At 64.0% G+C, this 57,105-nt stretch carries 47 protein-coding genes, 5 tRNA genes, 1 other RNA gene and 4 pseudogenes (1 of these 57 cut by a window edge); 35 read left to right on the plus strand and 22 right to left on the minus strand.

From position 1 onward, the window contains the following. Window positions 1–209: pseudogene (locus FFY45_RS22105) on the plus strand (hypothetical protein); the annotation flags it as partial. Window positions 210–285: 76 nt separating this feature from the next. Continuing rightward, window positions 286–361: non-coding RNA, sX9 sRNA (locus FFY45_RS07415), on the plus strand. Window positions 362–442: 81 nt separating this feature from the next. Here the strand turns inward: FFY45_RS07415 and FFY45_RS07420 are convergent. Beyond that, window positions 443–1,267: an alpha/beta fold hydrolase gene (locus FFY45_RS07420; protein ID WP_176339995.1), complete on the minus strand. Its 825-nt coding sequence runs from the start codon at window positions 1,265–1,267 to the stop codon at window positions 443–445. A 517-nt stretch (window positions 1,268–1,784) separates the two neighbouring features. Then, window positions 1,785–3,131 carry an Nramp family divalent metal transporter gene (locus FFY45_RS07425; RefSeq protein ID WP_176339938.1) on the minus strand — a complete coding sequence of 449 codons (1,347 nt, stop codon included), beginning with the start codon at window positions 3,129–3,131 and terminating at the stop codon, window positions 1,785–1,787. Between the two features lie 145 nt (window positions 3,132–3,276). On the opposite strand from FFY45_RS07425, the gene mntR reads away from it, so the two are divergent. The 3 genes from mntR (at window position 3,277) to orn (ending at window position 4,911) form a co-directional block, all read left to right on the plus strand. Continuing rightward, on the plus strand, window positions 3,277–3,744 hold the full coding sequence (mntR, locus tag FFY45_RS07430; protein WP_043889237.1) for a manganese-binding transcriptional regulator MntR: 468 nt from the start codon (window positions 3,277–3,279) through the stop codon (window positions 3,742–3,744). Then, window positions 3,741–4,256: a tRNA adenosine(34) deaminase TadA gene (tadA, locus tag FFY45_RS07435; RefSeq protein WP_176339939.1), complete on the plus strand. Its 516-nt coding sequence runs from the start codon at window positions 3,741–3,743 to the stop codon at window positions 4,254–4,256. The genes mntR and tadA overlap by 4 nt, the downstream gene beginning before the upstream one ends. A 70-nt stretch (window positions 4,257–4,326) precedes the next feature. After that, window positions 4,327–4,911, plus strand: coding sequence for an oligoribonuclease (gene orn, locus FFY45_RS07440; RefSeq protein ID WP_023904122.1), 585 nt, complete (start codon window positions 4,327–4,329; stop codon window positions 4,909–4,911). A 179-nt stretch (window positions 4,912–5,090) separates the two neighbouring features. Here the strand turns inward: orn and FFY45_RS07445 are convergent, their stop codons facing one another. Then, window positions 5,091–6,062 carry a mechanosensitive ion channel family protein gene (locus tag FFY45_RS07445; RefSeq protein WP_176339940.1) on the minus strand — a complete coding sequence of 324 codons (972 nt, stop codon included), beginning with the start codon at window positions 6,060–6,062 and terminating at the stop codon, window positions 5,091–5,093. After that, window positions 6,062–8,440 (minus strand): phosphoenolpyruvate synthase, encoded by a 2,379-nt coding sequence (gene ppsA / locus FFY45_RS07450; protein ID WP_176339941.1) that lies wholly within the window; start codon window positions 8,438–8,440, stop codon window positions 6,062–6,064. The genes FFY45_RS07445 and ppsA overlap by 1 nt, the downstream gene beginning before the upstream one ends. A 142-nt stretch (window positions 8,441–8,582) precedes the next feature. Here ppsA and ppsR point away from each other — a divergent pair, with 142 nt between their 5' ends. The 3 genes from ppsR (at window position 8,583) to FFY45_RS07465 (ending at window position 10,700) form a co-directional block, all read left to right on the plus strand. Then, window positions 8,583–9,404: a posphoenolpyruvate synthetase regulatory kinase/phosphorylase PpsR gene (gene ppsR / locus FFY45_RS07455; RefSeq protein WP_168957678.1), complete on the plus strand. Its 822-nt coding sequence runs from the start codon at window positions 8,583–8,585 to the stop codon at window positions 9,402–9,404. Between the two features lie 205 nt (window positions 9,405–9,609). After that, the gene (locus FFY45_RS07460; RefSeq protein ID WP_176339942.1) at window positions 9,610–10,113 is read left to right on the plus strand and encodes a DUF1249 domain-containing protein; all 504 of its coding nucleotides are present in this window, start codon (window positions 9,610–9,612) and stop codon (window positions 10,111–10,113) included. A 98-nt stretch (window positions 10,114–10,211) separates the two neighbouring features. Continuing rightward, complete coding sequence (locus FFY45_RS07465; protein WP_176339943.1) at window positions 10,212–10,700, plus strand: NUDIX hydrolase; 489 nt, start codon at window positions 10,212–10,214, stop codon at window positions 10,698–10,700. A 348-nt stretch (window positions 10,701–11,048) separates the two neighbouring features. Here the strand turns inward: FFY45_RS07465 and FFY45_RS07470 are convergent, their stop codons facing one another. Continuing rightward, window positions 11,049–11,807: a 3-hydroxybutyrate dehydrogenase gene (locus tag FFY45_RS07470; RefSeq protein ID WP_176339944.1), complete on the minus strand. Its 759-nt coding sequence runs from the start codon at window positions 11,805–11,807 to the stop codon at window positions 11,049–11,051. Window positions 11,808–11,940: 133 nt separating this feature from the next. Here FFY45_RS07470 and FFY45_RS07475 point away from each other — a divergent pair, with 133 nt between their 5' ends. The 5 genes from FFY45_RS07475 to FFY45_RS07495 all read left to right on the plus strand — a co-directional run bounded on the left by FFY45_RS07475 (window position 11,941) and on the right by FFY45_RS07495 (window position 15,667). Continuing rightward, window positions 11,941–12,555, plus strand: coding sequence for a CDP-alcohol phosphatidyltransferase family protein (locus FFY45_RS07475; protein WP_043909139.1), 615 nt, complete (start codon window positions 11,941–11,943; stop codon window positions 12,553–12,555). 55 nt (window positions 12,556–12,610) lie between these two features. Next, complete coding sequence (gene phaE, locus FFY45_RS07480) at window positions 12,611–13,795, plus strand: class III poly(R)-hydroxyalkanoic acid synthase subunit PhaE (RefSeq protein WP_176339945.1); 1,185 nt, start codon at window positions 12,611–12,613, stop codon at window positions 13,793–13,795. Next, window positions 13,792–14,868 (plus strand): class III poly(R)-hydroxyalkanoic acid synthase subunit PhaC, encoded by a 1,077-nt coding sequence (locus FFY45_RS07485; RefSeq protein WP_176339946.1) that lies wholly within the window; start codon window positions 13,792–13,794, stop codon window positions 14,866–14,868. Before phaE ends, FFY45_RS07485 begins: the two co-directional genes overlap by 4 nt. Window positions 14,869–14,981: 113 nt before the next feature. Next, window positions 14,982–15,182: a PspC domain-containing protein gene (locus tag FFY45_RS07490; RefSeq protein ID WP_176339947.1), complete on the plus strand. Its 201-nt coding sequence runs from the start codon at window positions 14,982–14,984 to the stop codon at window positions 15,180–15,182. After that, entirely contained in the window at window positions 15,179–15,667 is a 489-nt protein-coding gene (locus tag FFY45_RS07495) for a hypothetical protein (RefSeq protein ID WP_176339948.1), read from the plus strand. The genes FFY45_RS07490 and FFY45_RS07495 overlap by 4 nt, the downstream gene beginning before the upstream one ends. On the opposite strand, the gene FFY45_RS07500 is transcribed toward FFY45_RS07495, so the two are convergent. Beyond that, window positions 15,625–16,836, minus strand: a complete 1,212-nt coding sequence (locus FFY45_RS07500; protein ID WP_176339949.1) for an NAD(P)/FAD-dependent oxidoreductase — start codon at window positions 16,834–16,836, stop codon at window positions 15,625–15,627. The two genes, FFY45_RS07495 and FFY45_RS07500, sit on opposite strands and share 43 nt — an antisense overlap. A 193-nt stretch (window positions 16,837–17,029) precedes the next feature. On the opposite strand from FFY45_RS07500, the gene FFY45_RS07505 reads away from it, so the two are divergent. Together FFY45_RS07505 and FFY45_RS07510 are read left to right on the plus strand one after the other, a co-directional pair. Further along, entirely contained in the window at window positions 17,030–17,257 is a 228-nt protein-coding gene (locus FFY45_RS07505) for a hypothetical protein (protein WP_006450935.1), read from the plus strand. A 102-nt stretch (window positions 17,258–17,359) separates the two neighbouring features. Then, window positions 17,360–19,729, plus strand: coding sequence for a Tex family protein (locus tag FFY45_RS07510; RefSeq protein ID WP_176339950.1), 2,370 nt, complete (start codon window positions 17,360–17,362; stop codon window positions 19,727–19,729). Window positions 19,730–20,479: 750 nt separating this feature from the next. Here FFY45_RS07510 and FFY45_RS07515 read toward each other — a convergent pair. The 3 genes and pseudogenes from FFY45_RS07515 to FFY45_RS07520 all read right to left on the minus strand — a co-directional run. After that, window positions 20,480–23,458 (minus strand): annotated as a pseudogene (locus FFY45_RS07515) (PAS domain S-box protein); the annotation flags it as partial. A 6-nt stretch (window positions 23,459–23,464) separates the two neighbouring features. Beyond that, window positions 23,465–24,364: pseudogene (locus tag FFY45_RS22445) on the minus strand (PAS domain-containing protein); the annotation flags it as partial. 101 nt (window positions 24,365–24,465) lie between these two features. Beyond that, on the minus strand, window positions 24,466–24,846 hold the full coding sequence (locus tag FFY45_RS07520) for a response regulator (protein WP_023904110.1): 381 nt from the start codon (window positions 24,844–24,846) through the stop codon (window positions 24,466–24,468). Between the two features lie 139 nt (window positions 24,847–24,985). Between FFY45_RS07520 and FFY45_RS07525 the strand changes: the two genes are divergently transcribed. Continuing rightward, window positions 24,986–25,072: transfer RNA gene (locus tag FFY45_RS07525), tRNA-Leu, on the plus strand. Window positions 25,073–25,431: 359 nt separating this feature from the next. After that, complete coding sequence (locus FFY45_RS07530) at window positions 25,432–25,608, plus strand: hypothetical protein (RefSeq protein ID WP_043909075.1); 177 nt, start codon at window positions 25,432–25,434, stop codon at window positions 25,606–25,608. Window positions 25,609–25,687: 79 nt separating this feature from the next. Here the strand turns inward: FFY45_RS07530 and FFY45_RS07535 are convergent. The 6 genes from FFY45_RS07535 to FFY45_RS07560 form a co-directional block, all read right to left on the minus strand. Then, window positions 25,688–25,763, minus strand: a tRNA-Glu gene (locus tag FFY45_RS07535). A gap of 48 nt (window positions 25,764–25,811) precedes the next feature. Continuing rightward, a tRNA-Ala gene (locus FFY45_RS07540) sits at window positions 25,812–25,887 on the minus strand. 180 nt (window positions 25,888–26,067) lie between these two features. Beyond that, window positions 26,068–26,143, minus strand: a tRNA-Glu gene (locus FFY45_RS07545). Between the two features lie 46 nt (window positions 26,144–26,189). Then, a tRNA-Ala gene (locus FFY45_RS07550) sits at window positions 26,190–26,265 on the minus strand. Between the two features lie 105 nt (window positions 26,266–26,370). After that, on the minus strand, window positions 26,371–26,832 hold the full coding sequence (locus FFY45_RS07555; RefSeq protein ID WP_006452401.1) for a c-type cytochrome: 462 nt from the start codon (window positions 26,830–26,832) through the stop codon (window positions 26,371–26,373). A gap of 8 nt (window positions 26,833–26,840) precedes the next feature. Beyond that, window positions 26,841–27,233, minus strand: coding sequence for a c-type cytochrome (locus FFY45_RS07560; protein ID WP_176339952.1), 393 nt, complete (start codon window positions 27,231–27,233; stop codon window positions 26,841–26,843). A gap of 205 nt (window positions 27,234–27,438) precedes the next feature. Here FFY45_RS07560 and FFY45_RS07565 point away from each other — a divergent pair, with 205 nt between their 5' ends. The 3 genes from FFY45_RS07565 to FFY45_RS07575 are packed head-to-tail and all read left to right on the plus strand — an operon-like array spanning window position 27,439 to window position 35,176. After that, entirely contained in the window at window positions 27,439–28,584 is a 1,146-nt protein-coding gene (locus FFY45_RS07565) for an efflux RND transporter periplasmic adaptor subunit (RefSeq protein WP_176339953.1), read from the plus strand. After that, the gene (locus tag FFY45_RS07570; protein ID WP_176339954.1) at window positions 28,581–32,093 is read left to right on the plus strand and encodes an efflux RND transporter permease subunit; all 3,513 of its coding nucleotides are present in this window, start codon (window positions 28,581–28,583) and stop codon (window positions 32,091–32,093) included. Before FFY45_RS07565 ends, FFY45_RS07570 begins: the two co-directional genes overlap by 4 nt. Continuing rightward, window positions 32,090–35,176: an efflux RND transporter permease subunit gene (locus FFY45_RS07575; protein ID WP_176339955.1), complete on the plus strand. Its 3,087-nt coding sequence runs from the start codon at window positions 32,090–32,092 to the stop codon at window positions 35,174–35,176. Before FFY45_RS07570 ends, FFY45_RS07575 begins: the two co-directional genes overlap by 4 nt. A gap of 1,068 nt (window positions 35,177–36,244) precedes the next feature. On the opposite strand, the gene FFY45_RS07580 is transcribed toward FFY45_RS07575, so the two are convergent. The 5 genes from FFY45_RS07580 to zwf all read right to left on the minus strand — a co-directional run bounded on the left by FFY45_RS07580 (window position 36,245) and on the right by zwf (window position 42,180). Next, window positions 36,245–36,904 (minus strand): bifunctional 4-hydroxy-2-oxoglutarate aldolase/2-dehydro-3-deoxy-phosphogluconate aldolase, encoded by a 660-nt coding sequence (locus FFY45_RS07580; protein WP_023904102.1) that lies wholly within the window; start codon window positions 36,902–36,904, stop codon window positions 36,245–36,247. A 51-nt stretch (window positions 36,905–36,955) separates the two neighbouring features. Continuing rightward, window positions 36,956–38,872, minus strand: a complete 1,917-nt coding sequence (gene edd / locus FFY45_RS07585; protein WP_176339956.1) for a phosphogluconate dehydratase — start codon at window positions 38,870–38,872, stop codon at window positions 36,956–36,958. 157 nt (window positions 38,873–39,029) lie between these two features. Beyond that, entirely contained in the window at window positions 39,030–39,749 is a 720-nt protein-coding gene (gene pgl / locus FFY45_RS07590) for a 6-phosphogluconolactonase (RefSeq protein WP_104550861.1), read from the minus strand. After that, entirely contained in the window at window positions 39,746–40,753 is a 1,008-nt protein-coding gene (glk, locus tag FFY45_RS07595; protein WP_006449612.1) for a glucokinase, read from the minus strand. Before glk ends, pgl begins: the two co-directional genes overlap by 4 nt. Then, the gene (gene zwf, locus FFY45_RS07600; protein WP_176339957.1) at window positions 40,750–42,180 is read right to left on the minus strand and encodes a glucose-6-phosphate dehydrogenase; all 1,431 of its coding nucleotides are present in this window, start codon (window positions 42,178–42,180) and stop codon (window positions 40,750–40,752) included. Before zwf ends, glk begins: the two co-directional genes overlap by 4 nt. Before the next feature lie 421 nt (window positions 42,181–42,601). Here zwf and FFY45_RS07605 point away from each other — a divergent pair, with 421 nt between their 5' ends. Beyond that, entirely contained in the window at window positions 42,602–43,690 is a 1,089-nt protein-coding gene (locus FFY45_RS07605; protein WP_176339958.1) for an ABC transporter ATP-binding protein, read from the plus strand. Here the strand turns inward: FFY45_RS07605 and ygfZ are convergent. Further along, window positions 43,687–44,559, minus strand: coding sequence for a CAF17-like 4Fe-4S cluster assembly/insertion protein YgfZ (ygfZ, locus tag FFY45_RS07610; protein ID WP_176339959.1), 873 nt, complete (start codon window positions 44,557–44,559; stop codon window positions 43,687–43,689). The two genes, FFY45_RS07605 and ygfZ, sit on opposite strands and share 4 nt — an antisense overlap. Window positions 44,560–44,598: 39 nt before the next feature. Between ygfZ and FFY45_RS22110 the strand changes: the two genes are divergently transcribed. From FFY45_RS22110 to lolD, 10 genes are all read left to right on the plus strand, one after another. Beyond that, a complete protein-coding gene (locus FFY45_RS22110) occupies window positions 44,599–44,769 on the plus strand; it encodes a DUF1674 domain-containing protein (protein ID WP_074057438.1) in 171 nt (56 codons plus the stop codon). A gap of 56 nt (window positions 44,770–44,825) precedes the next feature. Then, entirely contained in the window at window positions 44,826–45,218 is a 393-nt protein-coding gene (sdhC, locus tag FFY45_RS07620) for a succinate dehydrogenase, cytochrome b556 subunit (protein ID WP_006449605.1), read from the plus strand. Beyond that, a complete protein-coding gene (gene sdhD / locus FFY45_RS07625; RefSeq protein ID WP_023904094.1) occupies window positions 45,215–45,601 on the plus strand; it encodes a succinate dehydrogenase, hydrophobic membrane anchor protein in 387 nt (128 codons plus the stop codon). The genes sdhC and sdhD overlap by 4 nt, the downstream gene beginning before the upstream one ends. Before the next feature lie 34 nt (window positions 45,602–45,635). Continuing rightward, window positions 45,636–47,426: a succinate dehydrogenase flavoprotein subunit gene (gene sdhA / locus FFY45_RS07630; protein ID WP_176339960.1), complete on the plus strand. Its 1,791-nt coding sequence runs from the start codon at window positions 45,636–45,638 to the stop codon at window positions 47,424–47,426. 9 nt (window positions 47,427–47,435) lie between these two features. Next, on the plus strand, window positions 47,436–47,639 hold the full coding sequence (locus tag FFY45_RS07635; protein WP_439333517.1) for a hypothetical protein: 204 nt from the start codon (window positions 47,436–47,438) through the stop codon (window positions 47,637–47,639). 16 nt (window positions 47,640–47,655) lie between these two features. Further along, window positions 47,656–48,438 (plus strand): succinate dehydrogenase iron-sulfur subunit, encoded by a 783-nt coding sequence (locus FFY45_RS07640; RefSeq protein WP_176339962.1) that lies wholly within the window; start codon window positions 47,656–47,658, stop codon window positions 48,436–48,438. 113 nt (window positions 48,439–48,551) lie between these two features. Continuing rightward, window positions 48,552–48,800: an FAD assembly factor SdhE gene (locus tag FFY45_RS07645; RefSeq protein ID WP_176339963.1), complete on the plus strand. Its 249-nt coding sequence runs from the start codon at window positions 48,552–48,554 to the stop codon at window positions 48,798–48,800. Further along, window positions 48,751–49,221 (plus strand): YgfX family protein, encoded by a 471-nt coding sequence (locus tag FFY45_RS07650; protein ID WP_043889228.1) that lies wholly within the window; start codon window positions 48,751–48,753, stop codon window positions 49,219–49,221. The genes FFY45_RS07645 and FFY45_RS07650 overlap by 50 nt, the downstream gene beginning before the upstream one ends. 5 nt (window positions 49,222–49,226) lie before the next feature. After that, window positions 49,227–50,468, plus strand: coding sequence for a lipoprotein-releasing ABC transporter permease subunit (locus FFY45_RS07655; RefSeq protein ID WP_115040090.1), 1,242 nt, complete (start codon window positions 49,227–49,229; stop codon window positions 50,466–50,468). Beyond that, window positions 50,461–51,195, plus strand: a complete 735-nt coding sequence (lolD, locus tag FFY45_RS07660) for a lipoprotein-releasing ABC transporter ATP-binding protein LolD (protein WP_023904088.1) — start codon at window positions 50,461–50,463, stop codon at window positions 51,193–51,195. The genes FFY45_RS07655 and lolD overlap by 8 nt, the downstream gene beginning before the upstream one ends. A gap of 221 nt (window positions 51,196–51,416) precedes the next feature. On the opposite strand, the gene FFY45_RS07665 is transcribed toward lolD, so the two are convergent. Then, a complete protein-coding gene (locus tag FFY45_RS07665) occupies window positions 51,417–52,481 on the minus strand; it encodes an SDR family oxidoreductase (RefSeq protein WP_176339964.1) in 1,065 nt (354 codons plus the stop codon). 167 nt (window positions 52,482–52,648) lie between these two features. On the opposite strand from FFY45_RS07665, the pseudogene FFY45_RS07670 reads away from it, so the two are divergent. From FFY45_RS07670 to msbA, 4 genes and pseudogenes are all read left to right on the plus strand, one after another. Then, window positions 52,649–55,210, plus strand: a pseudogene (locus FFY45_RS07670) (DNA internalization-related competence protein ComEC/Rec2); the annotation flags it as partial. After that, the gene (locus tag FFY45_RS07675; RefSeq protein WP_023904085.1) at window positions 55,104–55,766 is read left to right on the plus strand and encodes a MotA/TolQ/ExbB proton channel family protein; all 663 of its coding nucleotides are present in this window, start codon (window positions 55,104–55,106) and stop codon (window positions 55,764–55,766) included. The pseudogene FFY45_RS07670 and the gene FFY45_RS07675, both read left to right, overlap by 107 nt. A gap of 3 nt (window positions 55,767–55,769) precedes the next feature. Beyond that, entirely contained in the window at window positions 55,770–56,234 is a 465-nt protein-coding gene (locus FFY45_RS07680) for an ExbD/TolR family protein (RefSeq protein WP_168957656.1), read from the plus strand. Continuing rightward, window positions 56,231–57,105: the 5' end (the start) of a lipid A export permease/ATP-binding protein MsbA gene (msbA, locus tag FFY45_RS07685; RefSeq protein WP_176339966.1), read on the plus strand. 895 nt of this gene lie beyond the right edge of the window; 875 of the gene's 1,770 nt are visible here — the first part of the coding sequence; the start codon lies at window positions 56,231–56,233; its stop codon lies beyond the right edge, outside the window. The genes FFY45_RS07680 and msbA overlap by 4 nt, the downstream gene beginning before the upstream one ends.

Here is a 57,105-nt window from a genome sequence, read left to right on the forward strand (position 1 = left end):
AAGGTCCCGCGACGGTGGGCGGGCAAGGACCAGTCGAGATGGTCGGTGTGCATGTTTTCAAGCAACCAGCACACTGTCTGGTGCGGTGTCCTCGTCGATTGCGGGACCGTGTGGCGGCATGGATGCCGCCACCGAGCCTACATGGACGTACTTGCGGCGTGTCCCGCGAGCGGCGAGGGCACCGCACCCTCGACCAACCAGGCTTGTGACAGCATCCAATAAAATGCAGCTAACAAAACTGCTGCGCTCACTGCCATGCGAGCGCAAACAATGCTCGAAATCGGCACGTACCACTCGTACACGGCAGTTCCCACGCGCCGTCAGCACCCACCTCACGACCGCTCGCTAGGTTGTGTTAGCTGCTTTTTAAGTACAACCTCAGTATCGCCAAGAAAAAGGCCGGCTCTCACAAACCGGCCTTCTCTCAGCGATTCAAAACAGATCAGGCATTTGCGAACGCCAGCAGATCTTTGTTGAACTGGTCGGCATGGGTGACCGGCAGACCATGCGGCGCACCGGCATAGATCTTCAGTTCGGCGTGCTTGATGATCTTGGCCGACAACTTGCCGGACGCATCGATCGGCACGATCTGGTCGTCGTCCCCATGCACCACCAGCGCCGGCACATCGATCTTCTTCAGGTCGGCGGTGTAGTCGACCTCGGAGAATTCCTTGATGCAGTCGTACTGGCCCTTGTGGCCGCCCAGCATGCCCTGCAGCCAGAACGAGTCGCGCATGCCCTGGGTGACCTTGTTGCCATCACGGTTGGCGCCGAAGAACGGCGTGGTCAGATCCTGATAGAACTGCGAACGGTCCTTGGCCACGCCTTCGCGAATGCCGTCGAACACGCTCAGCGGCAGGCCGCCCGGATTGGTCGGGCTCTTGACCATCTGCGGCGGCACTGCGCCGACCAGCACGACCTTGGCCACACGCTTGCTGCCATGGCGGCCCACGTAATGCGCCACTTCGCCACCGCCGGTGGAATGCCCGACCAGGATCGCGTCTTTCAGATCCAGTTTTTCGATCACCGCAGCCAGATCGTCGGCGTAGGTGTCCATGTCGTTGCCGTCCCAGGTCTGGGTCGAACGACCGTGGCTGCGACGATCGTGCGCAATCACACGGAAGCCGTGTTGGCCCATGAACAGCATCTGCGCATCCCAGGCATCGGCGCTGAGCGGCCAGCCGTGCGAGAACACGACCGGTTGGCCCTTGCCCCAATCCTTGTAGAAAATGTTGGCGCCGTCGGGGCGGGTGACGAAATTGGACATCGGGTTGACTCCGTTGTTGGTCGGGTAGGGCGGTGTGGAGGGAGGTGCGCGCACGGCTGCGGCGGCACTGGCGAGAGCGGGCAAAGACAACGCTGCCACGGCGGCCGTGCTGGAGATGAGAAAGCTGCGGCGTCCGGCGTCGGCCGGAGTGGGCTCGAACGGATGCATAAACACTCCTGTGGGCGAGGGCATGCATCCCGGTCGTCGCGTGACAGCGTGAAGCATCATGGCTGTCTCTGCGAAGCGCGGCGCGAATGCAGCGCAGGCCGTGGACACACCGGTGCATCCACTCAGTAGACCCGCGCGAGCAGCAAGCAGATTGCACACGCGTGCGCACTGTCGCCGTGGTGCTGGCTGACTGTGATCTGGTCGATCAAAGCAAGCGGCGGCTGCGAAACACGCTGGTCAAGCAGACTCGGTCGTGCGGCAAGAGCGTGCATCGTGCAGGCGATCGCACACGCGCTTCGAATGGATGGCCAGTCGATGATGCTCGCTCAGCCCCAACCGATATCGCCGGTCACTGCAGCGCGGTATCCCACAACAGCTTGATGTTCAAACAGACGATCACCGCAGCGATCACCCAGGCGATGCGCACCAGCCACACCGGTGCCACCAGCGCCCCCATCAATTGACGATCCGACACGAAGCGCACCAGCGGAATCACTGCAAACGGCAGCTGCATCGACAACACCACCTGGCTGAGCACCAGCAGCCGCGCAGTGCCGGCTTCGCCGTACAGCCAGGTCACGATCACCACCGGCACGATCGCGATGCCGCGGGTCAGCAGGCGGCGCAGCCACGGCGGTAGCCGCAGTTGCAAGAATCCTTCCATCACGATCTGACCGGCCAACGTTGCAGTCACCGTGGAGTTCACGCCCGAAGCGAGCAGTGCGACCGCAAACAAGGTCGAAGCCAGGCCCACCCCCAGCATCGGCGCCAGCAGCGCATGTGCCTGTTCGATCTCCTGCACATCGGTGCGGCCCTGCGCATGAAACACCGCCGCTGCCAGAATCAGGATCGAGGCATTGATGAACAACGCGAACATCAAGGCCACGGTGCTGTCGGTCACCGCCCAGCGCAACGCCGACTTGCGCCCCACATCGGTGCGCGGATACGCACGCGTCTGCACGATCGACGAATGCAGGTACAGGTTATGCGGCATCACCGTCGCACCGATGATGCCGATTGCCAGATACAAGGCCTGCGGATCGGTGATCACTTGCGCGCGCGGAATGAAGCCGCCCAACACCGCCGCAATCGGTGGCGCAGCCAGCGCAATCTGGATACCGAAACACACGAAGATGATCAGCAGCAAGGCCATCACGAACGCTTCCAGCGCGCGAAAACCGCGGTTCATCAGCAGCAACACCAACACCACATCGACCGCGGTGATGATCGCGCCCAGGGTCAGCGGAATGCCGAACAACAACTTCAATGCGATGGCGGTGCCGATCACCTCGGCCAGATCGCAGGCGATGATGGCCAGCTCGCACAATCCCCACAGCGCCAGATTCACCCCGCGCGGGTAGCGCGCCCGGCAGGCCTGCGCCAGATCCAGCCCCGTCGCGATACCCAAGCGTGCCGACAATGCTTGCAACACGATCGCCATCACGTTGGAGAGCAGGATCACCGACAACAGCAGATAGCCGAACTGCGAGCCGCCGGCCAGATCGGTTGCCCAGTTGCCCGGGTCCATGTAACCCACCGACACCATGTAGCCCGGCCCCAGGAACGCCAGCAAGCGGAACCACCAGTGGCCTCCCTTGGGCACGGCGACGCTGGCGTGGTGATCGCCCAGACCGCCGTTGGCGGACAGCGGCGCAGGGTGGGGCGAATGGGTAGGTGAGAGGGTGTCGGCGGACATGCGAGACGGCGTCGGCGAGGAATCGGAGCGATGATATAGCAACTGCTATGCTATTGAGCATTGGCAATCTCAATCGTAATGATCGGCGGCGTGCTTCACACTACGCAGACCGGCACTGGCGCCGGACGTGATGATGAGGAAGAGGGTGGGCAAGAGCGAAGAACAGGAAGCCGCCGCGCCGGTGTTGATCGATGCGCAGGTGCATATGGAAAGCTTCCGTCAGGTGCGCGAAGCGCGCCGCGCCGAGTTGGTCGAGGACTATGTGGAGCTGATCTCCGATCTGCTGGTCGACGGCGGCGAAGCGCGCCAGGTCGATATCGCCGCACGCCTGGGCGTGGCCCAGCCGACCGTGGCCAAGATGCTCAAGCGGCTGGTGCGCGATGGCTGGGTGGTGCAGCGTCCGTACCGCGGCGTGTTCCTGACCCCGGCCGGCGAGGCATTGGCGGCGTCCAGCCGGCAGCGCCATCAGATCGTCGAACGCTTCCTGCTGGCCCTGGGCATCGACGAGGCCACCGCGCGCCGCGATGCCGAGGGCATTGAGCACCATGTCAGCGAAGCCACCGTCGCTGCGTTCGCCGCCTTCCTGGATCGCCAGGGCGGCAGCGCTGCGTGAGCACATCGGTGGAGACGCCCCTCGACGCGGCGCAGGCGCTGGTCGACCAGCAATGGATGCATCACGCCTTGCTGCTTGCCGAGCGTGCCGAGCGCGACTATGACGAGATCCCGGTCGGTGCGTTGCTGGTCGATGCCGACGGCAACGTGCTGGGCGAAGGTTGGAACTTCAACATCGCAAGCTACGACCCCAGCGCGCATGCCGAAATCATGGCCATGCGTGAAGCTGGTCGCCGGCTGGCCAATCACCGGCTGATCGGCTGCACCTTGTACGTCACCCTGGAGCCGTGTGCGATGTGTGCGATGGCGATGATCCACGCGCGCATCGCGCGGGTGGTGTTCGCCGCCAGCGACCCCAAGACCGGCGCCTGCGGCAGCGTGTTCGACCTGTTGGCCGACCCGCGTCACAATCATCGCGTGCAGGTCAGCGGCGGGGTGCTTGCTACAGAAGCAAGCCTGCGGCTGACTAATTACTTCAGGGCCAAGCGTGGCAAGCCGCCCCTCGCGCCCTGAGCGGCGCGGCCGCGGTATGATGCGCGCCCTTCAGCATCTGGCCGGCGACGGCCCTCCACAGGACGGCGATATGGCAGACAACCTTGCGGGCAACGACCGACTGATCTGGATCGATCTGGAAATGACCGGGCTGGATACCGATCGCGATTCCATCATCGAGATCGCCACCATCGTCACCGATGCGCAGTTGAACGTGCTTGCCGAGGGGCCGGAACTGGCCATCGCCCACCCGCTGGAAAAACTCGAAGCGATGGACGAATGGAACCGCAATCAGCACCGCCGTTCGGGCCTGTGGCAACGCGTGCTCGACAGCCAGGTCACCCATGCGCAGGCCGAAGCGCAGACGGTCGCTTTCCTGAGCGAGTGGATCCGCGCCGGCGCCTCGCCGATGTGCGGCAACTCGATCTGCCAGGATCGTCGCTTTCTGCACCGGCAGATGTCGCGTTTGGAGCGCTACTTCCATTACCGCAACCTCGATGTGTCCACCATCAAGGAGCTGGCACGCCGCTGGGCGCCCACGGTGGCCAATGGTTTTGCCAAGAGCTCGGCACACACTGCACTGAGCGACGTACGCGATTCGATCGATGAGTTGCGCCATTACCGGCAGTTCATGGGCGCATTGGGCGGCGCCAACCAGGGTGGCGCGCAGGGATAAGGGCGGCAATGGTTCGCGGCACGCCGACGGCGTGCTGCGACTGGCGTGTAGCGAGCGTTGCGGGTCGGAAGTGGCGCATCTCAGACGTCTGTTCGATGCAGCAGATGCCAGATACGCCACACAACAAAAAGGCCGCATCCAGTGATGCGGCCTTTTTGTCTTTACAGATGACAGTGCACTCAACGCGCCAACGACGGCCCCTTGCTCAAATCGCCATCGTCGGCGATGCCTGTCAGCAACAGATCCGAGATCGGCTTGCCGTCCGCATCGTGGTGATACACATGCAGGTCGCGCTGCGGGTACGGGATATTGAGCCCGTTTTCCAGCAGCTGGTTGCGGATCTGCTCCAGCGTGGTGCTCTTGGCCGCGCCGAAGTTGCCGTTGGTCGCGTACGCAAACAACATCAGATCCACCGTGCTTTCGCCCAGGTTGGTGACCTGCACGAACGGTGCGGGCGAATCCAGCAGGTTCGGATTCTCCTTGGCGATCTGCAGCAACAGCTGTTGGGCTTTTTTCAGATCGTCTCCATAGCCCACGCCCACGGTCACTTCCAGGCGACGGTTGGGCAGGGTGCTGTAGTTGACGATCGGCGACGTGGTGATGGTGCTGTTGGGCAGGGTGATCATGCGTTCGTCGAACGAGCGCAGCCGGGTCTGGAAGATCCGGATCTCGTCCACGATGCCTTCCTGGCCGGCGATCACGACATGGTCGCCATCGCGCATCGGTCGCAGCACGATCAGCATCACGCCTGCGGCGATGTTGGACAGCGAATCCTTCAACGCCAGACCGACCGCCAGACCAGCCGCACCCAGCACCGCAATCAGCGAGGTCGGCGGCACGCCGATCTTGCTCAACGCGCTGACGAAGACCAGCACCAGCAGCAACGCATACAGCACGTTGCGCAGGAAGTTGGTCAGCGTGATCTCGATACGCGCGCGGGTCAGCGCACGATGCAGCCACTGGCTGAGCTGTTTGGCCAGCCACATGCCGACCACCACGATCAGCAGGGCCAGCCCCCAATTGAGCGCGTATTGCGCCCACGGGATGTTGGCCCAGTTGAACGCCGGCTCCGCCGCCTTGGCGGCCACCGCTGCCGGCTTTGCGGCGACTGCTCCTGCAGCCGCCGCCAACACTGCACCCAACATTCCCATCAGCTCTCGCTCTTCAACTTGGCCAGACGCAACCAGGTGTCGACCACGGTGTCAGGATTCAGCGACACCGACTCGATGCCTTCCTGCATCAGCCACTCGGCCAGTTCCGGGTGATCCGACGGCCCCTGGCCGCAGATACCGACGTACTTGCCCTTGGCGCGCGCGGACTTGATTGCCATGGACAGCAGCTTCTTGACCGCCGGATTCCGCTCGTCGAACAGATGCGCCACGATCGAGGAATCGCGATCCAGGCCCAGCGTCAGCTGGGTCAGATCGTTGGAGCCGATCGAGAAGCCGTCGAAGATCTCCAGGAACTCATCGGCCAGCAGCGCGTTGGAAGGCAGCTCGCACATCATGATGATCTTCAGGCCGTTCTCGCCCTTCTTCAGGCCGTTCTGCTCCAGCACCTCGATCACCTTGCGGCCTTCTTCCAGCGTGCGCACGAACGGGATCATCACCCAGAGGTTGTCCAGGCCCATCTCGTTGCGCACCTTCAGCACCGCCTTGCACTCCAGCGCAAAGGCCTTGGTGAAGGACGGGTCGACGTAACGGCTGGCGCCGCGGAAGCCGATCATCGGGTTCTCTTCATGCGGCTCGTAACGCGAACCGCCGATCAGGTTGGCGTACTCGTTGGACTTGAAGTCCGACAGGCGCACGATCACCGTGTGCGGCGCCACCGAGGCGGTCAGCGTGGCAATGCCTTCGGCAAGACGGTTGATGTAGAAGCTCACCGGATCGCCGTAACCAGCGGTCTTGGCGTCGATCTTCTTGCGAACATCGGCGTCCTGCTTGTCGTATTCCAGCAGCGCATTGGGATGGATGCCGATATGCGCGGCGATGATCATTTCAAGACGCGCCAGACCGATACCGGCATTGGGCAGCTGACCGAAGTCGAACGCACGCTCCGGGTTGGCCACGTTCATCATGATCTTGAGCGGGGCAGGCGGCATGTTGCCCAGATCGGTGGTGGTGCGCTCGAACGGCAGCAGGCCGTCGTAGATAAAGCCGGTATCGCCTTCGGCGCAGCTGACCGTGACTTCCTGGCCATCGCTGATCATGTCGGTGGCATTGCCCGAGCCGACCACGGCCGGCACGCCGAGCTCGCGCGCAATGATCGCCGCGTGGCAGGTACGGCCGCCGCGGTTGGTGACGATCGCCGAGGCGCGCTTCATCACCGGCTCCCAATCGGGATCGGTCATGTCGGCGATCAACACATCGCCGGCCTGCACACGGTTCATGTCCTCCAGCGAGCGCACCACGCGTGCGACGCCGCTGCCGATCTTGGCACCGACCGCGCGGCCTTCGACCAGGATCTTGGCGTCCTTGGCATCCAGCGAAAAACGCTCGATCTGGGTGGCATGGCTGCGCGACTTCACCGTCTCAGGGCGGGCCTGCACGATGAATAACTTGCCGCTGACGCCGTCCTTTGCCCACTCGATATCCATCGGGCGGCCGTAATGCTTTTCGATCACCAGGGCCTGCTTGGAGAGCTCCTGCACGTCTTCGTCGCTGATCGAGAAGGTGTTGCGCAGTTCCACCGGCGTGTCCTCGGTGCGCACACGCTCACCGGGCACATCCGAATACACCATGCGGATCGCCTTGCTGCCGAGCGAGCGACGCAGGATCGCCGGCTTGCCTGCGCTGAGCGTGGGCTTGTAGACATAGAACTCGTCCGGGTTGACCGCGCCCTGCACGACCATCTCGCCTAGGCCGAAGCTGGAGGTGACGAACACCACATCGCGGAAGCCCGATTCGGTGTCCAGCGTGAACAGCACGCCGGCCGCACCCACGCCCGAGCGCACCATCAACTGCACGCCGGCCGACAGGAACACGTCTTCGTGCTTGAAGCCGTGATGCACGCGATACGCAATCGCGCGATCGTTGTAGAGGCTGGCGAACACTTCCTTGACCTTGTGCACCACATCGTCGGCGCCGGTCACGTTGAGGAAGGTTTCCTGCTGACCGGCGAACGAGGCATCGGGCAAATCTTCGGCGGTGGCCGACGAACGCACCGCCACGGCCACTTCGCCGCCGCCGTTTTCGGCGCACAGCTGTTCGTAGGCGGTGCGGATGTCGCGGTCAAGTTCGGGCTGCAGCGGCGCATCGATCACCCAGCCGCGGATTTCCTTGCCGGCGATGGTCAGCGCAGTGACATCTTCCACATCCAGCGTGGCCAGCTTGTCGAAGATGCGCTTGGACAGATCGTTGTGGGCGATGAAGTCCTTGAAAGCTTCCGCAGTGGTCGCATATCCACCGGGAACCGAAACGCCAAGCCCGGCCAGGTTGCCAATCATCTCGCCAAGCGAGGAATTTTTACCGCCTACGCGGGCCAGATCGACCAGGCGTAGCTCATGCAACCACAGGATATTCTCGTTCAAGCGCGATGCTCCGTAAGGCCATCGCCCGAGCGGGCTGGATGGCCGCGACCGTAGGAAGAAGCCGCTATGATGCAGTGCACAGCGGAATCTGCACAAGCATGAACCCGTAAGTTTTGAACACCAGTTCAAAGAGGTGGCCTTGATGTCAACAATTCGACCGGTGTTCTACGTCTCCGATGGAACCGGTATCACCGCTGAAACGATTGGGCATAGCCTGCTCACGCAGTTCAGCGGATTCAACTTCGTCACCGACCGCATGTCGTTCATTGACGATGCAGAAAAAGCGCGCGATGCAGCGCTGCGTGTGCGTGCCGCAGGCGAGCGGTACCAGGTGCGCCCGGTGGTGGTCAATTCGTGCGTCGATCCACAGTTGAGCATGATCCTGGCCGAAAGCGGCGCGTTGATGCTGGATGTGTTCGCGCCCTTCATCGAGCCGCTGGAGCGCGAGCTCAATGCGCCGCGGCACTCGCTGGTGGGCCGCGCGCACGGCATGGTGGACTTCGAGACCTATCACCGCCGCATCAATGCGATGAACTTCGCGCTAAGCCACGATGACGGCATCGCACTCAATTACGACGAGGCCGACGTGATCCTGGTCGCGGTGTCGCGCGCGGGCAAGACGCCCACCTGCATCTATCTGGCATTGCATTACGGCATCCGCGCCGCCAACTATCCGTTGACCGAAGAAGATCTGGAAAACGAGCGTTTGCCGCCGCGCTTGCGCAATTACCGCAGCAAGTTGTTCGGTTTGACCATCGACCCGGAGCGGCTGCAGCAGATCCGCCAGGAGCGGCGCGCCAATTCGCGTTACAGCGCCGCAGAGACCTGCCGGCGTGAAGTCGCTACCGCCGAGCGCATGTTCCAGATGGAGCGGATTCCCACCTTGAGCACCACCAATACCTCGATCGAGGAAATCTCCAGCAAGGTGTTGTCTACGCTGGGGCTGCAGCGCGAGATGTTTTGAGGCCGGGATTGGTGGGGCGGGATTCGGGATTGGGCAAGCAGGCGGCGCGTTCACACACAATCCGGGTGCTGCCGCGACGCGGCTGACGGCTTGCTGACAACCCAAGCGAAATCAAGCGGGCGGGACAGTGCTCGAATAAAGTAGGCCTGCCGATGGGCAGTCGTCAATGCTGCCCGTGCGGCAGCGCAGCGTGTAGGATCGGTTTATGGCGCAAGCACTGAGCAAACTCGAACGCATCCCCAAGTTGAGCCGATTTGGCTGGCTGATGGGCTTGTACGCAGAAAACTTCCAGCACCTGACCCGGCTGTTCGCACCGGCCGACCTCGCTCCTGGCTCCTATGTGTCTTCGATCGGCGATGGGCTGAATTTGCGTCTGGACGTGATCGAGTGCCACCGCTACACGGTGGAGCTGCGGCTGACCTACGACCTGTGCGACCCGGTGACCGGCGAGCCCGATCCTTCCGCGTACGTGCGTCTGTATCGCGACGCGCGCCAGGCCGAGACCACCCATTGCTATGTCGGCCGTCGCTGGCAGGACGTGATGGGCATGTTCCCGCCGCCGGCCGAGCTGATCAGCCACCGCATGCGCATGAATACGTTCTTGGGCAAGTGGCTGGACTATCTAGCCGAGCGCGGCCATGGCGTTGCTACGCTGCGCCGGGATCACGATTACGTTGCACCGCCGCGCGCCAGTTCGCAGATCGGCTGAGCGGGCGCGTCGCTGCCATGCCCAATCGTTGTTGATGACGCGTCCGTTGTTGACGGAGCATCGGTCATACTGATGTGCTTCGTGTCAGATCGCATGCCATGCCCTATACCCCTATCGTTGCCACGCTTGGCTACCTGTTGTCGCCGGACGGCACCAAGGTCTTGATGATCCACCGCAACGCCCGCCCCGGCGACCAACACCTGGGCAAGTACAACGGGCTCGGCGGCAAGGTGGAACCGGACGAAGACGTGCTGGCCGGCATGCGCCGCGAAATCCGCGAAGAGGCGGGCGTGGAATGCGGCGAGATGCAACTGCGCGGCACCATCAGTTGGCCCGGCTTCGGCAAGCACGGCGAAGACTGGCTGGGCTTCGTCTTCCTGATCCGCAGCTTCGAAGGCGAGCCGCAGGCATCCAACCCGGAAGGCACGCTGGAGTGGGTGGCACTCGATCGCATGGAGCAGCTGCCGATGTGGGAAGGCGACCGCAATTTTCTGCCGCTGGTGTTCGACGGCGACCCGCGTCCGTTTCATGGCGTGATGCCGTATCGCGACGGGCGCATGCAGTCGTGGACGTATTCGCGCATCTGAGCGACGGTCGAATAAGCGACGATCGAACGACTGCGCAGCCGTAAGGCGAGCGCGGCCGCTGCTGCTGGCGGCAACGATCGCTGCTGTTTTCCAACTCTTGGGCGCTGTCTCTGGTTGCCCATAGACGCGGCACGTCGGTCTATTGGCGGCAATGGGCGCGCGATACGTTTAGCGAGCGCAAGCGCAAAAAAGTGCTGTACGACGCGGCCGCATCGCAGCCGCATTCTGCTTCCACGTACTTCTCCACATCCGCTGTGGATGAAACCTGCGCAAGTCTGTGGACAACTGTGCACGCGCCTTGCGTCGCAAGGCTATCGGTTTGGCTGGTGAAATTTTCGCCAGTCGCGATTACTGCGCCGTCCAGCCGCCATCGATGGCGATCGACTGGCCGGTGATATTGCGCGCGGCGTGCGACATCAGGAACGCGACCGTGCCGGCCAGTTCGTCGTACGCGATAAAGGCGCCTTTGGGCATCGGCTTGAGCATCACATCGCGGATCACCGCATCCTCGGCGATGCCGCGCGTGCGTGCCTGGTCGGCGATCTGCCGCTCCACCAGCGGCGTGCGCACATAGCTCGGGCACAGCGTGTTGACGGTGATGTCGCAGTCGGCAGTTTCCAGCGCGATGACTTTCGCAAGACCGACCAGGCCGTGCTTGGCCGCGACATACGCACTCTTGTACGGGCTGGCCACCAACGAGTGGATGCTGCCGATGTTGACGATGCGCCCGTAGCCGGCGGCGCGCATGCCGGGCAGGACCGCGCGGCTGAGCCGTGCGGCGCCGGTCAGCATCACCTCTACCAGCAGCGCCCAGCGCTGCATCGGGAAGTCTTCCAGCGCGGACACGTGCTGCAGGCCGGCGTTGTTGATCAGCACCTGCGGCGCGCGCGATGCGCTGGCCAGCGCACGCACGATGCTGTCGTCATCGGTCACGTCCAGCGCCAGCGCTTCGGCCGAACCGCCGGCCTCGCGCAGAGTGCGCGCAGTGCGCTCGGCGGCCGCCAGGTCCATATCGCTGACGATCAGATGGTGGCCTTCTGCCGCAAGCTCGGTGGCGATGCCGGCGCCAATGCCGCTGCCTGCGCCGGTGATCAGGATGCTGCGCATCGGGTGTCCTTCTCGGGAATCGTGCGCGGCCAGGGCGGCAACGCTGGCCGCCAGACTAGCCGAGTCCCGCGAAACGGTCGCCTGCGTGGCGCGCGCGCGTTACCCTTTGCGCCTCGATCACCTCAGGCTGCGCATGAAACGCCATTTCTCGATGCTGCGCGATTTCCAACTCGCGGACTGGTTCACCCTGGCCAACGCCTTCTGCGGCACCGGTGCGGTGTTTGCCTCGATGCGCTTTCTGCAGGAAGGCCATCGCGGCGACCTGCTGCTGGGCATGGCGCTGATTCCGCTGGCGTTCGTCTTCGATGCGCTGGACGGGCACGTGGCGCGCTGGCGCAAGGCATCTTCAACGCTGGGGCGCGAGCTGGATTCGCTGGCCGATGTGATCTCCTTCGGCGTGGCGCCGGCGGCGCTGGGCTACGCCTGCGGCATGCGCGGCGGGTGGGACTGGCTGGTGCTGAGCTATTTCGTCTGCTGCGGCGTGAGCCGGCTGGCGCGTTACAACGTGACCGCCGAAGAGATCGCAGGCGAGGCCGACAAGGTGCCGTATTTCGAAGGCACGCCGATTCCCAGCAGCCTGCTGCTGGTGATCCTGCTCGCCATCGCTGCCAGCAGTGGCCATATCGGTCAAAGCCTGTGGTGGGGCCAGTGGCAGCTCGGGCCGTGGCAGCTGCATCCGTTGGTGCTGCTGTTCGCAGTCTCCGGCTCGCTGATGATCAGCAAGACGCTGCGTATTCCCAAACCCTGACCGGCACGCCGGGACACACGCGGTAGGATGGCTCGGTGAACAGGCACAGGAAGGGATGATGGCAAGCAGCGGTTCGGACAATGGCAACGAAGACAAGGCGCGCCAGTACTGGAACGCCTGGGGAGATGCCATGCGCCACGGCCAGTCCGGCTCCGCTGCGCCGCCGGGCGCGGTTCCAGGCATGGGGCCGGGCACGGACGCACCGCAGGATTGGCGCAAGGCGATGGACTGGTGGTCGCAGTTGTTGCCCACCCAGGCCGCACCGCAGGCGCAGGAGGCGATCGACCGCTTCCGCAATCAGGCCGGCGACTGGTTCGGCACCATGCAACAGGTGGCCGCGCAGTTTGCCGGGCGCGATACCTCGGCCAACGAAGTCTCCGATGCCTGGCGACAGGCCGTGCAAGGGCAGGGCGAACAACTGATGCAGTGGACGCTGGGCTCGTTGCGCGGCGGCAGCCCGGGCGGGTTCGATCCGTGGCTGCAGCAGGCAGCGCAGACCCTGGAAAAGTGGCAGCAGGAAAACGCGCCCTGGCTGCAGATGCCGGCATTCGGCTTGAACCGCAATCATCAAGCGCGCCTGCAGACGCTGGCACGCGCGCAGCAGGACTATCAGGCGCAGTCGCAGGCCTATGGCGAACAACTCAAGTCGGCCATCGAGCAGGCGTTCGGCCGGTTTACCTCCAAGCTGGGCGAGCATGAAAGCAGTGGCAGTCAGCTGACCAGTGCGCGCGCCTTGTTCGATCTGTGGATCGAAGCGGCCGAAGAGTCTTATGCCGACGTTGCGTTGTCCGACCGGTTCCGCGAGGTGTACGGCGGCTTTGCCAACGCGCATATGCGCCTGCGTGCCGCACTGCAAGAAGAAGTGGAGCAACTGAGCGAACGCTTCGGCATGCCGACTCGTTCGGAGATGGATGCCGCGCATCGCCGCATTGCCGAGCTGGAGCGTGCGGTAAGGCGGATGCTGCGCACTGCAGCCAGCCCGGCGAGCAAACCTGCGGCAGCGCCGGCAGCAGATCCGGTGGCATCGGCCACGGCCAAGCGTGCGTCGTCGTCCAAGGCGAGCGCAGTGTCCGAAGCAGCGCATGCAGCGAGCGCCGTCAAAAAGACCGCAGCGAAAAAGACTGAAGCTAAAAAGTCTCCGGCCAAACAAGCGACCGCTTCGAAACCGGTCTCCAGGCCAGCCACTGGCAAGCCCGCCAGCAAGGCGGCCGCACGCAAGCCACGTGGAGCGCAGGCATGAAAGGCCCGTTGGGATTCAGTGCCGAAGACCTCATGCAGGAAACCCTGTCGATGCAGCGCAAGCTGCGCGAGGGGCTCAAGCTGCTGCCCGGTGTGGAAGACGTGGATTACGGCGTCACCGAGCGCGAAGAAATCTGGCGCGACGGCAAGGTGGTGCTGTATCGCTTCGTCGGCGAACAGGCGCCGGTGGCCAAGACGCCGCTGCTGATCGTCTACGCGCTGGTCAATCGCCCCTACATGGTCGACCTGCAGGCTGACCGCTCGCTGGTCAAGGGCCTGTTGAGTCATGGCCAGGACGTCTATGTGCTGGACTGGGGCTACCCGGACCGCTCCGAGCGTTACCTCACGCTCGAGGATTATCTGCTGCGCTATATCGACGGCGCGGTGGACCATTTGCGCGCGCAATCAGGTCTGGAAGCGGTCGATGTGCTCGGCATCTGCCAGGGCGGCACGTTCTCGCTGTGCTACGCCGCCTTGCAACGCACCAAGGTGCGCAACCTGATCACCATGGTCACGCCGGTGGATTTCCACACCCCCGACAACATGCTCTCAAACTGGGCGCGCATGGTCGATGTGGACCTGTTCGTCGATACGATGGGCAACGTGCCGGCGGATCTGATGAACGCTAGTTACCTGATGCTCAAGCCGTTCCGGCTGAATCTGCAGAAGTATGTCGGCTTGCTCGACATCCTCGACGACAAGCAGGCGCTGGAAGATTTCCTGCGCATGGAAAAGTGGATCTTCGATTCGCCAGACCTGGCCGGCGAAGCCTTCCGCGAGTTCGTCAAGCTGTTCTATCAGCGTAATGGACTGGTGACGGGGCAGGTGAGCATCGGCGGGCAGGCGGTCGATCTGCAGGCCGTCGACATGCCCGTGCTGAACATCTACGCCGAACACGATCACCTGGTGCCGCCTGATGCCTCGCGCGCGCTGCGTGGCTTGGTCGGCAGCGACGATTACAGCGAGCTGAGTTTTCGCGGCGGGCATATCGGTATCTACGTCTCCGGGCGTGCGCAGCGCGAAGTGCCGGTGGCGATCCATCGCTGGCTGCAGGAGCGTGGCGGTAACGCCTGATGCGGCGCGAGGGCGTGATCCAGACGCCCGCCATCAAGCACGCCGCCGTCGCCATCACCACACGCTGTCGCCGGTCTTTTTAGACTACACGCAACGTTTGCAGGAGCCTTGCCATGTCCACCAGCACCACGCTGTCCCGTTCTCTCAACGATCGCATGATCGCCGGTGTCGTCGGCGGTATCGCACGTCGGCTTGGCTGGAGTTCCACCCTGCTGCGCATCTTGTTCGTGATCGTGTCGATCGCTTCTGCCGCATTCCCGGGCATCCTGGTCTATCTGATCCTGTGGCTGCTGATCCCCAATCAGGCCGATTGACGCCCGCCGCGCGCGGGTGGTCTGCAGTGCACCTGTTGGGCGCGCTATGGACGCTGCCCAATACCGTGCTTGGCATCGTGATCGGTGCGGTGGGCAGCTGTTTCGGCGCACGCCCGCGCTGGTCCAGCCAGGAGCTGGCACTGGTCTTCCACGCCTGGCCGTGGGGGCCGGGCGGGGCGATGACGCTGGGCAACGTGATCCTGTTGAAAGGTGCCTCGCTCGATCTGCAGTGCAGCACTTATGCGCATGCCGCCGGCCGTTGTCAGCATCCGCCGGTGCGTTTGGGCGATCACGAACGCGCGCACGTCTATCAATACATGCTGCTCGGGCCGCTGTTCTTGCCGGTCTATGTCCTGTGCGGCGGCATCCATGTGCGCAATCCGCTGGAGCGGGCTGCCGATCACTATGCGATGCACGGCCACGGTTGGTGGCCGTGGTGGGTTCAGCCCAGTCGCGAGAACCCGAACAACTCGGACAAGGGATGAGATCTGCCCTCCAGTTGCGCGCGCAGTAACCCGGCGCCGATCGCGCTATAGGTGATGCCGTTGCCGCCGTAGGCCATTGCGAACGACACGCGCGGCCCGTATTGGGGGTGGGTGCCAAAGAACGGCAACCCGTCCGCGGTTTCGGCGAAGGTGCCGCCCCATGCAAACACCGGGCGCAAGCTCACATCCGGCATCGTTTTTTCGATTTTCTTCAGCAGGGTCTTCAGCTTGCGCATGACGCGCGCATCGCGACGTGCGGGAATATCGACGTTGTCGTCTTCGCCACCGGCCACCACGCGCCCATCCGGCGTGCTGCGCAAGTACAGATACGGACGCGCGGTTTCCCACATCATGGTGTGCTTGAGCGCACCCATCTCGCTGTCGTGCAAGGGGTCGGTCACGAACGCGTAGCTGCTGCGATTGCGCGCCACGCGTTGCGATAGCCACTGCTGATTGCCATAACCGGCAGCCATGATCACGTGGCGCGCGCGCAGGCTGACACCGTCCTGGGTGCGCAATACCACATGCTGGTCGTGAGGTTCGAGCGTGGCAATCGTGCTGCGGTCGTAGATGCGCGCACCGTACTGCTCGCACTCGGCGAACAAGCGATAGCACAGCCGGTACGGGTCGACGCTGGCGGCCAGGCGGCTGAGGATCGCGCCCTCCGAGCGTACGCCGTAGTTGTGCCATAGTGGTGCGCGCTCGATCCACTCCACCGGCAAGGCATGCGCCTGGCGTGCCTCCAGCTCGCTGCGTAACTCTTTCAGATCGCGTGCATGGCTCGCGTAATACAGGCTGTCCTGGCGGGTGAAATCGCAGCCGCCCAGCGTATTGCACAGGCCCTGCAGGTCGAGGATGGCTTGCGCACACGCGCCATAAGCGAGCGCGGCCGCCGACATGCCGTGTTGCCTGGCCAACTCGATCATCGGCGTATCGATTTCGTATTGCAGCAAGGCGGTGCTGGCCGAGGTGCTGCCCCAGCCGATCTCGCGTTGTTCGACCACCACCACGTCGTGCCCGTGCTTGAGCAGTTCGTGCGCGATCAGGGCTGCGGTGACGCCGCCACCGACGATGGCGACCTCGCAGTGGCTGTCTTGTTCCAGGCGCGGATAGGCGCGCATTAATCCGTTGCGGATCGACCAGAACGGGTAGCCACTTTTGAGGTCCATGCGGTGTCGTCAGAGAGCGGGCGGTCTGCAATTTGACGGCCAAGCGGGGTGAAGCGGTCGTGCAGATCGAGCAGACGCGGGGCCGTCACCAAACCGCAAACAGCCGGCGTTAACGTGCGTGGAAAGCTCCTCACGGCACGGTCGTTATGCTCGCGCCACTAACGTAGTCACAGTTGTTAACGAGGGTGTGGGTATGTCGATCGTTCTGTACGTCGGTGGCAGCAAAGATGGCGACAAAGGTGTTGTGCCTTATGGGTTCAGCAAGTCGCGTGCGATGACCGATGCCGGCCCGGAGGTCTATGTCGAGCGCATGGTGCCGCTGAAAGACGTCGGCAAGATCCGTGTGATGGCGCTCGAATCGCTGCACGAAAGCATTCTGGTCGAGCGCGCAGCCACCCATTACGCGCGCCGCGTCAGCTGAGCGCGTCGGCATAGGTTTACGGGTGCCCTGTCAACGGGTTCCCGCGGCGGGCCAGCACTGCGAAAATGCTTTTTTCAGTGAAGCGGTTCTTACCGCGCCGTCATGATCGATAGTCAGCTTGCCCAGCAGATCGCTCGCACCATCGCCGACGAGATCGGTGCCCAACCCGCTCAGGCGCGCGCCGCCATCGCCCTTCTCGACGAAGGCGCCAGCGTTCCGTTCATCGCCCGCTACCGCAAGGAAGTCACCGGCGGTCTGGACGACACCCAACTACGTAATCTGGAAACGCGCCTGACCTATCTGCGCGAGCTGGAAGAGCGCCGCGCAGCGATCCTGTCCAGCATTAGCGAGCAGGGCAAGCTCAGCGACGAATTGCGTGACGAGATCGGCGCGGCCGATACCAAGTCGCGGTTGGAAGATCTGTATCTGCCGTACAAGCCCAAGCGCCGTACCCGCGCGCAGATCGCGCGCGAAGCCGGCCTGGAGCCGCTGGCCGATGGGTTGCTGGCTGACCCGAGCCAGGCGCCGGAAGTGGCCGCCGCGCCGTTCATCGATGCAGAGAAGGGCGTTGCCGACATCAAGGCGGCGCTGGAAGGCGCGCGCGCGATCCTGATGGAACGCTGGGGCGAAGATGCCGCCCTGGTCGGCGAGCTGCGCAGCTGGTTGAACGACAACGGCGTGATTCGCGCGCGCGTGGCCGAGGGCAAGGAAGAGGCCGGTGCCAAATACCGCGATTACTTCGACCATGTCGAATCATTGGCAAAGATTCCTTCGCACCGCTTGCTGGCGTTGTTCCGCGCGCGTCGCGAGGAATTTCTGTATCTGGATCTGGACCCGGGCAGCGACGCCGAGGCCGGCCACCAGTACGCCGAAGGCCGGGTGGCACTCAGCGCCGGCGTGTCCAACCAGGGCCGCCCGGCCGACCGCTGGCTGCTGGACGCCTGCCGGCTGACCTGGCGCGCCAAGCTGCACATGCATCTGCTGCTGGACCTGTTCAACCAGGCGCGCGAAAAGGCCGAGGCCGAGGCGATCGCCGTGTTCGGCGACAACCTCAAGGACCTGATGCTGGCCGCGCCGGCCGGCGCACGCGTGGTGCTCGGGCTCGACCCGGGCATCCGCACCGGCTGCAAGATTGCCGTGGTCGATGCCACCGGCAAGCTGGTGGCCACCGAGACGATCTATCCGCATGAGCCCAAGCGGCAGTGGGATCAGTCGCTGCAGACGATCAAGCAGCTGTGCCTGCAGCACAACGTGGAACTGATCGCGATCGGCAACGGCACCGCCAGCCGCGAGACCGACAAGCTGGCCGGTGAAGCGATCGCGCTGTGCGGCGCGGCCAAGCTACAGAAGGTGGTGGTCAGCGAGGCCGGTGCGTCGGTGTATTCGGCGTCCGAATTTGCGGCCAAGGAATTTCCGAATCTGGATGTATCGCTGCGCGGCGCGGTGTCGATCGCGCGGCGTCTGCAGGATCCGTTGGCCGAGTTGGTCAAGATCGAACCCAAGGCGATCGGCGTGGGCCAGTATCAGCACGACGTGGATCAATATCGTCTGGCCAAGGCGTTGGAAGCGCGTGTGGAAGACTGCGTCAACGCGGTCGGCGTGTACGTCAACACCGCCTCGGCGGCGTTGCTGTCGCGGGTGTCGGGGCTGTCGAGTACGGTGGCGGAAAACATCGTGCGCCATCGCGACGACAATGGTCCGTTCAAGCGCCGCAAGGACTTGCTCAAGGTGCCGCGCCTGGGCGACAAGACCTTCGAACAATGCGCCGGTTTCCTGCGCATCGCCGATGGCGACGAGCCGCTGGACGTATCGGCGGTGCATCCGGAAGCCTATCCGGTGGTGGAGCGCATCGTCGGCAGCACCGGCAAGCCGATCAAGGCGTTGCTGGGCGACGGCAGCTTTCTGCGCGGGCTCAAGCCGGAGCTGTTCACCGACGAGCAGTTCGGTGTACCGACCGTGCGTGACATCCTCAAGGAGCTGGAAAAACCCGGCCGCGATCCGCGCCCTGAGTTCAAGGCGGCGCAGTTTGCCGAAGGCATCGAGGACATCAAGCACCTCAAGCCCGGCATGGTGCTCGAAGGCGTGGTCAGCAACGTGGCCGCATTCGGTGCGTTCGTCGATATCGGCGTGCACCAGGATGGGCTGGTGCATATCTCGGCGTTGTCGGACACCTTCGTCAAGGATCCGCGCGATGTGGTCAAGGCCGGCGATATCGTGAAGGTCAAGGTGCTGGAAGTGGACGTGGCGCGCAAGCGCATTGCACTAACCTGCCGCCTGTCCGACACGCCACCGCCGGCCGATGCTGCGGCCCAATCACGCGATCAACGCGGCAATGGCGGCCCGGGGCAGGGCCGTCGCGATGGTGGCGGTGGCGGACGTGGCCCGGGGCAGGGCAACAACAAACCGCGTACCACGGCACCGCCGGCCGACAACGCGCTGGCAGCCGCATTTGCACGCGCCAAGCGCACCTGAGTGATGTTGCTCGGCCGCTGTGTTGGAGTGGTTGGACCTTGCGGATAGATGAGTTGTGGAGCGGATGATCTGCAGCTTGGCCGTGTGGCTCCTGCCCGCGTGCCAAGCGCATCTGAGCGATGACGCTTGGCTGCTGTCTTTGGAGTAGTTGGACCTTGCGGAAAGATCAATGGTGCGGATAGATCGGGTGTAGAGCTGCTGATCTGCGGTTTGGTTGCAAGGCCCTTGCCCGCCCACCATCGCGGGACACGCTGCAAGTACGTCCTTGTAAGCTCTTACGCGGCATCCATGCCGCGTAAGGTCCCGCGACGGTGGACGGGCAAGGACCAGTGGAGATGGTCGGTGTGCAAGTGAAAGCAATGCATGAAGCGCTTTGCCAATCGGATACTTCGATTGCTTTCCTTGTTGTCCTGCAACAAGCGTCGTAGTAGCAAGCCCACACGACATGTGCTGTGACCGCTTTTGGTTGGCTGCCGACCAACTGTCTGGTGCGGTGTCCTCGCCGATTGCGGGACCGTGTGGCGGCATGGATGCCGCCACCGAGCCCCCAGGGACGGGTTTACGGCGTGTCCCGCGAGCGGCGAGGGCACCGCGCCCTCGACTAAAAGCTTTTGATCTACCAGTCTTTTGAACCATCTCAGCAACGCAGTCATCGATTGCCGCACGACGAGTGGCGCACGAAGCGGTGGGGTATCGTCAGCGCCAGCCGGATGGTGAACGAATTCGCCTTGTCAGCAGCGCTTGGCGATCTCAAGCCTCGTCCCGTAGCGCGCGCTTCGGCACTACCAAACGTTCGATCAGATCGACCAGGCCGGGCGGCTCCACCGGCTTGCCCATATGCGCATCGAACCCTGCGATGACGGCGCGGTCGCGGTCTTCCTCGCGCACATAGGCGGTCAGGGCGATCGCCGGAATATGCTGCGGCAGGTCGGCGCGGCCAGAGCGCACCGTGCGAATCAGATCGTAGCCATCGCGTACCGGCATCGCGATGTCGCTGACCAGTACGTCGAATTGCCCTTGTGCCAGGCACTGTTCGGCGGCGTCCACCGAGCCGGCCGCATGCACCTGCGCGCCCGCGTGCATCAGGAACTGCATTACCGCCTCGCGTGAATCCTGGTCGTCGTCGACCAGTAGCAAGCGCACGCCCTCCAATCGTCCATGGCAATCGGCCGGCAACGGGCCGACCTGCTTGGTTTCTGTCGAGGCCGGACGTAGATCGCTGACGCCGTGCTGAAACGGCAGCACGATGGTGAAGGTCGATCCCTTGCCTTCGCCTTCGCTGGACGCGCCCAGACTGCCGCCATGCAGATCCACCAGCTGGCGCGAGATCGACAAGCCCAATCCCAGCCCGCCGACACGACGCGTGGTGCCTGCATCGGCCTGCCGAAAACGGTCGAACACGTGCGGCAGGAAGTCGGCCGCAATGCCCATGCCGCTGTCCTGCACGCATAGCCGCAGTCGCTCGTCTTCGATGTCCAATGCCACCCGCACCGTGCCGCCGGGGGCGGTGAACTTGAGCGCGTTGCTGAGCAGGTTGGTCAGCACCTGCTGCAGGCGCCCGGCATCGCCGAAGAACCACAATTCGCCCTGCGTGGGCGCATCCAGCTCCAAGCTGATCTCGCGTGCGAATGCGGCCGGTTGCATCAATTCCACCGTGCTGCGCGCCAGCCCGGCGATGTCGAAATGCTCCGGCTGCAGGCGGAGCTTGCCGGACAGGATCGCGCTCATGTCCAGCAGGTCGTCGATGATCTGCGTTTGCGCGCGCGCGCTGCGCTCGATGATGACCATGCCCTTGCCCAGATTGGCCGGCTCGAAGATGTCCGACTGCATCAGCCGCGACCAGCCCAGGATGGCGTTGAGCGGCGTGCGCAATTCGTGGCTGAGCGTGGCCAGAAACTCGTCCTTGACCCGGCTGGCATGTTCGGCCTGGCCGCGCGCGGTGGTTTCCGCTTGCAGCGACAGCTTGAGCTTGGCATCCACGCGCGTGCGTTCGATGACGATGCCGGCCAGATGCGATGCAGAGCGCGCCATCGCCTGTTCGCGCAGCGAGGGCAGGTGAGTGCGGTCGTAATAGATGTTGAGCGTGCCCAGCACCTGGCCATTGCTGTCCAGGATCGGCGTTACGCAACAAGCCACGATGCCCAATGCCGACGAGACGGCGTGATGGTCGCTGAAGCTGGGGTCTGCCTGGATGTCCTCGCAGATCACTTGCCGGCCAAGATAGGCCGAGCGCGCGCAGGGCGGCCCGCTCAGCCCGATCGGCGATGCTTCGAACGGCCCGCGGTACTCGATTGGAAAATGTGGCGCCGAGCCGAAGCTCAGTGTTTTTCGTACTTCATCCAGCACCATCACCGCGCAATACAAGGGGATTTCGCCACGCGCTTCCACGCTCAAGGCGATGGCGTCCAGCACCACCTGCAGTGGTGCGCCGGTAGTGATCAGACTCAGGATGGCGCGGTCCGAGGCAGTGGCGTCTTCGATGTGCTTGCGTTCGGAGATGTCGGTGAGCGAGCCGATGTGGCCCAGAAAACGTCCATCGCTGGCGAAGTGCGGCGAGGCGGTATCGATGCACCAACGGTATTGCCCGTCATGGCGACGCACGCGGTATTCGGCCAGAAATTCACCGCGCTGCTGCAGCGATTGTTCGAACGCGTCGCGCACGCGCGCGGCATCGTCGGGATGCATGACATCCCACCAGCCCTGATCCATGGCCTGGTCTTCGGCCTGCCCGGTGAAGTCGTACCAGCGCGGATTCCAGTACACGCAGTCGCCTTGCGCGTCGGACATCCAGATCATTGCTGGCACGGTCTCGCACAAGGCGCGGAAGCGCGTCTCACTTTCGCGCAATTGCTGCTCGAACGCGCGCCGGTCGTGGATATCGGTATAGGTACCGATCCATTCGCTAATGCTGCCATCGTCACCGCGCACCGGCAGCGCACGCGCTAGATGCCAGCGCGTCTGGCCGTCGTGCCGCCGCAGTTCGCATTCGACCTCGTAAGCGCGCTCGCCACGCAATGCCTGCGTCCACGCCTGCGCGGACAGTTGCAGGCCGTCGGCGGTATGCGCTTGCTGCCATGCAGCCGCTTCGCTGTCTGCGGGATTCAGCCCGGTGTACTCGTACCAACGCTGGTTGAAGTAGTGCGGATGCCCATCCGCTGCGGCAATGAAAATGATCTGCGGCAGCGTGTCTGCCAGGCGACGCAGACGTGCTTCGCTGGCAGCCAGTTGCTGCTGCGTCTTGGCCCGTTGCATGGATTCCCAGCAGCGTGCCGCGACCAGGCGGACCAGTTCGATCTCGGTCGACAACCAGCGTCGCGGTGCACGCTGATGCACGCCGATCGCCGCGACCAGGCGGCCATGCTTGTGCAACGGAATGGCCAGCGATGCACGCAGGCCGGAGCGGCGATACTGCTCCGCCACATAGTCAGGTGCACCGGGCGCGGTGGCATCGGTGGTGAACCAGGGGCGATTTTCCAGCAAGGCATCGCGCAGTCCTTGCGCCACTTCCAATGGGAAATCGCCTTGCAGGCTCGGCATGTCCTGCACGTGGTCGCTGATCACGTGCATGGTCTTGCCGTCCGCACCCGCCAGACCGAACGCACAGCGATTGGCCTGCAGATGTTCGCCGAGCAAACGCACGCTGGTGTCGACGATCTGGCGCGGATCGGACACGTGCTGCAGCGCGTCCTCGAGCATCAAAAGAAAGCTGTCGCGACTCTCGCCGCGGCGTCGTTGGGTGACGTCGAATCCGTGCACCAGAATCGCATCGATATAGCCTTCGCTATCGCGCATCGGCTGATAGAGAAAATCCACGAAGGTTTCATCCAGCGCACTGCCGGGCGTGCGCTGCAGGTAGGCGGTCATCGATTCGCCAATGAAGGGCTGGCCACTGCGACGCACTTCATCGAGCAGACCCAGATAGCCCTGGTCGACGATTTCCGGCATCGCTGCGACCAACGGGCGACCAATCAGCAGACGGTCGCCAACCAGTTCGTGGAAACGTTGATTGACGCTTTCGATGATGTAGTGGGGTCCGCGCAGCACCGCCATGAAGGCGGGCGATTGATCGAGTGCCGTGGACACGGCAAGCGGCTCGGGGTCGCTGCCGGCAGCGCGGATGTTGGCGGCCGGCGTGCCGGCAACATACAACAAGCCCACGCGTTCGCCGGCATCCAACACCGGGCTGCACGACCATGCCGCTAGATTCAATGCAGGCGTCGCTTCGACATGCGCGCCGTTGGAAGCGCGCGCGTTGGTCGGTGTTGCAAGCGTCAGTGTTGCAAGCGGTTGTCCGAATGCCGCCGGGTGGCGCTCACCCAGTAACGCAATGCAGGCATCGTTGTAGACGCAGTGCGACGCCTCGCCCCAGACCAGTAGCATCGGAAGCTGCGCGTGCAGACACACCGACAAGGTGGTGCGCAACGCCGCACTGTTGCGCAACAACGTGTCGGCAGCGCACGTAGAGGCGTGCAACAACACGGCAGTTTCGCTCGTCTCCGGCAGCAGGCCGGCAAACGGCAACACGGCGCTATCCATCCGGCGGCCCGCCTGTAAACCTTCAATCCACGATTCTAGTGGCAACCAGGGTGGTAGCGGCTGCTTTGGACCGGCTGATAGCGCAGCAGGTGCCACCATTTAGATGCGGGCACGCACAAACTGCGACATAGGTGGAAACCTGCGGATTTCGAACGGCGGCCGCGCTCGCTTTGCGCTGTGTGGTGGTGCTGTTCGCTGCTTTAGCTGTTTGCGTCGCTCAGCTGCCGCGCCCTGGACAGAGCACCGACCAGTTCTTCGGACAAATAGGGCTTGGTCAGGATCACGCCGCGTTCGAAGCCGCTCGGGATGCTGCCGCTGGCAACACCGGTGGCCAGCACGAACGGAATTCCGAGCTCCGACAACAGCCGAGCGATCGGCTCGCTGGTCTGACCATTGCCGAGACGGTAATCCAGCACTGCAATATCGGGCGCGTCGGCATTGATCAGCTGCAACGCTTCGGCGACTTCTCCAACAGGGCCCAGCACGGCGGCGCCAGCCTGGACGAGCTGCAACTCGAGCAGCATGGCATTCATGTCATCGTTTTCGACCACGAGTACCCGAATTCCACGCAACACCGACATTGCCCACTCCTCCACGTAAGTCGGCCAGTATATCGACACCGGTTCGCCCACGGGTTGCAGACCCCGCTTGCAGCTGAATTCGTCAGGCACGTCCTGACACTGTTCGTTTCGCTCGCGAGTCGCTATACTGCGCGGCCACGCCGAAGTGGCGGAATCGGTAGACGCAGCGGATTCAAAATCCGCCGCCCTTAAAAGCGTGTGGGTTCGAGTCCCACCTTCGGCACCAAGTTACTGCAGTACAAGCGAAAGCCCTTCCGGCGAAATCTGGAGGGGCTTTTTGCTTTGCGTGGTTCGGTGGTGATGGAGAGCGCGCGACTGGGTTGCTGATGTGCTTCATGACGCACGCTGAGGTTGTCGCGTGCGGGGGCTTTTTCGCACCCCCGGTCGAACCGTGCGATGTGGCGTATGTCCGTGTTGTGGCGCAGTGCGTTCTGTTCGCACGGGCGGGCACATGATCGGCATGGCATTGCGCAGTGCAAGCGCATGCACGCGAGATGATCTCGATGCGCGTCGAACGACATGCAGGCACGCAACCATCACGCCCGGTCCGTACCGTGGAAGACTCTTTACAAGCAGGTGGCCTCCATGGATTTTGACTCTTCGCAGCAACTGCGCATTCTTCGCGACATCCACGACACCACGCCGGTCGCCGACGAAGAAGCCAATTGGGCGGTGCGCGCCGGCTACGCGACACAGGCCGAAGACGGCGATATCGATCTCACTCACGAAGGTCGCAAGGCATTGGACGATGGGCAGACCTGACGCAGTTTTTTGCGTAGACGTTCGCACACGTAAACGTCAGGCAAAAAAAGCCCCGGCAGTGCCGGGGCTTCTAGATGATTGGCGTCCCCACGGGGATTCGAACCCCGGTGTCCACCGTGAAAGGGTGGTGTCCTAGGCCTCTAGACGATGGGGACGCGTATCAAAACCTGGTTGTAGATTCCAGACGGCCTATGTCTAGAATTTGGTGGAGCCAGGCGGGATCGAACCGCCGACCTCCTGCATGCCATGCAGGCGCTCTCCCAGCTGAGCTATGGCCCCGCAGTGTTGCGAGCCGGCAATCATAGCGACATCGAGAGCGCTTGGGAAGTAATTCGTAGAAAAAATTTGCTGGATGCGTCTGCCGCTGGGTGCATCGACTAAATGCATCTGTTCGCCCGCAGTGCTCGCAGTAAAAACACGCAAAAAAAAGCCCCGGCAGTGCCGAGGCTTTCAGATGATTGGCGTCCCCACGGGGATTCGAACCCCGGTGTCCACCGTGAAAGGGTGGTGTCCTAGGCCTCTAGACGATGGGGACGCGTATCAAAACCTGAGTTGTCATCCTGACGGCCTAATGCCAAGAGTGGTGGAGCCAGGCGGGATCGAACCGCCGACCTCCTGCATGCCATGCAGGCGCTCTCCCAGCTGAGCTATGGCCCCACGAAACTGAGAACGAAATGATAGCGGCCGGTTAAGGTTCGCGCAAGTGGTTTTTCATTCGGAATGAGACGGAGCGTGCGCCCGATACGGCACGCACGCTATGACTCAATTGACGCCGTGCAGATCGCGCAACTGTGTCTGCCGTGCACCGAAATACGCGGCCAGATCGGCGATGTCCTGGTCGCTCAACGCGGTGGCCTGCGCGGTCATCAACACGTGTTGGCGGTCACCGCTGCGGTAGGCCTGCAAGGCATGCGCAAGATAGTCGCCATACTGGCCGCCGAGTTTGGGATAGCTGGGGTCGATCGGCGCATTGCCATCGGCGCCGTGACAATCCACGCAGCTCTGGCCGGTGGCTTTGCCTTTCGCGTGAGCCAGCTTGTCGCCGGCGGCAGCGCGGCCGGTCGGCAGGCCGGCTGACGAGCCGGAGCCGTGCTCGCCGCTGGCGTGGCCGGCATCGCCGGCAGAGTGATCGGTGGATTCCACCTGGGATTGGGAGCAGGCCGCCAGCATCAGGGCAGCGACCAGGGCGATGGCTAGACGCGGAGCGTACAGGGCGTTCGTCATGTGGGCGCTTATTTGAGGGTGGACAGGTAGGCGGAGATATCGGCGATATCCTGCTCGGAAAAGCTCTGCGCCTGTGCCTGCATGGTCGGGTGTTTACGCTTGCCCTGGCGATATTCGGTCAGCGCCTGCGTGAGGTACTGGCTGGACTGGCCGCCGATCTTGGGCACGCGATAACTGGGGTAGGCGTTCTTGTAGCCGGTCACGCCATGGCAGCCCTGGCAGGTATAAGCCAGTAGCCGGCCATTCGACGGATTGCCGGTGGGCGCTGCAGGTACTGCCACCGCCGCGGCGGGCGCAGGCGTGGACGGAACTGCAGGCGGGATTGACGGTGTCGCTGATGCGCCCCCAAACGGCAGGAAGACGACCAGAGCGAGACAAGCGGCGAGCGGCTGCGGGCGCATGGTTTCGTATCCGGAAGACTGATTGAGCGTCCGCACGTGGGGGCGTGACGAACCGGTCCGAGTATGCCTGCGATTTGGCGCGGCGCAAACCGGGGGTGAATAGGCAAACTTGAACAGACCATGACCTTTGGCGCATTGGCGACATAATCGTTCGGGTGGTCTACTTGCCTACAACACCTGTTCACGCATCCACTAGGACACGACGATGTCGCCACTCTCTTTCTTGCCCGGCCGCAGCGGAACCTGCGCCGCCGCGTTGTTGATCACCACTAGCCTGCTGCTGGGCGGTTGCAAGACCGGAGACGGCGAGGCCAAGGCCGCCGAGGAAAAGAAAACCGTCGATGCGGTGCCGGTGGAAATCGCCAAGGCCGCGCGCCGTGCGGTAGCGGCCAGCTATACCGGCACCGCCGCCCTGGAGCCACGTGCCGAAGCACAGGTGGTGGCCAAGACGTCCGGCGTGGCATTGGCGGTGATGGTGGAAGAGGGGCAAAAAGTGTCGGCTGGCCAGGCATTGGTACGGCTGGACCCGGACCGCGCGCATCTGGCGGTGGCGCAAAGCGAGGCGCAATTGCGCAAGCTGGAAAACAGCTATCGCCGTGCCACGCAACTGGTCGGCCAGCAATTAGTCAGCGCCGCCGATGTCGACCAGCTCAAGTTCGATGTCGAAAACAGCCGCGCACAGTACCGGCTTGCATCGCTGGAGTTGTCCTACACCACGGTGCAGGCGCCGATTTCCGGGGTGATCGCCTCACGTTCGATCAAGACCGGCAACTTCGTGCAGATCAACACGCCGATCTTCCGCATCGTCGACGACTCGCAGCTGGAAGCCACGCTCAATGTGCCCGAGCGCGAACTGGCCACGCTCAAATCCGGCCAGCCGGTGACCTTGCTGGCCGACGCATTGCCGGGCCAGCAATTCATCGGCAAGGTCGACCGCATCGCGCCGGTGGTGGATTCGGGCAGCGGCACGTTCCGTGTGGTGTGTGCGTTCGGCCAGGGCGCCGAGGCGCTGCAGCCGGGCATGTTCGGGCGCATCCGCATCGATTACGACCAGCGCAAGGATGCCTTGGTGATCCCGCGCCTGGCGCTGCTGGACGATGGCGAACCGGCGGTGTTCGTGGTGCGCAATGGCAAGGCCAGCCGGGTGCCGGTGAAACTCGGTTATGCCGAAGGTCCGTGGCTGGAAGTGCGGCAAGGCCTGAAGGAAGGCGACCAGGTGGTCACCGCCGGCAAGGTGGCGCTGCGCGATGGCACAGCGGTGCAGATCATCGGCCAGCCTGAGCGCAAGCCGGTGGCTGCGGCGGCACCGGCAGCCGGCGACAACACCGGCAGCGATGAGAAACGCTCATGAGCGATCACGGCAACGCGCACGGACCCGTGCACGACCCGCACGCGCCTCTGCACGGAGGTGGTGGCGGTTTGGTGGCCTTCGCGACACGGCGGCGGGTGACCATTGCGATGATCACCGTGACCATGCTGCTGTTCGGGCTGATCGCGCTGCGTAGTCTCAAGGTCAATCTGCTGCCGGATCTGAGCTATCCCACGCTGACCGTGCGCACCGAGTACACCGGTGCGGCGCCGGCGGAAATCGAGACGCTGGTGACCGAGCCGGTGGAAGAAGCGGTCGGCGTGGTCAAGAACCTGCGCAAGCTCAAGTCGATCTCGCGCACCGGGCAAAGCGATGTGGTGCTGGAATTTGCCTGGGGCACCAACATGGACCAGGCCGGCCTGGAAGTGCGCGACAAGATGGAAGCCTTGTCGCTGCCGCTGGAAACCAAGCCGCCGGTGCTGTTGCGCTTCAATCCCTCGACCGAGCCGATCATGCGGCTTGCGCTGTCGCCCAAGCAGGCGCCGGCCTCCGACAGCGATGCGATTCGTCAGCTCACCGGCTTGCGTCGTTATGCCGACGAGGATCTGAAGAAGAAGCTCGAACCGGTGGCCGGCGTGGCCGCAGTCAAGGTCGGCGGCGGGCTGGAAGATGAGATCCAGGTCGATATCGACCAGCAGAAACTCGCCCAGCTCAATCTGCCGATCGACAACGTGATCACCCGGCTCAAGGAAGAGAACGTCAACATCTCCGGCGGCCGCCTGGAAGAAGGCTCGCAGCGGTATCTGGTGCGCACCGTCAACCAGTTCGTGGATCTGGACGAGATCCGCAACATGCTGGTGACCACGCAAAGCAGCAGCGGCAGCGCGGCGGAAGCAGCGATGCAGCAGATGTATGCGATTGCCGCATCCACCGGCTCGCAGGCGGCATTGGCTGCGGCGGCCGAAGTGCAGAGCACCTCGTCGTCGGCCAGCAGCAGCATTGCCGGCGGCATGCCTGTGCGTTTGAAAGATGTGGCCGAGGTGCGCCAGGGCTACAAGGAACGCGAGGCGATCATCCGCCTGGGCGGCAAGGAAACGGTGGAACTGGCGATCTACAAGGAAGGCGATGCCAATACCGTGTCCACGGCGGCTGCGTTGCGCAAGCGCTTGGAGCAGCTCAAGGCGACCGTGCCCGGCGATGTGGAAATCACCACCATCGAGGACCAGTCGCACTTCATCGAACACGCGATCAGCGACGTCAAGAAGGATGCGGTGATCGGTGGCGTGCTGGCGATCCTGATCATCTTCTTGTTCCTGCGCGATGGCTGGAGCACGTTTGTGATCAGCCTGTCGTTGCCGGTGTCGATCATCACCACGTTCTTCTTCATGGGCCAGTTGGGACTGAGCCTCAACGTGATGTCGCTGGGCGGATTGGCGCTGGCGACCGGTTTGGTGGTGGACGATTCGATCGTGGTGCTGGAAAGCATTGCCAAGGCGCGCGAACGTGGCTTGAGCGTGCTGGATGCCGCGATTGCCGGCACCCGCGAAGTCAGCATGGCGGTGATGGCCTCCACGCTGACCACGATTGCGGTGTTTCTGCCGCTGGTGTTTGTCGAAGGCATTGCCGGGCAGCTGTTCCGCGACCAGGCGATGACGGTGGCGATTGCGATCGCGATTTCGCTGGTGGTGTCGATGACGCTGATTCCGATGTTGAGTTCGCTCAAGGGCGCGCCGCCGATGGCGTTCCCGGACGAGCCGAGCCATCCGCAGTGGCAGCCGGAGCAGCGCTGGCTCAAGCCGGTGGCCGCAGGCCGGCGTGGCGCGGGTGCGAGCGTGCGCTATGCGTTCTTCGGTGCGGCGTGGACGGTGGTCAAGCTCTGGCGTGGCATCGCGCGGGTGGTGTCGCCGGTGATGCGCAAGGCCAGCGACCTGGCGATGGCGCCGTATGGGCGTGCCGAGCGTGGTTATCTGGCGATGCTGCCGGCGGCGTTGCGTCGACCCGGGTTGGTACTGGGATTGGCAGCGGCTGCGTTTATCGGCACGGTGTTTCTGGTGCCGATGCTAGGCGCGGACCTGATCCCGCAGCTGGCGCAGGACCGTTTTGAAATGACCGTGAAGCTGCCTTCCGGCACGCCGCTGGCGCAGACCGATGCGTTGGTGCGCGAGTTGCAGCTGGCGCACGACAAGGACCCGGGCATCGCCTCGTTGTATGGCGTCAGCGGCAGCGGCACGCGGCTGGATGCCAACCCCACCGAGAGCGGCGAGAACATCGGCAAGCTCACCGTGGTGATGGCCGGCGGCGGTAGTCCTGAAGTGGAAGCTGCGGCCACCGAGCGGCTGCGCAGTAGCATGGTCGGGCATCCTGGGGCACAGGTGGATTTTGCGCGGCCGGCGTTGTTCAGTTTTTCCACGCCGCTGGAAGTCGAGCTGCGTGGGCAGGATCTGGGCGAACTGGAACGCGCCGGGCAGAAGTTGGCGGCGATGCTGCGTGCCAATGGCCACTACGCTGACGTCAAATCGACGGTGGAAGAAGGCTTTCCGGAAATCCAGATCCGTTTCGATCAGGAACGCGCCGGTGCGTTGGGGTTGACCACGCGTCAGATCGCCGATGTCATCGTCAAGAAGGTGCGCGGCGATGTGGCCACGCGTTACAGCTTTCGCGATCGCAAGATCGATGTGCTGGTGCGTGCGCAACACAGCGACCGCGCCAGTGTGGAGGCGATCCGGCAGCTGATCGTCAACCCGGGCAGCAGCCGACCGGTGCGTCTGGCGGCGGTGGCCGAGGTGTTGGCGACGACCGGGCCAAGCGAGATCCATCGCGCCGACCAGACCCGCGTTGCGATCGTGTCGGCGAGCCTGCATGACATGGATCTGGGCGGTGCGGTGCGCGAGGTCGAGTCGATGGTGCGCAACAATCCGCTGGCCGCCGGGGTGGGCATGCATATCGGCGGGCAGGGCGAAGAGTTAGCGCAGTCGGTGAAGTCGCTGTTGTTCGCGTTCGGCCTGGCGATTTTTCTGGTCTATCTGGTGATGGCCTCGCAGTTCGAATCGCTGCTGCATCCGTTCGTCATCCTGTTCACCATTCCGCTGGCGATGGTCGGCGCGGTGCTGGCCTTGCTGATGACCGGCAAGCCGGTGTCGGTGGTGGTATTCATCGGTTTGATCCTGCTGGTGGGGCTGGTGACCAAGAACGCGATCATCCTGATCGACAAGGTCAACCAGTTGCGCGAGGAGGGCGTGCCCAAGCGCGAGGCCTTGATCGAAGGCGCGCGTTCGCGGTTGCGGCCGATCGTGATGACCACGCTGTGCACGCTGTTCGGCTTCCTGCCGCTGGCGGTGGCGATGGGCGAGGGCGCGGAAGTGCGCGCGCCGATGGCGATCACCGTGATCGGCGGCCTGCTGGTGTCCACGCTGCTGACCCTGTTGGTGATTCCGGTGGTGTACGACTTGCTGGATCGCCGCGCGGACGCGTACTACCTGGAGCGTGGCCGGCGCATGGCGCGGCAGCAGGCGCAGGCGCGCGATAACACCGACGGACTGGAGGCGCTATGAGCGTTGCCGCCTTCAGCATCCGTCGCCCGGTCACCACCATCATGTGCTTCGTGTCGCTGGTGGTGGTGGGGTTGATCGCCGCCTTCCGGCTGCCGCTGGAAGCACTGCCGGACATTTCCGCACCGTTCCTGTTCGTGCAACTGCCGTACACCGGCTCTACGCCGGACGAGGTGGAACGCAACCTGGTGCGGCCGGCCGAGGAAGCGCTGGCGACGATGACCGGCATCAAGCGCATGCGCTCCACTGCCACCGCCGATGGCGCGAATATCTTCATCGAGTTCTCTGACTGGGACCGCGACATCGCCATCGCTGCATCGGATGCGCGCGAGCGGCTGGATGCCATTCGCGATGATTTTCCGGAGGATCTGCAGCGCTTCCACATCTTCAAGTGGTCCAGCAGCGACGAGCCGGTACTCAAGGTGCGCCTGGCCAGCCAGACCGACTTGACCGGCGCGTATGACATGCTCGACCGCGAGTTCAAGCGGCGTATCGAACGGATTCCCGGCGTGGCCAAGGTGGAGATCTCCGGCGCACCGCCGAACGAGGTCGAGATCGCCATCGCGCCGGACCGGCTGACCGCGCACGACCTCAGCCTTAACGATCTGAGCGAGCGTCTGAGCAAGCTCAATTTCTCGGTATCTGCTGGCCAGATCGATGACAACGGCCAGCGCATCCGCGTGCAGCCGATCGGCGAACTGCGCGATCTGCAGGAGTTGCGCGATTTGGTGCTCAACGCAAAAGGACTGCGTTTGGGCGATATCGCCGAGGTGCGGCTGAAGCCGACGCGGATGAATTACGGGCGTCGTCTAGATGGACGCCCGGCGATCGGGTTGGATGTCTACAAGGAGCGCAGCGCCAACCTGGTGGACGTGTCCAAGGCCGCGTTGAAGGAAGTCGAAGATATCCGCGCCGAGCCTGCGATGCGCGATGTACAGGTCAAGGTGATCGACAACCAAGGCAAGGCGGTGACCTCATCGCTGGCCGAACTGGCCGAAGCCGGTGCAGTGGGCTTGCTGTTGTCGATCACGGTGCTGTTTTTCTTCCTGCGGCATTGGCCCTCGACGCTGATGGTGACGCTGGCGATTCCGATCTGCTTTGCGATCACGCTGGGCTTCATGTACTTCGTCGGCGTCACGCTCAACATCCTCACGATGATGGGCTTGCTGCTGGCGGTCGGCATGTTGGTGGACAATGCGGTGGTGGTGGTGGAAAGCATCTACCAGGAACGCGAGCGCATGCCGGGCCAACCGCAGCTGGCGGCGCTGCTGGGTACGCGCAGCGTGGCGATCGCGCTCAGTGCCGGCACCTTGTGTCACTGCATCGTGTTCGTGCCCAATCTGTTCGGCGAGACCAACAACATCAGCATCTTCATGGCGCAGATCGCGATCACCATTTCGGTGTCGCTGCTGGCGTCGTGGCTGGTGGCGATCAGCCTGATCCCGATGTTGTCGGCGCGCATGAAGACACCGCCGATGGTGACCTCCGAACATGGCGTGATCGCGCGGCTGCAGCGTCGCTATGCCAAGGTGCTGGCATGGACGCTTGCCCATCGCGGCTGGAGCGTGGCCGGCATCGTGTTGGTGAGCGCGATCAGCCTGGTGCCGATGAAGTTGACCAAGGTCGACATGTTCGGCGGCGATGGCGGCAACGAGGCCTTCATCCAGTACCAATGGAAAGGCTCGTACACGCATGAGCAGCTCGGCGAGGAAATCGGGCGAGTCGAAAACTTCCTGGAAGCCAATCGCGACAAGTACCACATCACCCAGGTGTATTCGTGGTTCAGCGAGGTGGAAGGCAGCAGCACCACGGTGACCTTTGACGCGAGCAAGATCAAGGACCTGCCGCCATTGCTGGAACAGATTCGCAAGGCCTTGCCGCGTTCGGCGCGCGCCGATTACAGCATCGGCAACCAGAGCGATGGCGGCAGCGGCAATCAAGGCATGCAGGTGCAGCTGGTCGGCGATTCGACCCATGCATTGCAGGCGTTGGCCGAGGACGTGATTCCATTGCTGGCACAGCGCAAGGAATTGCGCGATGTGCACGTGGACACCGGCGACCGCACCAGTGAGTTGGCGATCCGGGTGGACCGCGAGCGAGCGGCGGCCTTCGGTTTCAGTGCCGAGCAGGTGGCGAGTTTCGTCGGGCTGGCCTTGCGTGGTACGCCGCTGCGCGAGTTCCGCCGCGGCGACAACGAGGTGCCGGTTTGGGTGCGGTTTGCCGGCGCCGAACAGAGCAAGCCTGAGGATTTGGCCAGCTTCACGGTGCGTACCAAAGATGGACGCAGCGTGCCGTTGCTCAGTCTGGTGGACGTGCAGATTCGCCCGGCTGCCACGCAGATCGGCCGCACCAATCGGCAGACCACACTGACCATCAAGGCCAATCTGGCCGAAAAGGTGACCGTGCCGGAGGCACGTGCAGCGATGGAAAAACCGCTCAAGGCGATGAGCTTCCCGGCCGGTTACAGCTATACCTTCGACGGCGGCGATTATCAGAACGACGGCGAAGCGATGGGCCAGATGGTGTTCAATCTGGTGATCGCGCTGGTGATGATTTACGTGGTGATGGCGGCAGTGTTCGAGTCGCTGCTGTTTCCGGCAGCGATCATGAGTGGCGTGCTGTTTTCGATTTTCGGGGTGTTCTGGCTGTTCTGGATCACCGGCACTTCGTTCGGCATCATGTCCTTCATCGGCATTCTGGTGCTGATGGGGGTGGTGGTGAACAACGGCATCGTGATGATCGAGCACATCAACAATCTGCGCCGCCGCGGCATGGGCCGCACGCAGGCGTTGATCGAAGGCTCACGCGAGCGCTTGCGGCCGATCATGATGACAATGGGCACCGCGATCCTGGCGATGGTGCCCATCTCGCTGACCAGCACCACGATGTTCAGCGACGGCCCACCGTACTTTCCGATGGCCCGCGCGATCGCGGGCGGGTTGGCGTTTTCGACGGTAGTGAGCCTGCTGTTCCTGCCGACGATCTACGCGATTCTCGATGACATGAGCAACGGAGCAGCAGCGCTGGTACGACGTGCGCGTGGTGTGCCGAAGACGCCGCAGGCGAGCGCTGCTTTGGAGTCATAAGCAGTCAATCGTGCTGAGGTCTTTCATGACGTAAGTCATCGACCAGTGTGCTGGAGTCTTCAAACAACGCCAGGTACATAAAACCCCTCTCCCCTCGGGAGAGGGGTTGGGGTGAGGGTACGGTTTCTCCCGGTACAACCCGTCTGTCAGTTACTGGCTTCGGTGAGGGGCAGCAGCGCGGCCGGGGACTGGCTCCTCGGCTCGGTCAGACATCCTGTCTGACTCGCCGCCGCGGCACATCCCTGTGCCGCTCTCCGCCAATCCCCGGCCACGCTGCCGCCTCGGCGAGTCACTGCAACGCCTTAGTCAAGGCAAGCGAATACTCCTTCCTGTTTTCCATGACCTGCGCGATTTTCGATGACAGCAGCAGATCAGGGATCTGCTGGCGTGTCGTGGTACGCCGAAAACGCCACCGCCACGTAGCGCTCGAGTCTTGAACGTCATGAGCCGCCTGAAGCCCCTCTCCCGCCGGGAGAGGGGTTGGGGTGAGGGTACGATTCTCCGGGTACTGCCAAGTGCGCGGCTGTTGGTTACTGGCTTCGGTGAGGGGCAGCAGCGCGGCCGGGGATCGGCTCCTCGGCTCGGTCAGACATCCTGTCTGACTCGCCGCCGCAGCACATCCCTGTGCCGCTCTCCGCCAATCCCCAGCCACGCTGCCGCCTCGGCGAGTCGCCATCATGATCTTGATCAGGTAAGGCAATTTTTCAAAGCTTGGCGGGGATGTGCCCGACAGGAATCGCCGCTCCCCGTTCCGCCAACACAGGAACATTTGAAGAGCGGTCCGCGGGTGCCGGGGCAGGACCTTACACGACATGGCGCGTGTAAGAGCCCCCATGGATGGGTTCACGGCGTGTCCTGCCCCGGCGCCCGTGGACCGCTCCCACGCAGATCAAGGCGCCAGCCAACTACGCTTTCCTAAGCCAAATCAAAGCGAAAATAAACTGCGCTTTCCTCAATCACCTGAAAGCGCTAGCCAACCAGATTTCCTCAGCCAACCAGCTTTTTGTCACCAAATCAGCTTTCCACCGCAGCCCGGCTTTTCAACTCGCTGGATGCGGCGCCCAGAAATCAGCCCGCCCGCACCTGCCGAACGATCGCCGCCGCCTTGGCCGAGCTTTCCTTGACCTTGTCCCACTGACCCTGGGCCAACCAGTCTTTGGGCACCATCCACGAGCCGCCGATGCACACCACGTTCGGCTGCGACAGGAACTCTGCCGCGTTGGCTTCGCTGATGCCGCCGGTGGGGCACAGCTTGAGCTCAGACAATGGGCCGGCCAGCCCCTTGAGCATCTGCAGGCCGCCCACGGCGGTGGCCGGGAACAGCTTGCACACGCGGAAGCCCAGGCCCATCAGGGTCAGCAGTTCGGTCGGGGTGGCCGCGCCAGGCACGGCCGGAATCGGCGCATCGGCGAGCAGGCGTGCCAGCGGCGCGGGGGTGCCTGGGGTGACCAGAAAGTCCGCACCCGCATCCACCGACTGACGCAGTTGCAGCTCGCTCAGCACGGTGCCGGCGCCGATCACGATGTTGGGCAGTTCGCGTTTGAGCATGGCCAGCGCTTCGATCGCGATCGGGGTGCGCAAGGTCAGCTCGATCGCGGGCAGGCCGCCTTCGAGCAGCGCATCGGCGACGCGGCGCGCCTGGTCCAGCGTGTCCACTGTGACCACCGGCAGGATGCCGGCGTCGCGCAGCAGCTGTTCGGCGGTGTTTTGGGTCTGGGCAATCGTCATTGCAACTCCGTTAGACGGCGACCGCCAGGCGGTCGCTGAGAGGGAAGGGGATCAGGCGTCCTTGGACTCGTGCGGTGCCGCGGCTGCGGCGGCATCGGCACCGAGTTCGTACTCGGCGTCGTAGCTCCACAGCGCGCCGTCCTGATGGGTCGGGCCGCAGGAAATCGAGATCGCGCCCTGGTCGGCCGGGCCCACGACCTGGCGGTTGATGCCGAACAGGTTGCGGCCCAGGTCATTGCCGGCCACCGTGGTGTTCGGCGCGACGTCGCGCGATGCCCATTCTTCGGCCGAGACCAGCACTTCCAGCGTGCCGGCTTCGCCATCCAGGCGCACGATGTCGCCTTCGCGCACGCGCCCGATCGGACCGCCGCGTGCGGCTTCCGGGGTCATGTGGATCGCGGCCGGGAATTTGCCCGAGGCGCCGGACAAACGGCCGTCGGTGACCAGCGCCACACGCCGGCCCTGGTTCTGCAGCAGGCCCAGCAGCGGTGCCATCGAATGCAGTTCCGGCATGCCGTTGGCGCGTGGGCCCTGATAGCGCAGCACCACCACAAAATCGTGCGGCAGCACACCGGCGGCATGCAGTTTGTTGAGCACCTGCGGGGTATCGATCACTACCGCCGGCGCCTCGATGGTGCGGTGTTGCGGCTTGACCGCCGACAGCTTGATCAGCGAGCGGCCGAGATTGCCGCGCAACAGACGCAGCCCGCCTTGCGATTCGAATGCGGCGCTGACCGGACGCGCCACGCTGTCGTCGGCGGTGGTCGCAGTGCCGGGCACGTACACGACCTTGCCGTCCTGCAGCCGCGGCTCGTTGGCGTAGGCACGCATGCCGCCTTCGACCACGGTGGGGATGTCGTCGTGCATCATCCCGGCGTCCATCAGCTCGCGGAACACGAATGCCGTGCCGCCAGCGGCCTGAAAGCGGTTCACGTCGGCTTCGCCGTTCGGGTAGACGCGGGTCAGCAGCGGCACGGTCTGCGAGATCAGATCCATGTCGTCCCAGGTCAGCACGATGCCGGCCGCGCGCGCCACCGCAATCCAGTGGATGGTGTGGTTGGTCGAACCGCCGGTGGCCATCAGCGCGACCACGGCGTTGACGATGGCGCGCTCGTCGATCAGGCGGCCGAACGGGCGGAAGTCCTGACCCAATCCGGAAATCGCCAGCGCACGCGCGGTCCCCTCACGCGTCAGCGCATCGCGCAACGGCAGTTCCGGGTTGACGAACGAGGCGCCGGGCAACTGCACGCCCATCGCTTCGAGCAACACCTGGTTGGAGTTGGCGGTGCCGTAGAAGGTGCAGGTGCCGGGCGAGTGGTAAGACGCCGACTCGGCCTCCAGCAACTCGGCGCGAGTGGCTTCGCCGGCCGCATAGCGCTCGCGCACTTCGGCCTTCTGCTTGTTCGGAATGCCCGGCGTCATCGGGCCGGCCGGCATGAACAGCGCAGGCAGATGCCCGAACGCCAGCGCGCCGATCAGCAGGCCCGGCACGATCTTGTCGCACACGCCCAGATACACCACGCTGTCGAACATGTCGTGGCTGAGGCCGATGGCCGCGGCCTGGGCGATGTTGTCGCGCGAGAACAGCGACAGCTCCATGCCGGCACGGCCCTGGGTCACGCCGTCGCACATCGCCGGCACACCGCCGGCAACCTGTGCGGTGGCACCGAGCGCCCGCGCGGTCTCGCGGATCAGCTGCGGGTAATGCTCGAACGGCTGATGCGCCGACAGCATGTCGTTGTAGGCGGTGATGATGCCGAGGTTGGGTGTGGCCGCACCACGCAGGCGCGACTTGTCGGTCGGCTCGGACGCGGCAAACCCATGCGCAAGATTGCCGCAGCTCAAACGGCTACGGAACGGGCCCTCACGCAGGGCGGCATCGAGACCGGCCAGATACGCCGCGCGCGAGGGCGCGCTGCGCTTGCGGATACGGTCGGTGACAGCTTGGATATTCGGATGCAGGCTCATTGGCTACCGGCTATGAGAAACGGGGGGAAGGTAATCACGCTGTTCTTTCTTAGATGCCCGCACACGGATGTGAGGCTGTTGCGAGAAACTCGCACGTTTGAATCCCAGCACATGGAGGTGCGGGCTTTTGCGAGGGACTCCCATCAAACACTCGCACTCAAGCACACCAATGCACCCGCAAACGCGGACCCGGCTGCTGCAACGCCACCCGGATCGGATATTCGCTGACATCGTCACCCGCCAATGCGGCCTGAAGCACGTCGAGCTTCTGCTTGCCGCGCAGCAACAGCAGGCGGGTCGGGATGGCAGCGAGCCCGGCCGGCGTCAGCGTGATGCGCAGTGGCCACTGATTGGAGCCCGGGCAGCCGGTGGCATCCAGTGAAGCGTACGGCTGCGGGCTGGCCAGCGCTTTGGGCAGATCCGTGGCGCCGGGAAACAGCGAGGCGGTATGCCCATCGCCGCCCATGCCCAGCACCGCCAGGCAGGCGGGTTCGGCATGCGTGGCCTGCAGGTTCGCGGTGTGCACGCACTCGGGCAACTGCTTGCCCGGGCGCACCAGCGGGATGAAGGTCGCTGCCGGCGCATGGCTCAGGAAGCTGTGATTCACCAGCCAGGCATTGCTGTCCTGGTCCTGCGGCGACAGCCAGCGCTCATCGACCAGGCCCACTTCCACCCGCGACCAGTCCAGCGAACGGTGGGCGAGGGATTCGTACACCGGCGCCGGCGTGGTGCCGCCGGACAGCAGCATGCGCGCCTGACCGCGGCGCGAAATCTCCTGTTCCAGCAGATCGGCCATCTCGCTGGCCACCGCCTCGGTCCATTCGGCCGGGTCTTCGTAGCGCACCAAGGTGATGCGCGGATTGTCCTGCAGGCTCATCGCTGCTCTCCTGGATGCTGACGCTGCGCATCCACCGCATACGCGGCGGCGCCGAGCAGGCCGGCATGCGGATGCATGACGGCCAGCGACGGCACCCGCGACATGATCGCGGAGAAGCGTCCCTTGTGTTCGAAGCGCTGGCGGAAACCGGAATGCTGCAGCGAATCCAGCACCTTGGGCACCAGCCCGCCGGTGAGGAACACGCCATCCCAGGCGCCCTGCATCAACACCATGTCGCCAGCGATCGCACCGAAGATGGCGCAGAACAGATCGATGGTGCGCGACGAGCGCGGGTCGCCCGCAGCCGCACGCGCGGTGATGTCCTTGGGCTGCAGCGGGCCCGGGTCGACCCCGGCAATCTCGCTGAGCGCACGATGGATGTTGACCAGCCCCGGGCCACAGATCAGGCGCTCGTTGGAGACCCGGCCGAACTGCTCGGAAAGGATCTCCAGGATGCGGATTTCTTCCGGCGTACCCGGCGGGAAGCTGACATGGCCGCCTTCGGTTTCCAGCGGAAAACAGCGCCCGTTGCGCACGATCAGGCCGCCCACACCCAGGCCAGTGCCGGGGCCGATCACCCCGTAATTGCGCGGTTGATCGATCGAGGCCGGCCGCCAGCTGGCGCCGCCCACCTGCACCACGTCTTGCGGACGCAGCAGGCTGATCGCCATGGCCTGCGCGGCAAAATCGTTGATCAGGTGCAGGGTGCTGAAGCCCAGCATGGCAGCGGTGCGCGAGCGCGAGATCACCCACGGGTGGTTGGTGATGCGCGCCTCGTCGCCATCCACGCGGCCCGCCACGGCGAACACGCCCTGGGTAGCCTGCACGCCGATCTGGTCGAGGTAATACCGTGCGGCTTCGCCGAGCGAACCGAAATCGACCACCGCAAATTCGCGCGAGGTGTCATCCAGCAGCGGTACCGAGGCGTCGACGTCGGCCAGCGCGAAGCGCGCATTGGTTCCGCCGATATCGGCAACCAGCACCGGCTTGGAAGGAGCGGTCATGCGGTGTGTCCCTGTGCGTCGGTGGCCGGGGGCAGGAAGGGCGCCGCGCTCTCGGGTCCCCAACTGCCGGCCGGGTAGGTCTGAAGCGGCAACTGCGCGTCTTTCCAGGCATCGCTGACGCTGTCGATCCACGACCAGGCCGCCTTGACCTCGTCATCGCGCACGAACAGCGCCGGGTTGCCGTTGAAGGCATCCACGAACAGGCGCTCGTACGCGATGCGGCGGTGCAGGCCGGTCGGGACCGACAATTCCAGTTCCAGCGGCTGCAGTTCGATCGCGCCCCATTCCGGTCCGGCGAGGCTGCTCATCAGGCCGAGCTCGATGTTTTCCTGCGGCTGCAGCTGGAAGGTCAGACGGTTGGGCACCGCGTTCTGACGGTCCGGGCGCTCGAACAACCAATGCGTCACCGGCTTGAGCGTGACCACGATGCGGGTGGAGCGCTCGGCCAGGCGCTTGCCGGTGCACAGGTGGAACGGCACGCCGGCCCAACGCCAGTTGTCGATATGCGCGGTCACCGCGACGAAGGTCTCTACATCGCTGCCTTCCGGCGGGTGATAGGCCTGCGCCGGCTGGCCGTTGATGCTGCCGGCGGTGTAGCGGCAGCGTACGCTGTCATGGGCGGCGTGTTCGGCGGTCATCGGGCGCAGGGCGCGCAGTACCTTGACCTTCTCGTCGCGGATGCGGTCGGCTTCCAGCGACGCCGGCGGCTCCATCGCCACCAGACACAGCAGCTGCAGGATATGGCTCTGCACCATGTCGCGCAGTGCGCCGGAGCGGGCGTAATAGGCATCGCGCCCGTCCACGCCTTCGCTTTCGGCCACCAGGATCTGCACCGACTCGATGTAGGTGCGGTTCCACACCGCCTCCAGCAGCGTATTGCCGAAGCGCAGTGCGATCAGGTTCTGTACCGCCGCCTTGCCCAGGTAATGGTCTAGGCGGAACACGCGGTCTTCGTCGATCAGCGCGCCGATCGACTGCAAAATCTCGAGCGCGCTATCCGAATCGTGGCCGATCGGCTTTTCCAGCATCAATCGATGCGGGGCTGCCAGCGCACCACCCAGGGCCAGACCCTGACAGGTGCTGATGTACAGGCCCGGCGGAATCGCCAGGTAGCTCACGCACTGGCGGCTGGACAGCTCGCGCACGGCGTTGGCCACCGATTCGGCATCGCGCAGATCCACCGAGCGGTAGTCGACCCGCTGCAGCAGCGTTTCGATCTGTTCGGGCGTGGCGATCGGCAAGGCCTGGGTCAGACGCGGCCGCAGCACCTCGCGGAAGGCCTCGGTGTCGTGCGGCGACAACGCCAGCGCACGGATACGGAAATCCTCCGGCAGCAGGCCGTCGACGAACAACCGCAACAGGGAAGGAAACAGATAGCGCTGGGCAAGATCGCCGGTGGCGCCGAACAGGATCAGGGTGTTGTGCATGGACCGAATTTCAGATTCTGGAGACATCGTTATCAGCAGCTTGTCGGAAAGGCGCCGGACAGCCGGCGGTCGGTACGTCTGTTCCTGAGCGACACTGACGTGCGCGCAGCGGAGGATGGACGCGCACGCCCAATCCCCGATTGTTGCAGCAAGTGGCCGTCAGCGGTTAGCGCTGCGGCGGTAGACCTGCACATGCGTGGCGAAATGCCTGGCCTCGCACGGTAGGCTGCACCGCTTGAAACAGCGGCGTGGGTAACTGGCGTCATGGTCCCTCCCGAGATCGATGTTGCCATGTGAAAACGATTACATGTCAGAATAAACCAATGCATTCGTTTGCAGGAGATTTCCTTGCAGGCGCATGTGGCGTCACCGCCGTCGGGAGGGCCGAGGGCAGGGCGCACAACTTACGTTGAGGCCGAAAATGGCGAAAGTGCAGTTGGAAGGTGTCCGCAAGGTCTACGAGAATGGCCAGGTCGCGGTGCAGGGTGCGAGCTTCGAAGTCGCCGATGGCGAGCTGATGGTGCTGGTGGGGCCATCCGGCTGCGGCAAGTCGACCTTGCTGCGCATGATCGCCGGGCTCGAGGACATCAGCGCCGGCACGCTGAAGATCGGCGAGCGCGTGGTCAACGATGTGGCACCAAAAGACCGCGACATCGCCATGGTGTTCCAGAGCTATGCGCTGTATCCGCACATGACCGTGGCCGAGAATCTGTCCTTCGGTCTCAAGCTGCGCGGCCATCCCAAGCAGGTCATCGCCGAACGCGTCAACAACGCCGCCGAACTGCTTGGCCTGACTCCGATGCTCGACAAGCTGCCCAAGGCGATGTCCGGCGGCCAGCGGCAGCGTGTGGCGCTGGGCCGGGCGATGGTGCGCGAATCGTCGGTGTTCCTGCTCGACGAGCCGCTCTCCAATCTGGATGCCAAGCTGCGCCACAGCGTGCGTACCGAGATTGCGCAGCTGCACCGCAAGCTCGGCACCACCATGATCTACGTCACCCACGACCAGGTCGAGGCGATGACGCTCGGCCAGCGCATCGTGGTGCTCAAGGATGGCGTGATCCAGCAGATCGACAGCCCGATGGCGCTGTACGACCGCCCGGCCAATCTGTTCGTGGCCGGCTTTCTCGGCAGCCCGGCAATGAACATGCTGCAGGGACGGCTGGACGAGCAGGACGGCCTGCATCTGGTCATGGCCGACGGCTGGCGTGTGCCGCTGGGTGCGGCGCAGGTGGATCGCAGTTGGTTCGGTCGCGAGGTGATCGTCGGCGTGCGTCCGGAGCATCTGCAGCCGTCGAGCGATGCGCTGCTGGGCTTCGAGGCGAAGGTGGAAGTCATCGAGCCGGTCGGCAACGAGATCTTCCTCAACCTGGATCGTGGCGGTCAGCCGCTGGTCATCCGCGTCGCGCCGCAGGCCTTGCCGGCGGTCGGTCAGCCACTGCGCCTGGCGTTGCGCAGCGAGGCGCTGCACTTCTTCGACCCGGCCACCGGCGAGCGGCTGGACACGGCTTAACGCTCCAATCCGGGTGTCAAGGCAAGTGGGCGTGCGCTGTGTGCGCCTGCTTGCAGTGCGGTGGTGGCGTCCAATGTCAGCTCCAGCGGCAGCACCGCCAGCGCAAGAGTGCCGGCAACACTCACCAGCGTGCCGATGGCCGTGCCATCCAGCGTGACCGCATCGCCCGCCTCGATGGCGCCATCGACTTCCAGTAGCTGCAGGGCGCGTTTGGCCTTGCCCAGGAAGTGCGTGCGCGCGACGATTTCCTGGCCCGGATAACAACCTTTTTTCACGCTGAAGGCGTGCAGGCGATCCAGTGCCAACTGTTGCGGTGTCCATTGCTCGCGTTGTGCATCGGGCAGGCGGACCAATCCCAGTTGCAGATCGGCGCGGCGCCACTGCGCATCCACGCCTGGCACTTCGATAGGCGCTGCCAATGCCTGGTCGGTGTGCAACAGCAAGGTGCGGGGCAGGGCGGTCGTGCCCATATCCAATTCGATACGCTGCGTTCCGATATCGGCCTGTGCGCCCCGCGCGCGTTGCGCTGCTTCGAATCCGCCGTAGGCAGATAGCGCTGCAACAACGATCTTGAGCTTGCGCCGGAACACGAAACGGCCAAGTTGCAAGGCGATCTCGGCCGCGTTGCCGTCGGGCAACAGCATCAATACGTGTGTGTCGTCCTCACGCAACAGTGCGAAGATGGCAATCACGCGCCCCTTCGCAGTCAACCACGCATTCCACTGCCACTGCCCAACCGCCAGCGCCTGTACGTCGTTGGCAAATTGCGCATGCGCGAACGCCACTGCATCCGTCCCGATCAAGCGGACGTATTGCATGTCGTGCAGGGAGCCAAAACCCTGCGGAATAAGATTCAGGTTGTCAGCCACGGAAGGGGAGGACTAAAATCGCACTGTTGTGAGACCACTATGATAGGCCATCCAACCCCCACCCCAGCGCAGGATTCCGAAACGCAGCCTTCTTCTCAGGAGCACATTCCCGAGAAGCAGCCACTGCCCAAGGAGATTGGTGGGCGCGACGGCCCTGAGCCAACGCGCTACGGCGACTGGGAAAAAAATGGACGCTGCATCGATTTCTGATCAGCTTTTAGCCACAGCGGCCTAGTGCCGCCCAGCCGAGATAATGAGCCCAGCGAATGGCGATCCGAGAACGTCCTCTTTCCCCGCATCTCCAGGTGTACCGCTGGCAGATACAAATGGTCACCTCGATCCTGCATCGAGCGACCGGCATCATTCTGTCAGGAGGAGCGCTGGTGATTGCCGCCGCTTTGCTGGTGTTGATGCTCGGCCAGGACCACTGGACCTGCCTCACGCAACAGCTTGGCGCCTGGTATGGCCAACTCTTCCTGTTCGGTTGGACCTGGGCATTTGCCTACCACCTGTCCAACGGCATCCGCCACATCGTGCAGGACTTCGGGTATGGCTACAGCATTCCCGCTTTCGTGCGTAGCGGCTGGGCCTCGGTTGTGGTCAGCCTGCTGATCACTGCTGCGATCTGGGCCTATGTATTGATTGGAGCTGGCGCATGAACCGTTACCGCACCCCGCTGAAAAATGTGCGTGGTCTGGGCGCGGCCAAGACCGGCACCGAGCATTTCGTTCTGCAGCGACTGACCGCCACCGCGCTGGTGGTGTTGTCGATCTGGTTTCTGGTCTTCGTGCTGAGCCTGCTCGGTTCGGACTACCCGACCGCCGTTGCGGCCGTGTCCAAACCCTGGAACGCGATCTTGCTGGTCGGCTTCCTGGTGGCGATGTTCTGGCATGCGCAGATCGGTTTGCAGGTCGTGCTCGAGGATTACATCCACAACTCGTTGCTGGCGCTGGCGTTGCAGACCACGGTCAAGTTCGTCGCCGCGCTCGGTGCGATCGTCAGCATTTTCGCAGTGGCGCGCATCGCGCTGGGCGGTGCCTGAGTCATCGGGCACCCAGAATAGGAATCCAGATTAGATGTCCGCTTATAAGATTACGGAACACAAGTACGACATGGTCGTGGTGGGCGCCGGCGGCGCCGGCCTGCGCGCCACGTTCGGCCTGGCCCAGAAGGGCCTGCAGACGGTCTGCCTGACCAAGGTCTTCCCGACCCGCTCGCACACCGTGGCAGCGCAGGGCGGCATTTCCGCCGCGCTCGGCAACATGGGCGAAGACGATTGGCGCTACCACTTCTACGACACCATCAAGGGCTCCGATTGGCTGGGCGACCAGGACGCGATCGAGTACATGTGTCGCGAGGCGATCCCGGCCATCATCGAACTCGAACATTACGGCGTGCCGTTCTCGCGCACCGAAGAGGGCAAGATCTATCAGCGCCCGTTCGGTGGCATGACCACCAAGTACGGCGAAGGCCCGTCTGCCCAGCGCACCTGCGCGGCGGCCGACCGTACCGGTCACGCCATGTTGCACACGCTGTATCAGCAGTCGCTGGCGCATAACGCGCGTTTCATGATCGAGTACTTCGCGCTTGATTTGATCTTCGACGAAGAAGGCGTCTGCCGCGGCGTGCTTGCGCTGGACATGGCCGACGGCACCTTGCATCTGTTCCGCGCCCACGGCGTGGTACTGGCCACCGGCGGCTATGGCCGTGCCTACTTCAGCGCCACCTCCGCCCACACATGTACCGGTGACGGCGGCGGCTTGGTGATGCGTGCCGGCCTGCCGGTGCAGGACATGGAGTTCGTGCAGTTCCATCCCACCGGCATCTACGGTGCGGGCTGCCTGATCACCGAGGGCGTGCGTGGCGAAGGCGGCATTCTGCGCAACAGCAACGGCGAGCGCTTCATGGAGCGCTACGCACCGCATTACAAGGATCTGGCATCGCGCGATGTGGTCTCGCGCTCGATGACGGTGGAGATCCGCGAAGGCCGTGGCGTGGGCGAGCACAAGGATCACATCCTGCTCGACCTGACCCATCTCGGCCCGGAAGTCATCAACGAGAAGCTGCCTGGCATCGCCGAAAGCGCCCACATCTTTGCCGGTGTGGACGTGACCAAGCAGCCGATCCCCGTGCTGCCGACCGTGCACTACAACATGGGCGGCATTCCGACCAATTTCTACGGCGAAGTCGTGCGCAAGCAGGGCGACAACCCGGATGCGGTCGTGCCGGGCCTGTACGCGATCGGCGAAGCCGCCTGCGTGTCGGTGCACGGCGCCAACCGGCTGGGCTCCAACTCGCTGCTGGATCTGGTGGTGTTCGGCCGTGCGGTGGCAAACCGCTGCGCCGAGACGGTCAAGCCCAACCAGCCGCACAAGACCTTGCCGTCGGATGTCTGCGACAAGTCGCTGGGGTTGCTGGACAAGCTGCGTCACGCCAACGGCTCCACGCCCACCTCGGTGATCCGCGACAACATGCAGCGCACCATGCAGTCGGATGCTGCGGTGTTCCGTACCAGCAAGACGCTCAAAGAGGGCGTCGACAAGATGGCCGAGATCTTCGCCAGCTTCGAAGACGTCAAGGTCTCCGACCGTTCGCTGGTGTGGAACTCGGATCTGATCGAGACCTACGAGTTGAACAACCTGCTGCTCAACGCAGTGGCGACGATCAACTCGGCCGAGCAGCGCCACGAAAGCCGCGGCGCGCATTCGCACGAAGACTTCCCCGACCGCGACGACGTCAACTGGCAGAAGCACACGTTGGTGACCGTCGACGACAAGGGCAAGTGCGAGTTCGAATACCGCCCGGTGCACATGTACACGCTGAGCAAGGACGTGGATGTGGTCCCGCCGAAGCCGCGCGTTTACTGATCGATGCGCATGAATCGATCGGCTTCCACGCTGCATCTGCCCGCCGGTATGTCCGGGCGCGGTAGCGCTGCATCGCGGCAGCCGGTGCGTTACATCATGCAGGAGCAGCGCCGGCCATACGCCGGTCGCTGCGCCACGACTTCGGTGGTGGCATCCATCGCCTTTACCTTCATGCGCACGGTGCGGTTGTCGTTCGCACCGCGCATCGCCTGAGCCAACGAGAGCAGCTATGGCAGAGTTCACCCTCCCCAAGAATTCAAAGATCGGCAAGGGCAAGCACTACCCGGCACCGGGCGCCAAGAACAAGCGCACCTTCAAGGTCTACCGCTGGGATCCGGATGGCGACGCCAACCCGCGTACCGACAGCTATGAGATCGATCTCGACAAGTGCGGCCCGATGGTACTGGATGCGCTGATCAAGATCAAAAACGAGATCGACCCGACGTTGACGTTCCGCCGTTCCTGCCGCGAAGGCATTTGCGGTTCGTGCGCGATGAACATCGACGGCACCAACACGCTGGCCTGCACCAAGGCGATCGATGCCTGCGGCAAGGCCGAAGTGCCGATCTATCCGCTGCCGCACATGAGCGTGATCAAGGATCTGGTGCCGGATCTGACCCACTTCTACGCGCAGTACGCGTCGATCAAGCCGTGGATCCGCACCCAGACCCCGGCGCCGACAGATCGCGAGCGCCTGCAATCGCCGGAAGACCGCAAGAAGCTGGACGGTCTGTACGAGTGCATCCTGTGCGCGTGCTGCTCGACCAGCTGCCCAAGCTATTGGTGGAATGGCGAGCGCTATCTGGGCCCGGCGATCCTGCTGCAGGCGTATCGCTGGATCATCGATTCGCGCGATGAGGACACCGGTGCGCGTCTGGACGATCTGGAAGATCCGTTCAAGCTGTATCGCTGCCACACCATCATGAACTGCGCACGGACCTGCCCGAAGGGGCTGAATCCGGCGCTGGCGATCACCGAAATCAAGAAATTGATGATGGCGCGCCGCGCCTGATCGCCGGGCAATGATGTCCCGCCTTGGCGGGAAGTTGGTTCACAGCGGCACCGGCCCTTGGTCTGGTGCCGCTGTCGTTTGCGGCTCGCTGTTAGGCGAGATGGAGAGGTGAGATGGACGAAGAAACCCTGCTGAAAAAACTGCGCTGGCGCTGCCGGCGCGGTATGCGCGAGCTCGATCAGTTGTTCGGGCGCTATCTGGATCAACGCTGGGCGCAGGCGTCCGAGTCCGAGCGCGCGGTTTTCCTACAGCTGCTGGATTGCGAAGACGATAAGTTGTGGCGCTGGTTCATGGGATACGAGGCCTGCCCCGATGCCGACAACGCCGCACTCATTGCCAATATCCGCGCCTTGCCAGCTTGAATGGCGGCCTTCGCGCGGGATGGGTTGCGCATTGAGCGTGTTGAACGCGCTGGCGCTTTGGGCGGTCTGGCGTAGCGGGGTGCCGGTGTGGCTGGCAGCGGTGTTGTCTGCCTACGCGCTGTTGGCCAGTGGACGAACGTTGCGCATGCTGTTGCGTTCGCCAGTGCGAGAAGTGATCGTGCCCTGGGGCGAAACGCCCGCCAGCGTTGACGGCGCGCAGGTACAAAGCCTGCAGGTCGCATGGCGCGGACCGATCGCCGTGGTGTCGTGGACGCGTCTGGATGCACGCCGCGAGCGCCTGCATTTCTGGCCTGATACGTTGCCGGCAGCGCAGCGACGTGAACTGCGTCTGGCCGCTCAGGCACACGCCATTTCGTCCGGGCCGCCGCAAGTGGCACCATGGCGTCCCTTTCCTGGTTGAACCGCATGTTCAAACCTATCCCGGTTGCCATCGGCTTGCGCTATCTGCGTGCCAAACGGCGCAATGGCTTCATCTCGTTTATCTCGATGGCATCGATCCTGGGCATTGCCCTGGGGGTGACGGTGCTGATCACCACGCTGGCCGTGATGAGCGGCTTCCAGAAGGAAATCCGCGATCGCCTGTTGCAGATGGCCGCGCATGCGACGGTCAGTGCGGACGGCGCGCCGATGCGCGACTGGCAGCATGCGGTCGAGGTCGCCACCGCCGATCCGCGTATCGCCGGTGCCGCACCCTACATCGAGACCGAATCGTTGCTGCAGGGCCCACGCAAGCAGCCGGCGATCGTGCGCGGCATCATTCCTGCCGAAGAAGGCAAGGTCTCGGTATTGGCCAAGAAGATGCAGCAGGGCTCGGTGGATAGCCTGACCCCGGGCTCCTACAACATCGTCATCGGCAAGGAGCTGGCGATCTGGCTGGGCGTGGATGTCGGCGACAGCATCGTGGTGTTGCTCAGCGATACCCAGGCCACGCCGCTGGGCGCGATGCCGCGGCTCAAGCGCTTCACCGTCAGCGGTATTTTCGAGGCGGGCTACAACGAGATCGACCGCGGTCTGGCGGTGGTCAACATGCAGGACCTGGCCCGCGTACTGCGCATGGATGGCGTCACCGGCGTGCGGTTGCGGCTGCACGACATGGATCAGGCCTGGACGGTGGCGCGTGATCTTGCGATCAAGTTGCATGGTCCATATCGGGTCAGCGACTGGACACAGGAAAACGCCAATCTCTATCACTCGTTGAAGATGGAAAAGACCGTGATGGGCATCCTGCTGTCGCTGATCGTGGCGATGGGCGCGTTCAACCTGGTGTCTTCGCAGGTGATGCTGGTGACCGACAAACAGGCCGATATCGCGATCCTGCGCACCTTGGGTCTGTCGCCTGCGGGCGTGATGCAGGTGTTCATGGTGCAGGGCTCGCTGATCGGCTTCATGGGCACGATCATGGGGGTGATCGGCGGCATCGTGCTGACGCTCAATCTCGAGCGCATCCTCGGTGTGATCGAGACGATCTTCAGCGTCAAGCTGCTGCCCGAAGACGTGTATTACATCACCGGCCTGCCGACCGATATGCAGACCCAGGACGTGGTGGTGATCACCGTGGTGGCGTTGGTGATGAGTTTTCTGGCGACCTTGTATCCGGCATGGCGCGCCTCGCGTACGCAGCCGGCGGAGGCGCTGCGTTATGAATGAGAACCGGGAATCGGCCGTGCAAAAGTCAGGTCAAGCAGAGGCGGTGATCCGCGCCGAGGGGCTGGCCAAGACCTACGCCGAAGGCAAGATGCGCACGCCGGTGTTCGATGGATTGGACCTGTCGGTGGCGACCGGCGAAACGGTGGCTATCGTCGGTGCGTCCGGCGCGGGCAAGAGCACGCTGTTGCATCTGCTCGGCGGGTTGGATATTCCGACCTCGGGCGAGGTGTATGTGGCCGGGCGTCGCATGTCGGCGCTGTCCGATGGCGAGCGCGGCAAGCTGCGCAATCAGGCGCTGGGCTTCGTGTATCAGTTTCATCATCTGCTGCCGGAATTCACCGCGTTGGAAAACGTGATGATGCCGGTGCTGCTGTCCGGCAAAGAGGTGTCGGTGGCCAGGGCACAGGCATTGCAGTTGCTGGAGTCGGTCGGGCTGGGGCATCGCATCGAGCACAAACCCAGCGAGTTGTCCGGCGGCGAGCGCCAGCGTGCTGCCGTGGCACGTGCGCTGGTGAACAAGCCGGGCTGCGTGCTCGGCGACGAGCCCACCGGCAATCTGGACGACAAGACGGCGGAGACCGTGTTCGAGCTGATGCTGGAACTCAATCGTGCCCAGCGCACCAGTCTGGTCCTGGTGACGCACGATCGCAGCCTGGCGCGTCGTCTGGATCGCGTGCTGGAGCTGCATCAGGGCAAGCTGCGCGAGTTGGCGCCGTCTGCGGTGTGAGCCACGCCCAGCTGTCGGAATCTCTGGCGGCTGGGTCGTATTGAACTCCGGATTTCAGTTTGAAAATCCTGATTCCGGTTGCCGATGTATCTGCGTAATGCATCGGCCGGATGTGGCAGCAACACGCTCGCTCACGATGTGGTGCCAGCAAGCGCTATCGGGTCAACCATCGCTTTGACAACACGCGGTCGCCGCCACGCATGTGACGGCGACCTTGCGCATCAGGGAATGATGCGCTGCGCACGCAGTCGTGTGAACACCTCCAGGAACGAGGCGCGGCTGTCGTAGAAGTCCAGAAAGCCCAGCTCGCGGCTCTTGGTCATATCGTTGACGCACTCGATCTCGCGGCCCAGGTCGGCGTCGGTATGCCACCACGATGCCAGTCGGTTGACGTCGGCTTCCACCAAACCATGCTGCTTGGCGATCTCTGCCCACACGGCCGGCGCGGTCTCGCTCAAGCGTGCTTCCAGCGGCGCCGGCGTTTCGGGGCAGGGGAGCGCGTCAAGTCCGAAGAATTCGGCAATCTGGCCCCACATCCAGCGCCAGCGGAACACATCGCCGTTGACGGTGTTGAAGGCCTGATTGCGTGCGGCCGGGCTCAAGCCGGCCCAGGCCAGCTGCCGGCCAAGCAGGCCGGCGTCGGTGAGGTCGGTGAGGCTGTTCCACTGCGCTTGCGAGCCGGGGAACACGAACGGCTGACCGGTGTGCTTGCACAGCGATGCATACACCGCCAGCGTCACGCCCATGTTCATCGCATTGCTGCCATTGGCCATGCCGATCATGGTGTGCGAGCGATGCACACTCCAACCGAACCCATGCTGCTCAGCATTTGCGAACAGCAGGTCTTCCAGCGTGTAGTAGAAATTCTCGCCGGGCTGGCGCGGCTCGCTTTCGCGAAACGGCGTTTCGGCCTTGCCGCTGCCGTAGTTCTCGAACGCACCCAGATAGTGCTTGGTGCCGGTGACCAGCGCCATGTGCTGCAGCGGTGCATCGCTCAACGCCTCGCACAGATGCCGCATCATCGCGCCGTTGGCCTCGACGTTTTCGCGCTCGGTATCGCGACGTGTCCAGGTGCAGAAAAACACGTGGGTGATCGGCAGGCCACGTAGCGCGTTGGCGGTGCTCTCGGCATCCAGCAAATCGGCTGCTACCGGAATCACGCCGTCCTGGGCGAGCGGACGCCGCGCCAGGCCATAGACGGTCCAACCGTCGGCGACCAACACGTTGGCGAGGTTGTAACCAGAAATTCCGGTCACGCCGACAATCAATGCAATGCCTTTACGCATGGGGGAGCTCCTCGAAGACAGCGTTGAACATAGCGCTGCGGCCATGAAATCGAGGCGAATGCATGCCGGAGTGATGCGTGTGTCACGTGCACAGCCGTCTTCCTACCCGCCAATGCGCCGATCCCCGCTGTGGTCAAGCTGTGCGAGCAACTAGCTTGAGTCGGTGGATGGACCACAGACGGGAGGCGACCGGCAGCATGGATGTGTCAGCACCAGTGCCGTCGGCGCCGCGCGCCGGATCGGCGGTCACCGCTGCAGCGGCGTTGCTGCTGGGCGTAGTGGTGTGCGCCTGGTCGCCTGCGGTGTTGCCGCGTGCGGTCTACGCGATCTTTGTGTGTGCAGGTGGGCTGGGTATCGGCTTGACCCTGTGGCTGCGGCCGCAGCGGATCTTGTTGTTGCTGGCGACGGCAACGGCACTGTGCGGCTTCGGTCTGATGGGGTGGCAGGTCGCCAGCACCTTGCAGGCGCAGCTGCTCCCGCAAGACGAAGCGCGCGAGCTGGCTGTGCGCGGCCAGATCGTCGGGCTACCGGTGGCCGAGCAACGACGCACGCGCTTTCAGCTACGGGTGGATGACGACCACACACAACCAGCATCGCTACGCGGCAAGCTCTTGCAGTTGGCCTGGTACGACGACTTCGGTGCCGAACACATCGGTCCACGCGCAGCACTGCGCGCCGGTGCAGGTTGGCAATTGCGCCTCAAGCTGCGGGCGCCGCGCGGCCTGCGCAATCCTGGTGGGTTCGATGCCGAACGTCAGGCCCTGGCGCAGCGCATTGCCGCGACCGGTTACGTGCGTGTCACTGCCGCTGCAAGGCAAATCGCGGCACCGCGTGGCGTGGACGCCTGGCGCGACCGCATGTCGCAGCGGATTGCCGAGCACGTGCCTGGGCCTTCAGCGCCTTATCTGCGCGCACTTGCGCTAGGCGACACGCGCGGGCTGGACGATGCGGCCTGGGCGACGCTGCGTGCGACCGGGCTCAGCCATCTGATCGCAATCTCCGGATTCCATGTCGGATTGGTCGCCGTGTTCTTCGCGATGCTGGTGGCCGGACTCTGGCGAGCGTGGCCCGGTCTGGGAACGCGCCTTCCACGCCTCCACGCCGCGGCCATCGCGGCATTACTCGCCGCCGCTGCGTACGCGGTGCTGGCGGGATTGGCGCTGCCTACCGTGCGCACGGTGTTGATGATTGCCGTGGTCGCGCTGGCGCGGGTTGTGCGCCGCCGTGCCACGACCGCGCAGATCCTCGCGCTCGCCTTGCTGGCTGTCGTGCTGTGGGACCCGCTGAGCGTCCTGGTCGCCGGCTTCTGGCTCAGCTTCGCCGGTGTGGCCTGGTTGGTGTGGTGCCTGCCGTCCGACGATCGCGCCATCCTGCGTGGTTTTCTGTCGGCGCAGACCGTCGCCACCGTCGGCCTGCTGCCGCTGACGGTCAGCCTGTTCGGGCAGGCGTCGTTGGTCGGGCCATTGGCGAATCTTGTAGCGATCCCATGGTGGACCTTCGTGGTGGTGCCGCTCGCCTTGCTGGGCACGGCGCTCGAAGCGCTTCATCCAGGCACGGGCGTGTGGGCATGGCGCTTGGCCGGCTGGTGTTTCGAGCTGACCTGGCCGGGCTTCGTCTGGCTCGGGCAGACCCCGATGGCGTTGTGGTGGGTGCCCGAATCCGATGCGACCGCGCTGGTGTTGGCCTTGCTCGGCGCGTTCTGGCTGTTGCTGCCGCGCGGTACGCCCGGCAAGTCATTGGCCGTGCTGTTGTGGTTGCCACTGTTATGTCCGGACCGCGAACTGCCTGCAGCCGGCGAGGCCGATGTGCAGGTGCTGGACGTGGGGCAGGGCCTGGCGGTGCTGGTGCGCACGCAACGGCATGCGCTGTTGTTCGATACGGGCCCTGCAGTGCGCGATGGCTTCGATGCCGGCGAGCGGGTGGTGCTGCCGGCGCTGCGCGCGCTTGGCTTGCGCCGCCTGGATGCCATCGTGCTCAGTCATGCCGATGCCGATCATGCCGGCGGCTACGCGGCGGTACGTACGGGATTGCCGGTTGCCATGACCACTGCGCCGCCGGATGCACCGCTGGACGTCAGCACGCGCTGCCATGCCGGCCAACAGTGGGAATGGGACGGCGTGCGCTTTCGCTTCCTGCATCCGAGTGCCGGTTTTCCGTATCTGCGCAATCAGTCCAGCTGCGTGCTGCGAGTCGAGACGCGGTATGCAAGCGCGCTGCTGCCGGGCGATATCGGCGAGATCGTCGAACGTCGATTGATGCATGGGCATCTGTCCGAGCTACGCGCCGATCTGGTGATCGTTCCGCACCATGGCAGCGCCGACGGCTCGCATGCCGGGTTCATTGCCGCGACCGGCGCGCGGCTGGTGCTGGTGTCCTCCGGGCACGGCAACCGCTTCGGCCACCCGCGTGCGGAGGTGGTGCAGCGCTGGCAGGGCAGTGGCGCCGAGCTGCTCGACACCGCACAGGCCGGCGCGATCAGGGTCTGGCTGGGCGCCGACGGCCTGCAGGTCCGCGAGCGGCGGCGCTGGCAGCCACGGCTGTGGGATGCTGCAGAACGGCGGCGGTCGGCTGCTATCCTATCGGCCAGCGAATAGGCGGCCGCGTTGCCGGAGGAATCGAATCGTGTTGGAGCTGGTCAAGGCGGGCGGTTGGCCGATGGTGCCGTTGCTGTTGCTGGGCGTGATCGCCCTGGCGATCGTGCTGGAGCGTCTGTGGAGCCTGCGCCGCAACGAGGTGACTCCGCCAGGTCTGGGCGAAGAGGTCCGCAACTGGGCCGCGCGTGGCAAGCTGGATCCCGGCCATATCGAGTCGCTGCGTCGCAATTCGCCGCTGGGCGCCTTGCTCGCCGCTGCGCTGGACGTGCGTGGCCGCCCGCGCGAGTTGATCCGCGAACGTATCGAAGACACCGGCCGACATGTGGTGCACCGCATGGAGCGCTATCTGAATGCCTTGGGCACGATTGCCTCGGCCGGGCCGTTGCTGGGTCTGCTGGGGACCGTGGTCGGCATGATCCAGATGTTCATGGGCATCCTCGATCACGGTGTTGGCGATGTGAACCAACTGGCTGGCGGCATCGGCAAGGCGTTGGTGTGCACGGCCACCGGCATGATCATTGCGGTGCCTGCATTGATGGCGCATCGCTTCTTCAAGGGCCGCATCGCCGGCTACATCATCGAGATGGAGCAGGAAGCCACGTTGTTGCTGGATACGATGGATGGACGTGCGATGCCGGTCGCTGCGGCACCGGTTGCGGCGGGTACCAAGCCCGTCATGGCAAAGGGCTGACGGATGCGCATCGGCAGTGACCGAAGCCAGGACGAGCCGCATATCGACCTGGTGCCATTGATTGACGTCATTCTTGTCCTCATCATCTTCTTCGTGGTGACCACGACTTTCGACGCACGCTCCACGCTGCAATTGCAGCTGCCGACTGCCAGCGACCAACACACCAGTGCGCCGCCACGTGCGTTGAGCGTACTGGTCAATGCCGATGGACATTACTTCATCAACGACCAGGAAGTGCTGCGTTCGGATGTGGATTCGCTCAAGCAGACCATCGCGCAGATCGCCGGCGATGACCGTGAGCAGACGGTGCTGATGCGCGCCGATGCGCGTACGCCATATCAGGCCGTAGTGACCGCGCAGGATGCCTTGGGGCAACTCGGCTTTCGGCGCATCGCGATTGCGACAGCGCCCGAAACCGGCACTTCCGGTACTACCGGCACGACAAGCAAGCACGGAACCCGCCAGTGAACATCTCCAACGACCGCCCGGCGCCAGTATCGTCCTGGCGCACGTACCGTCGCCTGCTGGCCTTCGCCAAGCCGTACCGTCTGTTGCTGATCGCCGCGCTGATTGCCGCGCTGGTCGAGGCGGCGGGCACCACCGGCTTTCTGGCGTTGATGAAGCCGATCACCGACGAAACCTTCATCTACAAGAACGCCGAAGTCAGTCGCTGGCTGCCGGTGCAGATCATCCTGTTGTTCGTGGTGCGCGGCATTGCCGGTTACATCACCGATATGGCGATGGGCAAATCCGCACGCAGCATCGCGCGCGATCTGCGCGTCAAGGTGATGTCCAAATATCTGCGCCTGCCGGGATCGCGGTTCGATTCCGAGCCGGTGCCGTCGATGCTGATCCGCCTGGGTTCGGATTCGGACCAGGTGGCGCAGGCGGCGGTGGATGCGGTCAAGGTGATGATCCAGCAGTCGTTGCAGGTGATCGGTGCGTTGGCACTGATGCTGTGGCATAGCTGGCAGGTCACGCTGACCATCCTGGTGCTGGCGCCGGTGCTGGCGTGGGTGATGGACAAGGTGGCGCGACGCTATCGCCGCATCAGCCACAGCATCCAGGAGAGCGGCGCGCATCTGTTGCAGGCAGCCGATCAGACCTTGTCCAGCCATCAGGAGGTCAAGATCTACGGCGCGCAACAGACCGAGATGGAGCGCTATGGGGCGCTGGCCGACCGCAATCTGCGCCTGGCGATGAAGGTCGAATCCACGCGTGGCATTTCCACTGCCACGGTGCAGATGATCGGCGCGATCGGTTTGTCGGCGCTGTTGTTCGTGGCCGGTGCGCAGGCACTGGCGGGGCGGCTGACCGCAGGCGACTTCGTGGTGCTGAT

The organism is Xanthomonas hortorum (assembly GCF_011305375.1).
Taxonomy (GTDB): domain Bacteria; phylum Pseudomonadota; class Gammaproteobacteria; order Xanthomonadales; family Xanthomonadaceae; genus Xanthomonas; species Xanthomonas hortorum_E.

Excerpts from the sequence above, each read along its gene's own strand:
- FFY45_RS07420 (WP_176339995.1), bottom strand. The coding sequence starts at position 1,267 with ATGTCCAATTTCGTCACCCGCCCCGACGGCGCCAACATTTTCTACAAG.
- FFY45_RS07425 (WP_176339938.1), bottom strand. The coding sequence starts at position 3,131 with ATGTCCGCCGACACCCTCTCACCTACCCATTCGCCCCACCCTGCGCCG.
- orn (WP_023904122.1), top strand. The coding sequence starts at position 4,327 with ATGGCAGACAACCTTGCGGGCAACGACCGACTGATCTGGATCGATCTG.
- FFY45_RS07445 (WP_176339940.1), bottom strand. The coding sequence starts at position 6,062 with ATGGGAATGTTGGGTGCAGTGTTGGCGGCGGCTGCAGGAGCAGTCGCC.
- ppsR (WP_168957678.1), top strand. The coding sequence starts at position 8,583 with ATGTCAACAATTCGACCGGTGTTCTACGTCTCCGATGGAACCGGTATC.
- FFY45_RS07460 (WP_176339942.1), top strand. The coding sequence starts at position 9,610 with ATGGCGCAAGCACTGAGCAAACTCGAACGCATCCCCAAGTTGAGCCGA.
- FFY45_RS07465 (WP_176339943.1), top strand. The coding sequence starts at position 10,212 with ATGCCCTATACCCCTATCGTTGCCACGCTTGGCTACCTGTTGTCGCCG.
- FFY45_RS07470 (WP_176339944.1), bottom strand. The coding sequence starts at position 11,807 with ATGCGCAGCATCCTGATCACCGGCGCAGGCAGCGGCATTGGCGCCGGC.
- FFY45_RS07475 (WP_043909139.1), top strand. The coding sequence starts at position 11,941 with ATGAAACGCCATTTCTCGATGCTGCGCGATTTCCAACTCGCGGACTGG.
- phaE (WP_176339945.1), top strand. The coding sequence starts at position 12,611 with ATGATGGCAAGCAGCGGTTCGGACAATGGCAACGAAGACAAGGCGCGC.
- FFY45_RS07485 (WP_176339946.1), top strand. The coding sequence starts at position 13,792 with ATGAAAGGCCCGTTGGGATTCAGTGCCGAAGACCTCATGCAGGAAACC.
- FFY45_RS07490 (WP_176339947.1), top strand. The coding sequence starts at position 14,982 with ATGTCCACCAGCACCACGCTGTCCCGTTCTCTCAACGATCGCATGATC.
- FFY45_RS07500 (WP_176339949.1), bottom strand. The coding sequence starts at position 16,836 with ATGGACCTCAAAAGTGGCTACCCGTTCTGGTCGATCCGCAACGGATTA.
- FFY45_RS07505 (WP_006450935.1), top strand. The coding sequence starts at position 17,030 with ATGTCGATCGTTCTGTACGTCGGTGGCAGCAAAGATGGCGACAAAGGT.
- FFY45_RS07510 (WP_176339950.1), top strand. The coding sequence starts at position 17,360 with ATGATCGATAGTCAGCTTGCCCAGCAGATCGCTCGCACCATCGCCGAC.
- FFY45_RS07520 (WP_023904110.1), bottom strand. The coding sequence starts at position 24,846 with ATGTCGGTGTTGCGTGGAATTCGGGTACTCGTGGTCGAAAACGATGAC.
- FFY45_RS07530 (WP_043909075.1), top strand. The coding sequence starts at position 25,432 with ATGGATTTTGACTCTTCGCAGCAACTGCGCATTCTTCGCGACATCCAC.
- FFY45_RS07555 (WP_006452401.1), bottom strand. The coding sequence starts at position 26,832 with ATGACGAACGCCCTGTACGCTCCGCGTCTAGCCATCGCCCTGGTCGCT.
- FFY45_RS07560 (WP_176339952.1), bottom strand. The coding sequence starts at position 27,233 with ATGCGCCCGCAGCCGCTCGCCGCTTGTCTCGCTCTGGTCGTCTTCCTG.
- FFY45_RS07565 (WP_176339953.1), top strand. The coding sequence starts at position 27,439 with ATGTCGCCACTCTCTTTCTTGCCCGGCCGCAGCGGAACCTGCGCCGCC.
- FFY45_RS07570 (WP_176339954.1), top strand. The coding sequence starts at position 28,581 with ATGAGCGATCACGGCAACGCGCACGGACCCGTGCACGACCCGCACGCG.
- FFY45_RS07575 (WP_176339955.1), top strand. The coding sequence starts at position 32,090 with ATGAGCGTTGCCGCCTTCAGCATCCGTCGCCCGGTCACCACCATCATG.
- FFY45_RS07580 (WP_023904102.1), bottom strand. The coding sequence starts at position 36,904 with ATGACGATTGCCCAGACCCAAAACACCGCCGAACAGCTGCTGCGCGAC.
- edd (WP_176339956.1), bottom strand. The coding sequence starts at position 38,872 with ATGAGCCTGCATCCGAATATCCAAGCTGTCACCGACCGTATCCGCAAG.
- pgl (WP_104550861.1), bottom strand. The coding sequence starts at position 39,749 with ATGAGCCTGCAGGACAATCCGCGCATCACCTTGGTGCGCTACGAAGAC.
- glk (WP_006449612.1), bottom strand. The coding sequence starts at position 40,753 with ATGACCGCTCCTTCCAAGCCGGTGCTGGTTGCCGATATCGGCGGAACC.
- zwf (WP_176339957.1), bottom strand. The coding sequence starts at position 42,180 with ATGCACAACACCCTGATCCTGTTCGGCGCCACCGGCGATCTTGCCCAG.
- FFY45_RS07605 (WP_176339958.1), top strand. The coding sequence starts at position 42,602 with ATGGCGAAAGTGCAGTTGGAAGGTGTCCGCAAGGTCTACGAGAATGGC.
- FFY45_RS22110 (WP_074057438.1), top strand. The coding sequence starts at position 44,599 with ATGATAGGCCATCCAACCCCCACCCCAGCGCAGGATTCCGAAACGCAG.
- sdhC (WP_006449605.1), top strand. The coding sequence starts at position 44,826 with ATGGCGATCCGAGAACGTCCTCTTTCCCCGCATCTCCAGGTGTACCGC.
- sdhD (WP_023904094.1), top strand. The coding sequence starts at position 45,215 with ATGAACCGTTACCGCACCCCGCTGAAAAATGTGCGTGGTCTGGGCGCG.
- sdhA (WP_176339960.1), top strand. The coding sequence starts at position 45,636 with ATGTCCGCTTATAAGATTACGGAACACAAGTACGACATGGTCGTGGTG.
- FFY45_RS07635 (WP_439333517.1), top strand. The coding sequence starts at position 47,436 with ATGAATCGATCGGCTTCCACGCTGCATCTGCCCGCCGGTATGTCCGGG.
- FFY45_RS07640 (WP_176339962.1), top strand. The coding sequence starts at position 47,656 with ATGGCAGAGTTCACCCTCCCCAAGAATTCAAAGATCGGCAAGGGCAAG.
- FFY45_RS07645 (WP_176339963.1), top strand. The coding sequence starts at position 48,552 with ATGGACGAAGAAACCCTGCTGAAAAAACTGCGCTGGCGCTGCCGGCGC.
- FFY45_RS07650 (WP_043889228.1), top strand. The coding sequence starts at position 48,751 with ATGCCGACAACGCCGCACTCATTGCCAATATCCGCGCCTTGCCAGCTT.
- FFY45_RS07655 (WP_115040090.1), top strand. The coding sequence starts at position 49,227 with ATGTTCAAACCTATCCCGGTTGCCATCGGCTTGCGCTATCTGCGTGCC.
- lolD (WP_023904088.1), top strand. The coding sequence starts at position 50,461 with ATGAATGAGAACCGGGAATCGGCCGTGCAAAAGTCAGGTCAAGCAGAG.
- FFY45_RS07665 (WP_176339964.1), bottom strand. The coding sequence starts at position 52,481 with ATGCGTAAAGGCATTGCATTGATTGTCGGCGTGACCGGAATTTCTGGT.
- FFY45_RS07680 (WP_168957656.1), top strand. The coding sequence starts at position 55,770 with ATGCGCATCGGCAGTGACCGAAGCCAGGACGAGCCGCATATCGACCTG.